Genomic DNA, 56990 nt, shown 5'->3' with positions numbered 1-56990 from the left:
AGTTTCGGCCAGGGGCCAAGGGCCAGGGGCCAGGGGCCAGGGGCTAGTTCACCCTGTGGATCATGGTGTTCGCGAACTGGTACCGGTAGCCGGCGTCCTTCACGGCCTGGTCGTGGCGGGGGCTCTGGCCGTAGGAGGAACCGTGCAGCCACACGAACGCCGGGGCCTCCTGCCCGGTCACGGCCTCCAGCTGCGCCTTGGACTCGACGACCTCGCGGCGGATGTCCTCGTCGGACAGTACCGTGTCGAAGCCCTCGTGGTGGGCAGTGTGCGGGAACACCACATGCCGCTTCGACACCTCGGCGACCTCGTCCCAGCTCATCGCGATGCGTCCGCCCTTGGTGTCCTCCTCGACCAGCGAGATCCAGTGCGCGCGGGCGAAGGCCTCCTGGTGCTCGGGGTCGCAGTCGACGAACGAGGTCGCGATCGGGAACCAGCCCGTGAGCCCGTACTGGTCGCAGAGGGGCGCGGCGACCGAGATCGAGTTGCGGTATCCCTCGTAGAACACCGGGATCAGGCCCGGCTTGTCCTTGTGCCAGGTGCCCGTCTCGAACAGGCGGTCCAGGTCGTCGAGGGTGACGGGGGCGTAGTCCCTGGCGAACCCGGCGAGCTCCTTCTCGAGCTCGGCACGGGCACCGCGCGGGGTCGAGTGGTAGTTGACCACGCGGATGAAGTGGCCGTTCGCCAGCTGCTCGCGCTGCACGTCGAATGAGGGCTTGGTCATGAGGGGGATCCTTCCGCGACGGTCGCGTTGGTGAGCGGCTCGGCGCCCGGAGCGAAGTGGGTGTAGGCGAGCACCTGCATCGCCGTGATGACGGCACCCTCGTCGTCGGACCGCGCCCACGGCACCAGGGCGTCGCGGTAGCGGTCGAGCACGGCGAGGAAGGCCGCCCCTTCGGCGCGCTGGTCCGAGGATCCGGCCACGGGGATCGGACCGCGTTCGTCGGCGAGGCCGAGCACCATCGGGATGCCCTCCCGCTCGAGTCGTCGGTCGTGGCAGGCGCGCATGAGCCCGACGATGTCGCCGGCCTCGAGCAGCGCCGCGGCGCTCGGTTCGCCGTCGTGCGAAGACGGCCCCTGCACGGTTGCGGACATGGGGTTCCTACCTCTCCTGGTCCATGGGGTGCGAGATGTCGATGGGGTGCGAGATGACGTCGAGCAGATGCGCGACCTCGCAGGCGATGGATTCCCGCGCCGCGCTCAGCGCCGTGCGCGGGTCGACGCGATCGGCGAGCTCGGCCCGCAGTGCGTTCGAGTAGGCGGCGGACAGCTGGGTGCCCACGTTCACCTTGCGGATGCCGGCCGCGACGGCGGCACGGATGCCCTGGTCGTCGACGCCGGACGAGCCGTGCAGCACGAGCGGCACGGGGACGGCGGCGGCGAGCCGGGAGATCAGGTCGACGTCGAGCTGCGCCGTCCGGCTGGTCATCGCGTGGGAGGAGCCGACCGCGACCGCCAGGGCATCGACACCGGTGGCGGCGACGAACGCGGCGGCCTCGGCCGGATGGGTGCGGACTCCGGGCGCGTGGGCGCCGTCCTTGCCGCCGATCTCCCCGAGCTCGGCCTCGATCCAGATCCCGTCCTCGTGACCGCGCGCCACGACACGGGCGGTCGCGGCGACGTTGTCGGCATAGGGCAGGGTCGAGGCGTCGAACATCGCGGAGTCGAAGCCGAGCTCTGCCGCTTCGCGCACCAGCTCCTCGGACTCGCAGTGGTCGAGGTGCAGCGCGACGGGCACGGCAGCCGCGTCGGCGAGCGCACGACAGGCCGCGGCGATCGGTGCCAGAGCGCCATGGAAGCGCACCGCATTGTGACTGATCGAGAGCAGCACGGGCCGGCCGGCACGCTCGGCACCGGCGACGATCCCCTCGGCGTATTCGAGGGTGATGACGTTGAAAGCAGCGATGGAGGGCAGGCTCCCGCCCAGCCCCACCGCCGAGAGGGCGGGTGGGATCAGCATGTCTCGACGGTCACCCCCGCGCCGCGCAGCAGCTCGACGAGCTCGGCGTCCGCCCCGTCGTCCACGATCAGGCGGGAGATGCCGTCGGTCGGGACGAGGCGCGCTGGTCCGCGCCGTGCGAGCTTGGAGTGGTCGGCGAGCACGATCAGCTCACGTGCCGAGGAGGCCAGCGAACGGTCGGTCTGCGTCTCCGACAGGTTCGTGCCGGTGACGCCCATCTCGGGGTCGACGCCGAATGCTCCCGTGAACACCCGGTCGATGCCGAACTCGTCGAGGCCCGCGATCGTGAGGTGCCCGAGCAGGCTCATCTCCTGACGGCGCAGCAGCCCGCCCAGCACGATGATGTCGATGTCGGGGAACTGCGACAGCCGACTGACCACCGTGAGGCTGTTGGTGAGGACGGTCAGCCCCGGGATGCCGCCGAGGAACGGCAGCATCGCCTCGGTCGTGGTGCCACCCGTGATCAGCACCGTGGAGTTCGGGGTGATGTAGGCGGCCGCGGCGCGTCCGATGCGCTGCTTCTCCTCGGCGAAGGCGACCTCGCGCTGCGGCCGGAGGGGCTCCACGTCGTCGTCGACCTGCGCCGCACCGCCGTGCACGCGCTCGATGAGCTTCTTGTCCTGCAGCTCGTTCAGATCACGCCGCACGGTGGAGGTGCTGACCCCGAGCAGCTTCGCCATCTCGCTGACCGACCCCGCGCCGTAGGTGCGGATGTAGTTGAGCAGCTCGCGCTGACGCTTCGGCCCGATCAGGGGCTCAGTAACCGGCTGCACGGTCCACCTCATTCAGCAAGGGCCGATTCGCGGCCAGTCGGGTCAGATTCTCGACGATGAGGTCGAGTGTCTGTGCATGATACTGCGGGGCGAGTCCGGCGACGTGCGGGGTCACCAGCGCGCCGGGCTCCGTCCACCACACCGATTCCGCGCCCAGCGGCTCCTCGTCGAACACGTCGAGGGCGACGCCGCCGAGGCGTCCGTCACGCAGTCGTTCGAGGAGCGCCTGCTCGTCGACGATGCCGCCGCGGGCGATGTTCACCACGCACGCGCCGGGCGGGAGCAGGTCGAGCTGTGCCGGTCCGATGAGGCCGCGGGTGAGCTCGGTGAGCGGCACGACCACCACGAGGTGGTCGCTGCGGCGCAGCACCTCGTCGATCCGGTCGATGGGGAACAGCTCGGCGGGATCGTCGGCTGCGGCCTGGCGTCCGGTATCGAACTTCTCAGCCGCGGCGACCCGGGCACCGGAGCGGCTGACGCCGAGCACCTGCATCCCGAACGCGGTGGCCAGGCGCGAGATCTCGCGTCCGATGCGGCCGTATCCGATGATGCCGATCGTCGCGCCCGGCAGCTGCCGCGGGGTCAGCTCGGCGAGGCGCTCCGCATTGGACGGCCAGGTGCGGTCCTCGCGGTGCTGCACGATGGCGGGCATCCGGTGCGCGAGCTCGAGGATCGACATCAGCGCGTACTCCGCCATCGGCACGGGCGCGATGCCGCCGAGGGTCGCGATCGGCACGGGGCTGTCCCACAGCGAGGTGCCGCGCACATGGTCGACGCCCGAGGTGTCGAGCTGCACGAGACGGAGCCTCGGGACCTGGCTGAACTCCGGCAGCCACTCGCTGGTGTGCAGCAGGTCGACCTCGGCGAGCAGTTCGGCGGACGGCGGCGAGTCCGGCGTCATCCGATGCACCGCGACATCCGGCATCCGCTCCGCCAGTTCGGCGAACCAGGCATCCGGCAACGGCAGCGAGCACAGGTAGGTGAGGGTCATTTGATGCCGCTCCGGGCGAAGCCCTGCACGAAGTACCTCTGGAAGAAGATGAACAGCAGCACCATCGGCAGCACCGAGATCAGCGCGAGCGCCATGATCGCGTTGTAGTCGGGCGTGGTCTGGTTCTTGAGATACAGCAATCCGATCGGAAGGGTGAACAGCGAGTTGTCCTTGAGGGCGATCAAGGGCCACGCGAAGTCGTTCCAGCTTCCCATGAGAGTGAGCAGGGTGAGGACCGCGATCAGCGGCTTGCACAGCGGCAGCACCACCTGCACGAAGATGCGCAGGTGTCCGGCGCCGTCGATGCGAGCCGCCTCGACGATCTCATCCGGGATCCCGATGAAGAACTGGCGGGCCAGGAAGATGCCGAACGCCGCGGCGGCACCCGGCAGGATGACGCCCCAGTAGGTGCCGTAGATGCCGAGGCCCGAGACGAGCTTGAACTGGGCGACCATGATCGCCTGCACCGGGATCATCATCGTGGCCAGCGCCAGGATGAACACGGCGTTGCGGCCACCGAAGCGCAGGCGCGCGAAGGCGTACCCGGCGAGCAGGTTCACGGTCACGGTGAGCACGGTGACCAGCACGCCGATCACGACCGAGTTGCCCAGCCAGTCGATCACGGGGACCCGGTCGAAGACCTTGGTGAAGTTCTCGAGCGTGAAGGTGCTCGGCCACAGGCGCAGCCCCGGCTTGAACACCTCACCCCGCGGCGAGAACGCGACGACGAGCATCCAGTACAGGGGGAACACGACGGCGATCGCGATGATCGACGCGACGATCGTGCGCCAGACGATGCCCTTGCGCCCGTCGCTGTGACGACGGCGACGGCGCTGCACGCGGCGCGCGCCCCGCTCGCCGAGCACGGCCGCATCGGCGATCTGGAGAACGGTGGTTGTCTCAGCCATGGTCCTTACTCCGCCAGGTCTCTGGTGCGGCTCGTCTTCCACTGGATGAACGTGAAGATGAGCGTGATGATGAGGATCACGATGCCGATCGCGGCGCCGTATCCCTGCTCCCTGATCTGGAAGCCGTTGCGGTAGGCGTAGGTCACGAGCACCGAGGTGGAGTTGCCGGGGCCACCGCCGGTCATGATGAAGATGAGGTCGAACACCTGGAACGAGGCGATCACGTTCATGATGAGCAGGAAGAACGTGGAGGGGCCGACCAGCGGCACCGTGACCGAGCGGAACTGCTGCCAGCGGCTGGCGCCGTCGATGCGGGCGGCCTCGTACAGCTCGGGCGAGATCGACTGCAGACCGGCCAGGTAGATGATCATGTTGAAGCCGAGGCGCAGCCAGATCGCCACCGCGATGACCGAGATCATCGCCGGGGTACCCTGCGACTGCCAGCCGATCGGGTCGAGACCGAACGTCTGCAGGATCTTGTTGACGAGGCCGTTCGACTCGTAGAACAGGATCACGGCGATCATTCCGGAGGCGACGCCGGAGATGACCATCGGCAGCACGATCATGGTGCGGAACACGCCACGGGCCGGGAGCACCGAGTTGAGCAGCACGGCGAGCGCGAGGCCGCCCAGGAGCTCGATCGGCACCGTCACGAGGGTGAAGACGATCGTGTTGGCGAGGCTCTGCCAGAAGACCGGGTCCGACACCAGGGTCGAGTAGTTGTCGAGTCCCACCCACTCCGGGTTCCCGAACCCCTTGGTCTCCTGGAAGGAGATGATCAGGGCCCAGATGATCGGGATGAAGAGGAACAGCGACATCAGCACGAGGTTCGGCGCGGCGAACGCCCAGCCGACGAGAGACTCGCGCAGCCGGGCGGCCCGCCGCCCCGCCCGCGGCCGGGACGGCGCGACGGCGCTGTCCCGGTCGCGGGTGGAGAGAGCAGTCATTACTTGGCGGCTTCCTCGATCGCGGCCGACAGGTTCTTGAGCGTCTCGGCGGTGGACTGACCACCGATGAACGCGGCCTCGAGCTGGTCCTGGAGCGCGGTGTTGATGGCGGCCATGGCCGGCGAGGTCAGCTGCTTCACGTCGCTCGGCTCGATCGTGCCTGCCTGGTCGACGAACACCGGCATCACGTCGGGGCGCACCTTGAACTGCACCGCGTCGCCTTCGAGGTCGGTGCGGGTGGGCAGCTCGTTGGTGTTCGCGCAGAACTCGCTCATCGCGTCCTTGGACACCATGAACTTCAGGAACTCGGCGGCCAGTTCGGGGTTCTTCGTGGTCTTGGTGGCCACGAGCGCGTTGCCGCCGAGGTCGGTCGCGCCGCGTGCGTCCTTGGGCATGGGCAGCGCGGTCCAGTCGAACTCGGCGAGCGAGTCGATGTCCGGCACGAGGAACGAACCGGCGAACGCCATCGCCACCGTGCCCTCGGTGAAGAGGTTGTCGGCGTAGACGGTGCCCTTGGTCGAGCTGGTCGGGGGCACCCACTGCTCGTCGAAGAAGCTCTTCGTGAAGTCGAGCGCCTTGGTGCCCTCGGCCGAGTCGATCGTGGCCTTCGTGCCGTCGAGGAACGTGCCGTCGGCCTGGAACAGCCAACTGAGCCAGCGCGGGGCGCCGCCGAGCTGCCAGTTGTAGGCGAACGGGTACTTGTCGGCGGGCAGTGCCGCGCGGAGCTTGCCTGCCACCTCGGCGAACTGCTCCCACGTCCAGGCGTCGTCCTGCGTGGTGGGCAGGGTGGCCGGGTCGATGCCGGCATCCTTCAGCATCGCGGTGTTGACGAGGAGCGCCGAGACGTCAGTCTGGTGCGGCACGCCGTAGGGCTTGCCGTCGAAGGAGACGGCCTCCCACATCGCGGGGGTGAACTCGCCGGCCTCGTCGTCGTCGAAGTAGGGGCTGAGGTCGAGCAGCTGGTCCTGGCTGGAGTACACGCCGAGGTTGCCGTAGTCGACGCGGAACAGGTCGGGGGCGTCACCGGACGAGAGCTGTGCGTCGATGTTGGAGAACATCTGGTCGTAGGGGACCACGTTGAGCTTGATGTCGACGCCGTCGTGCTCGGCCTCGAACTGTGCAATGAGGTCCTTGAACGTCGTCTCCTCGGACTCGCTTCCCCAGGTGGTGAAGGTCAGCGACTGGTCACCGCCGTCGTCGCTGGAACCGCCTCCGCCGAAGCCTGCGCACCCGGAGAGCACCAGTGTGCTCACGGCGCCGATTCCAACGATGCCGATGAGGCGCTGATTTCTGATTCTCACGCTTCGAGCTCCTTCTCGTGTGATCCTGCCCGCGGCACCGATGCCGTGAGCGTCCCTGCTCTTGCAGTATTCAATAGTTGGCTCAATCCGTCAAGAACTTTCATTGTTTGCTCATTTCTGATTGAATCTGCACAGATCGTCGCCACTTGCGCGACGGCGGAGAGATCTGAAGGACCAGCAGATGAACGAAAGCATCGCCGGATCAGGCGCGACCACGCGGGCAGAGCTCATGAGCCAGCCCGCCATCTGGCAGCAGGCGCTCGATCTCACGCAGCAGCACCGCGAACTCCTCCCCGTTGCGGGCGAGAAAGTGCTCGTGGTCGGCTGCGGCACCTCCTATTACATCGGGGATTCGTACGCGTATCTGCGCAACGATGCCGGTCTCGGACGCACGCGTGCCGCGATCCCCAGCGAGCTCGACTGGATCGACGACGACGAGCACATCGTGGTCATCTCCCGCTCCGGCACGACGGTCGATGTGGTCGACCTCGTCGAGCGCTACCGCGACACCCACCGCATCACCGCCATCATCGGCGACACCGACACCGCCCTCGGCCGACTCTGCGCCGACCGCACCGTGCACCTCGGCTTCGCCGACGAGAAGTCCATCGTGCAGACCCGCTTCGCCACCACCGGGCTCACGACCCTGCGGGCCTCGATCGAACAGGCACCCGCCACGCTCGTCGACGACGCCAGGACGGCACTGGCCACCGATCTCCCCGTGGACCCCGCGCAGGTGAAGCACATCGTCTTCCTCGGCCACCGCTGGACGAACGGGCTCGCGCAGGAGGCAGCCCTCAAGGTGCGCGAGTCGGCCGGGTTCTGGACCGAGGCGTACTCGATGTGGGAGTACCAGCACGGTCCGATCTCCTGCGCGGGGCCCGAGACGCTGGTCTGGTTCCTCGGCGAGGCGCCCGACGTGGTCGCGGATGACGTCCGCACGACCGGCGCCAGCGTGTACGTGAACGACCTCGACCCGCAGGCCAACCTGCCGCTGGTGCACCGGCTCGCCGTCGACCTCGCGGCGCTGCGCGGACGCAACCCCGACACCCCGCCGTTCCTGAACCGCTCGGTTCTCGTCACCGACTGATGCCCGTCATCACCGTCGCGACCGCTCCCCACCCTGCGGAGCGCGAGCTGCTCGTCGCCATCGCGGACGCTGCCGCCGACGCCCTCGGGCTCGCGGCCGGAGACGTGATCGCCATGACGATGCCCGTCCGCACGACCGTCGCGAACGGGCAGTCGTCGGACGCCGCGGCAGGAGCGTGGATGCTCGTCAGCATCCACGGCTCCGATCGCGGAGCCGACGGCACGCGGCGCGCGTGCGATGCGGTGCGCGCGGCGGCCGCAGACTGGAGTCGTCGGCACGCTGCAGAGCGGGAGAACGATGCCGACCTGGAAGGGGTGTGGTGCGAATGGCTGCTGCCGGAGCATCCGTGAATCAGCTGCTCGTCGTCGGCGAGCTGTGCGTCGATCTGATCATCGACGTCGACGACGAGATCCGGTTCGGCCAGCACGAGCAGATCGTCCCGCGGACCACCCTCACGATGGGGAGCTCCTCGGCGATCACCGCGTGCGGGGCGGCGGCACTCGGCGTCCCCACCCGCCTGATCAGCGTGCGCGGCGACGACACGTTCGGCCGCTTCCTCGACGAGGAGCTGGCCCGACGGGGCGTCGACACCGCAGCCGTGCGTGTGGATCCCACGCTCCCGACCGGCGCGTCCACACATCTGACACGTCCGAGCGGCGACCGCGCCATCCTCACCTCGATGGGCTCGATCGGCACGGTGCGCGCCGCCGATGTGACCACAGAGGCACTGGCATCCGCCGCACACCTGCACGTGGGCAGCTACTTCCTGCAGCACGCGCTGCACGCCGAGGCTCCTGCGCTGTTCCGCGCCGCGCGTGCGGCCGGGGTCACCACGTCGCTCGACGGCAACTTCGACCCGACCGAGCAGTGGGACTGCGGCATCCTCGATGTGATGCCGCACGTCGATTGCTTCTTCGGCAACGAGGAGGAGCTGACCGGGATCACCGGCGCGAGCGGCATCGGTCCGGCCGTGCGTCAGCTGCTCGACCGCATGCCGGAAGGTGCGGTCGTGGTCGCGAAGCTCGGCGCCGATGGTGCGGTGGCCGCGCGCCGGGTCGACGGCACGATCGAGGCCGTGCGAGCGAGCGCGCCACCCGTGGCTGAGCCTCTGGTCGACACGGTCGGTGCGGGCGACACCCTCGCGGCGGGGTTCCTCTCGGCACGACTGTCCGGCCTGCCGCTCGACCGCGCGATCGCGTTCGCCGTGGCATGCGGCACCGCATCCACCCGCGGCCCCGGCGGCGTCGGCGCCCAACCCACGCACGCGGCAGCCTCCGCCCTCGCCGCTCTCGCCGCCCTCTCCCCCCACACCTTCCCGAACTGACCCCCGGACCCCGGCAGAAACTCCGCAGAACGACACGAACCTCGCAGAGATCCTGAGGATTCCTGCGAGGTTCGTGTCGTTCTGCGAGATCAGACCCGGGTGACCGGGGGCGGCGGCGGGGCGAGCTGGCGCTGCGGAACCCCGTGCGCCTCGCGGTGCAGGCGCTCCATGCGGCTGTCGAGCTCGGCGGCCGCATCCGCGGCATCGGACAGGCTGTCGACGAGGTGCGAGGGCACCTGGTTCGAGAACTTGTAGTAGATCTTGTGCTCGAGGCTGGCCCAGAAGTCCATCGCGATGGTGCGGAACTGCACCTCGACCGGAACGGACAGCGCCCCGGTCGACAAGAACACGGGCACCTCGATGATCGCGTGCAGGCTCTTGTACCCGTTGTCCTTCGGGTGCGCGATGTAGTCCTTGACCGTGCGCACCGTGATGTCGTCCTGCGCGGTGAGCAGATCGAACAGCCGGTACACGTCGGCGACGAAGCTGCACGTCACGCGCACCCCGGCGATGTCGGTGATCTCGGCGCGGATCCGGTCGAAGTCCGGCTCGTCGATGCCCTTGCGGGCGATCTTCTCCACGATGCTGTCCGGCGTCTTGAGCCGGCTCTTCACGTGCTCGATCGGGTTGTAGGCGTGGTCGTGCGTGAACTCGTCGCGCAGGATCGAGATCTTCGTCTCGACCTCCCGCATCCCGAACTCGTACTCGCGCAGGAACCGCTGCAGCTCGTCGCGCAGCTCGCGGGCCTGGTTGATCGTGTCCTCGGTGACGTGAACGGTCGTCATGGCATCGACGTTACGGGTTCGTGATCGGAAACCGCTGTGGATACCCGATGTCCCTACGCTTCCCCTACAGGTGTCGTTCCCCCCGCGCATCTGCCCGCGCATCCGCGAGGTGCTGGCCCGAGATCACCCCGGGTAGGCCCCGGCCGAGGCGCGTGGTGAACAGCATCACGATCGCGACGAGGATCAGGATCGAAGAGGCCAGGTCGAACAGACCGCCGCCCAGAGCCAGCGCGCTCAGGCCGCCGATGCCCCCGGCCCAGCGCAGCAGGCGGGAGAGCGGGGCGGGCACCCGCGAGCCCGCATAGCGCAGCTGCACGGCGAAGTCGCCGACCGAGCGTCCGCTCGCCAGGATCAGCACCAGGAAGATCGCGGAGGGGACGACCGCACCGACCGTGCTGGCGAGACCGCCGTCGAGCACAGCCTGCCGATCGCGCACGACGTACTCCAGCCATACCTGCACCGTCACCCCGACGCCGGCGCTCAGGAAGCCGTAGGCGAGGCCGTCGCACAGCATCGCGAGGGCGCGACGGCCGCGGGTGACGGGACGCGGGAGGTCGGCGTCGGGACTCGCCTTCGCCCCGCGCAGCGACCGCGGCACGACCAGTGCCAGCGCGCAGCCCACGACCGCGCCGAGCGTGTTCGTCATCAGGTCGCCGACGTCGAAGAACCGGTACGCACAGGGGTAGATCCCCCACACACCGGTCAGCTGCGTCGTCTCGACCAGTAGCGACAGCCCGAAGCCGGCGGCCAGCGCCACCAGGATGCCGCGGCCGGCGAGCACCCGGATGAAGACGCCGAGGGGCACGAACAGCAGCACGTTGAACACCAGCTGCAGCAGCGCGGGATGCCGCAGCGGAGTGCCCGGCGCCGCGAGAGCCGTCTGCACATCGCGCACCACCGACATCGGATCGGTGATCGCCCCCACGCAGCGGATCGTGTCCGGGTCGGGCAGCGGCAGCAGCGTGTACGTCCAGATCGCCCAGAAGTAGATCAGCGCCGAGAGCCAGAGCAGCGTGCGCCCGAGGCCGAGATGCCCGCGTCGTCGATAGCTGACCGCGACGAAAGGGACGAAGAGGAGGATGCCGAAGGCCACTCCGATCGCGATCGCGATGACCCCGAGCACGACCTGATCCTCCACAGCGTGCCAGTGTAGCTTTGCCCGTAAGGATTCCGTGAGGAGCCCGCCATCCCACCGTAGGGATTCCGTGAGGATGGCGTGAGGATGCCATCAGGAGGCGTAGTGTCGCCGGACGTGTCAGACGAAAACAGGGAGGGCGCGGACACTCCGCTGCTCGCCAAGCGCATCCTCATCGGCGACCCCCTGACGAGTGAGCAGGTCGACGACCAGCTCCTCCCGAAGCGCATGGCACTGCCGATCTTCGCGTCGGATGCGTTGAGCTCGGTGGCCTACGCCCCGCAGGAGCTCGTGATGATCCTCCTGATCGGCGGCCTCACGTTCCTGTCGTTCACGCCGCTCGTCGCGATCGCCGTCGTGATCCTGCTGGTGGTCGTCGTGCTCAGCTATCGACAGCTGATCAAGGCGTACCCCTCGGGCGGCGGCGACTACGAGGTCGCGTCGAAGAACCTCGGCGAGATCCCCGGCGTGATCGTCGCGGCAGCCCTCCTGGTCGACTACGTGCTGACCGTGGCCGTGTCGGTGGCGTCCGGCGTCGACAACATCATCTCCGCGGTCCCGGGGCTCGATCCGTTCCGCGTCGAGCTCGCCGTCGGATTCGTGATCCTCATCATCATCGTGAACCTCCGCGGTGTGCGCGAAGCGTCGCTGGTGTTCGCGATCCCGACGTACGTGTTCATCGGGTCCGTCGGCATCATGATCGTCACCGGCCTGATCCGCACGTTCCTGGGCGATGCGCCCGTCGCCTCGAGCGCCGAGTTCTCGGTGCAGGCGGAGAGCCTGAGCCAGGCGGCCGTGATCTTGCTGATCCTGCGCGCGTTCTCGAGCGGATGCTCCGCCCTCACCGGCGTCGAGGCGGTGTCGAACGGCGTTCCCGCCTTCCGCGCGCCGAAGATCCGCAACGCCCAGTCCACGCTCGTCCTCATGGGCAGCATCGCCGCCTGCCTGTTCGCCGGCCTCACCGCGCTCGCCCTCATCACCGGTGTGCACTACGCCGAGAATCCCTGCGACCTGGTCGGCTTCGACTGCACGAATCCGCAGCCCAGCCTGATGGCGCAGATCGCCTCGGCGACCTTCGGCGGCGGCAGCATCCCGTTCTTCATCGTGCAGGCTGCCACCGCCTGCGTGCTGCTGCTCGCCGCGAACACCGCCTTCAACGGGTTCCCGCTGCTGGGTGCCGTGCTCGCCCGCGACGGCTACGCGCCGAAGTCGCTCAACACCCGCGGCGACCGACTGGTGTTCTCGAACGGCATGATCGTGCTGGGCATCGCCGCGATCGCCGTGCTCGTGGTGTTCCAGGCGAAGCTGACCACCCTGATCCAGCTGTACATCATCGGCGTCTTCGTGTCGTTCTCGCTGGGTCAGATCGGCATGGTGCGGCACTGGCGCCGCGTGCTCCGCGGCCCGGCGGAGGACCGGTCCGGCCCCGGCATCGACGGCGCCTCCGCGTCCGACCGCCGCTCGGCCAAGGTGGGTCTCATCATCAACTCGACCGGCGCCGTGATGACCGTGCTGGTGCTGGTCATCGTGACGATCACCAAGTTCACGCACGGCGCGTACCTGGTGTTCTTCGCGATCCCGATCCTCGCGTTCCTGATGCTGGGCGTGAAGCGGTACTACCGCGACGTGGAGCACGAGATCGCGATCGACGACACGACCCGCTTCGGGTCATCCGGCGACGTCGCGATCGTGCTCGTGAACCATCTGCAGAAGCCCGTGATGAAGGCCATCGACTATGCGATCGCCGCAAAGCACGACAAGACGCTGGCCGTGCACGTGGCCGTCTCGGCGGAAGCCGCGGCGCAGGTGCAGAAGGACTGGGCCGATCACCTCGTGCCGGTGCCGCTGGTGATCGTGGAGTCGCCGTACCGCTCGTTCGCCCAGCCGGTGACGCAGTTCATCAAGCAGTACCGCGAGAAGCACGGATCCTCGGTCGTGACCGTGTACCTGCCGCAGTACATCGTGGGGCACTGGTGGGAGTCGTTCCTGCACAACCGTCGCGCCCGCCGTCTCGCCAACCAGTTGATGCTCGTGCACGGCGTCTCGATCACGCTCGTGCCGTGGCTGCTCGACTCGTCCGAGCTCATCTACGGTCGCCGCTCGCGCCCGCTGCCCGGTCAGGAGCGCGCCGGACGCCCGGTGGTCGTCAACGGACGCCGCGCGCATCGCCCCGCCGGTCCCCCGCAGGATCCGACGCCCGACGCCTGAGGACGCCGCCGTCCGCCGTGCTCAGGAGAGCGCGTCGAGCACAGCGCCCAGAATCCCCGCGGCCTCGGCAAAGCGCGGCGGGTCGGCGTTGGCGTAGTTGAGTCGCACGTACGGCCCGGACGGCTCGGCCGGGAACCACTCGGTGCCGGGCGCGATGATGAGCCCGCGCACCTCGCATTCACGGACCACCTGCCCGACATCCGCGCTCTCGGGCAGCCGCGCCCACAGGTTGAGACCGCCGACCGGCACACCCTCCACCTGCGCGGCAGGAGCATGCGCCGCGAGGTTCGAGATCAGCAGGTCGCGGCGCGCCCGCAGCTGGTCACGGAATCCGCGCAGGTGCGTGCGCCACCCCGGCTGCGTGACGACGTCGAGCGCCGCAGCCTGCAGCAGGCCACTCACGTACATCGACTCCGCGGCACGATCCGCGAGGATGCGATCGCGCGCGGGGCCCCGGGCGATCACGGCCGCGACCCGCAGCGCCGGAGAGGCGCTCTTGGTGAGCGAACGCAGATACACGACATGACCGTCGTCGTCGGATGCGGCCACGGGACGCGGATCCGCATCGATCCCGAGGTCGTGCGCCCAGTCGTCCTCGATCAGGAAGGCCCCGTGCCGACGGACGGCCTCGAGCACGGCCTCACCGGTCGCCGTCGGCCACTGCGCTCCGGTCGGGTTGGCGAACGTCGGCTGCGCGTAGAACGCCCGTGCCCCAGTCTGCGCGAACGCCCGCTCGACGTCGTCCGGATCGGGCCCCTGGGGGCCGGAGGGGATCGGCACCAGGACGACGCCTGCCTGTGCGGCCGCGAGCATGGCACCCCAGTACGTCGGCGATTCGATCAGCAGCGGCTGACCGGGACCGACGACCGCGCGGAAGATCGAGCTCAACCCGCTCTGGCTGCCCGAGATGATCAGGGCGTCGCGGGCCGAGGCCGGCGTGACGCCGGCGGGTGCGGAGGAGGCGAGTTCGCCGGCGAACCACGCCTGCAGGTCGGGGAGTCCGGCGGCCGGGGATCGGGTCAGCGCCGCCTCGGTGCGCGCGGCGCGCACGATCGCCTGGCGCACCAGTCGCTCCGGCAGCAGTTCGACCGCGGGGTATCCCGAGTGCAGTCCGATCGCGTCGGGTGCGACGGTGCGCTGCGTGGAGGAGAGCCCGGCGAGGGGGGACGGCGAAGCCCCGAGTGCCGCGGTCTGCCAGCCGTAGTCCACGGATCGGGTGGGACGCACGGCGCGCACGAACGTCCCCGCTCCCGGTCGGGACTCCACCAGGCCGAGTCGAGCGAGGTGCTGCATCGCCTTCTGCACCGTCACCGGGCTGGCGCCGTACTCGGCCATGAGCGCGCGGTTCGAGGGGACCTGCGCCCCGGGAGCAGCGGATGCCACCCAGGCACGGACTCCGGCGACGATGCGCTCAGTGCTATCCTGATTCATGAAAGAACAGAGTAGCGTTATCGCTCCGCGTGCGACAGTGCTATCGACGCGCGCCGGTCTCTGGTGGGGGCTTCTCGGCGTCGCCGCCTTCTCCTTCACCCTTCCGTTCACGCGCATCGCGGTCGGCGGCCTCTCACCGCTGTTCATCGGCTCGGGGCGCGCCGTGGTCGCGGCGCTCCTCGCCGGGATCGCCCTGGCGGTGACACGGCAGCGACCGCCCACGAGCGTGCAGTGGTGGCGGCTCGCGATCGTCGCGGGAGGGGTGGTCGCCGGCTTCCCGCTGCTGACCTCGTTCGCGATGACCACGACGCCGGCCAGCCACGGCGCCGTGGTGATCGGGCTGCTGCCCGCTGCGACCGCCGTGGCCATCGTGATCCGCACCGGGGAGCGCCCCGCCCGGTCCTTCTGGGTGTTCGCGATCCTCGGGGCGGTCGCCGCCGTGACCTTCGCCGCACTCCAGAACGGTGGGCTCGGGTCGCTCACCGGAGCCGACCTGCTCCTGTTCGGGGCCGTCATCGCCGCCGCCATCGGCTACGCGGAAGGCGGTCTGCTCGCCCGCGAACTCGGATCCTGGCAGACGGTGTCGTGGGCGCTCGTGCTCGCGGCTCCCCTCATGTCGGTGCTGACCGTCGTCGCCGGCGTCGAGCAGCCACCAGCCGCGACACCTGTGCAGTGGCTCGCGTTCGGCTACCTCGCCGCCGTGAGCATGTTCCTCGGCTTCTTCGCCTGGTACCGCGGCCTCGCGATCGGCCCGATGGCGCAGGTCAGCCAGATCCAGCTCGTCCAACCCGTGATGGGCATCGCCTGGGCCGCGCTGCTTCTGCACGAACCCATCGGCTGGGCGACCGCCGTCGGCGGCCTCGTCGTCATCGTCTGCGCCGCGCTCGCGGTGCGCACCCGTCTGAACCACCGTCCCCGCACCGAGGAGTCCTGATGCGCCACACACCCCGCTACCTGATGACCGACCCCGACGAGGTCAAGCGCCTGATCCGTGACAACCCGTGGGCGACGTTCGTGTCCCCCGCGAGCGGCGGCCTCGTCGCCTCGCACTACCCCGCGCTGCTGCTCGACGACGAGGACGACATCGTGATCGTGAGCCACTTCGGGCGGCCGGACGAGCAGCTCCACGAGCTGGGCCGGCACGAGGTGCTGGTGATCATCCAGGGGCCGCATGACTACGTCTCGCCGAGACTCTACGCCCCCGGCGACCTGGTCCCGACCTGGAACCACGTCACCGCGCACCTCTACGGCACCCCGGAGATCCTCAGCGACGAGGAGAACTACGCGATGCTCACCCGGCTGACCGACCATTTCGAGGACCGGCAGGAACACGGTCGGCATCTCTCCGAAGACGAGGCCGGCACCCGCCGCGCCGCGAAAGGCACCGTCGGCCTGCGGATGCGCGTCGACCGCTTCGATGCGCGCGCCAAGCTCAGCCAGAACAAGTCGCCCGAGGTGCGCGAGAACATCACCGCACGGTTCGCGGAGACGAACAGCGCGCTCGCCGAGGAGATGCGGCGGGTGTGAAGCGACGCCGTGACACAAGTCACCGCAGCCGGTGACGAGTCGACACTTCCCGGGGATGCCGGGGTCGGATGGACTGGATCGCAGACCCGGAACCGAACCCGCGGTCGAGAGAGAGCAGCATGCGCAAGCCCTGGAGAGTCGTCCTCACCACCCTCGGAGTCCTCGTCGCGGTCCCCGTGCTCACGGTCGCCGCGACCGCGATCGGGAACGTCATCGCGACGAAGGTCGAGGAATCGCTGTTCACCCCCTACGGCGAGACGGTGACCGTCGACGGCAAGGAGATGAACGTGGTCGTGGCGGGTGAGGGCGAGGAGACGATCGTGCTGCTCCCCGGACTGGGCACCGCGGCGCCGGGGCTCGACTTCCAGCCGCTGATCGCGGAGCTGCAGGACACGTACCGGGTGGTGGCGGTGGAACCCTTCGACACCGGACTCAGCGACCAGACCGACACCCCGCGCACGGCCGAGAACATCACCGGGGAGGTGCACGCCGCGCTGCAGGAGCTCGGCATCGACCGGTACTCGCTCATGGGGCACTCGATCTCCGGCATCTACGCCCTGACGTACACGGCCGCCTACCCCGACGAGGTCACGGCCTTCATCGGCATCGACAGCAGCGTGCCCGACCAGCCCGGCTGGGACGAGCCGATGCCGACATCCACCATCGCCACCCTCTCCGCGCTCGGGATCACCCGCGTGCTCGGGGCCATCGCCGGCGATCCCTACGCGGGACTGCCGTACGACGACGACACGAAGGAGCGGATGCAGGTGCTCAGCGCCAGGAACGCCGCCGCTCCGACCCTGCTCGACGAGATGGACCGTGCGAAGGAGAACTTCGTGGCCGTCAGCGGCACGACGTTCCCCGCCGATCTCCCCGTGCTGCTGTTCGTGGCCGAGGAGGACGCCGAGGTGCCGGGCTGGCTCGAGCTGCACGAGACCCAGGCCGCGAGCGTCGACCACGGCGAGGTCGTGCGGATCGACGGCGGCCACTACCTGCACCACACCCGGTCGCCCGAGCTCGCGGCCCAGACGCGCACGTTCCTGGACGCGCTCGCGACGCGCTGACCGGCGCGTCCGGTGCAGGGCTAGCCCGAGACGAGCGCCAGCACCAGCACAGCGGCGAGCACGGTCGGCACCGCCGCCAGCACGCCCCACATCATGAAGCGGCTCCACCGGATCGTCACGCCCAACGCGACGATCCGGTGATGCCAGAGCAGCGTCGCGAGCGAGGCCCACGGGGTGATGAGCGGACCCACGTTGACGCCGATCAGCAGGGCCATCAGCGCCACCGGGTCTCCCGCGGCCGGCTCGAGCACCAGGTAGGCCGGGAGGTTGTTGATCGCGTTGGCGCTCACCGCACCGAGCGCGGCCAGCCGGAACAGGTCGCCGGGGGAGTCGCCGTTCGCGGTCGGCGACGTGAGGAAGTCGAGCAGACCGTGCGCGTGCGCGGCCTCGACCAGCACGAACAGCGACGCGGCGAGCGCGAGCGCCTGCCACGGGACCAGGGCGATGCGCAGCGCCCGACGCCGACGCACGGCGAACAGCACGATCAGCGCGAGGGCGGCGCCCGTGGCCGGGATCCACACGTCGTGCGTGATCGCGAGCAGGGGCATCAGCACCAGGAGGATGCCCGTGGCGCTCCAGAACAGTGCAGGGTCGGCCGGGCGTCGCGGTGCGGGCGTCTCGTAGGTGCGGAACACCGTGCGCCGGTGCATGACCGTGAGGATCGCGACCGGTACGAGGATGCCGACGAGGGTGGGCGCCCAGCTCAACGCGATGAACGCCGTGGGGCTGTCGCCGATCGCCGGGGCGGCGAGCAGATTCGTGAGGTTGGAGACCGGAAGGGCGAGGGATGCCGTGTTGGCGAGCCAGACGGTCGCGAGCGCGAACGGCAGCGGTGAGACCCCGATGCTCTGCGCCAGCAGGACCACCACGGGCGTGACGATCACGGCAGTGGTGTCGAGCGAGAGGAACACCGTGCTCACCACGGCGAGCGCCACCACCAGCATCCACAGGGCCACCACCCGCCCTCGGCCCCACCGCGCGAGGCGCTGGGCGACCACGTCGAACACGGCGGCGTCACGGGCGAGCTCGGCGACGATCGTGATCGCCACGACGAAGCCGAGCACGGGCGCGATCCGCTCCCCCAAGGCCCCGGCGTCGGGTCGCGGCAGGAACCCGGTGACCACGCACACGAGCGCGACCGTGACCAGCCCGGCGACGACCCACGTCCCCGACCCGATCCTGGACCATCTGATTCCCACCTCGTGAGCATAGGGCCGAATCCCCCGGTTCCCGCACGAAGATGCGGTTCCCGTGAGCAACGCGCATGCATCGGGGCGGGGTGCGTAGGGGAAGCGTGAGGATCGCGGCGGCGGGCATCGCGGCGGAGTTGTATCGGATCCGTGCTCGACATCATCTACATTGCGCTGACTCTCGCGCTGTTCGCCCTCGTGTCCCTGGTCGCCAAGGCGGTGGAGAAGGCGGGCCCACGCGCCCGAGGCTCCGCCCAGCGCGAAGCGATGGACGGAGGGGCGCGGGGATGATCGTCTTCGAGATCCTCGCCGCCGTCCTCGCGGTCGGCGCCATCGTCTACCTCGTGGTCGCTCTCGTGGCCCCCGAGAAGTTCTGATGGACGCGTCCGTCTGGTTCGGCGTCCTCCAGCTCACGGCCGTCGTGGTCGTGCTGGTGCTCCTGTATCGCCCGCTCGGCGACTACATGGCCCATGTGTTCAGCTCGGCACGCGACCTGCGGGTCGAGCGCGGCATCTACCGCCTCATCGGCGTGGATTCCTCGTCCGAGCAGACCTGGCGCGCCTACGCCCGCAGCGTTCTCGCGTTCTCGGTGGTGGGGGTGCTCCTCGTCTACGGTCTGCAGCGGCTCCAGGCGTTCCTGCCGCAGTCGCTCGGACTCCCGGCCGTACCGGAGGGGCTGTCGTTCAACACCGCGGCCTCGTTCGTGGCGAACACCAACTGGCAGTCGTACTCGCCCGAGCAGACCATGGGCTACACCGTGCAGCTCGCGGGCCTCACGGTGCAGAACTTCGTGTCGGCGGCGGTCGGCCTCACCATCGCGATCGCGCTGATCCGCGGTCTCGCCCGGCGCGGCTCGACCACGATCGGCAACTTCTGGGTCGACCTCATCCGCGGGCTCGGCCGCATCCTCCTCCCGATCGCGCTGATCGGCGCGGTGGCCCTCCTCGCGGGCGGTGTGATCCAGAACTTCGCGGGCTTCACCGACGTCACCACGGTGTCGGGCGGCACGCAGCCGATCCCCGGCGGCCCCGTCGCCTCGCAGGAGGCGATCAAGCTCCTCGGCACGAACGGCGGCGGCTTCTTCAACGCCAACTCCGCGCACCCCTTCGAGAACCCGAGCGGCTTCACGAACCTGCTGTCGGTGCTGCTGATCCTGGTGATCCCGTTCTCCCTCCCCCGCACCTTCGGCCGCATGGTCGGCGACCACCGGCAGGGCTACGCGATCGCCGCAGTCATGGGCACGCTCTTCCTCGTCTCGACGGTCGCGCTCTCGGCGCTCGAACTGGCCGGCCGGGGCACCGCACCGGAGCTCGCCGGGGCCGCCATGGAGGGTAAGGAGGTGCGCTTCGGCATCCTCGGCTCGACGCTGTTCGGCAGTGCGAGCACGCTCACCTCGACCGGCGCGGTGAACTCGATGCACGATTCGTACACGGCGCTCGGCGGCATGATGCCGATGCTGAACATGATGCTCGGCGAGGTCGCCCCCGGCGGCGTCGGATCGGGTCTGTACGGGATGCTCGTGCTCGCGATCATCGCCGTGTTCATCGGCGGTCTGCTCGTCGGACGCACCCCCGAGTACCTCGGCAAGCGCATCGGCCCGCGGGAGATCAAGCTCGCGAGCCTGTACATCCTCGTGGTCCCGGCACTCGTGCTGGGCGGCACGGCGCTGAGCTTCGCGATCCCCGGCATCCGGGAAGACGTGGAGTCGACCAGCATCCTGAACCCGGGCGTGCACGGCATGAGCGAAGTGCTCTACGCGTTCACCTCGGCCGCGAACAACAACGGCTCCGCCTTCGCCGGGCTCACCGCGAACACGCCGTGGTTCAACACGGCCCTGGGCGTGGCGATGCTGCTCGGACGGTTCCTGCCGATCGTGCTCGTGCTGGCCCTCGCCGGATCGTTCGCGGCGCAGCAGCACGTGCCCGCGACCTCGGGCACCCTGCCCACGCACCGGCCGCAGTTCGTCGGCCTCCTCCTCTCCGTGACCGTCATCGTCACGGCACTCACCTACTTCCCGGTGCTGGCACTGGGACCCCTCGCTGAAGGCCTCGTCTGACCATGACCCTCATCACCACTCCTTCCGAACAGCAGGATGCTCCGGCATCCGCTCCGACGACACCCCCGCGTTCCTTCGGCTGGGCGCAGCTCGTGCAGGCACTCCCCGGGGCGCTGCGCAAGCTGGACCCGACGGCCCTCGTCCGCAACCCGGTCATGCTCCTGGTCTGGGTCGGTGCGGCCTTCACCACCGTGCTCGCGATCGCCGAGCCGTTCCTCGGCGGCCCCGCCTCGTCGGGCGGCACCCCGGTGCCCGCCCCCTTCACCTGGGGCATCGCCATCTGGCTGTGGCTGACCGTGCTGTTCGCGAACGTCGCGGAATCGGTCGCCGAAGGCCGCGGCAAGGCGCAGGCCGCGAGCCTGCGCAAGACCCGCACCAGCACGATGGCCCGCCGCGTGGTCGGCTACGACCCGGCCGCGGATGCCGCGGCAGAGCACGCCGCGACCGCCCAGGTCTCGTCGGCCGAGCTGCAGCGCGACGACGTGGTGATCGTCACGGCGGGCGAGCTGATCCCCGGCGACGGCGACATCGTCGCCGGTATCGCGACCGTCGACGAGTCGGCCATCACGGGCGAGAGCGCCCCGGTGATCCGCGAGTCCGGCGGAGACCGCAGCGCCGTCACGGGCGGCACCCGCGTGCTGTCCGACCGCATCGTGGTGCGCATCACCTCGAAGCCGGGTGAGACGTTCGTCGACCGCATGATCGCGCTCGTCGAGGGCGCGAGCCGGCAGCGCACGCCCAACGAGATCGCCCTGAACATCCTGCTCGCGAGCCTGTCGATCGTGTTCGTGGTCGTCGTCCTCGCCCTGAACCCGATCGCCTCGTACGCGGCATCGCCGGTGAGCATCCCGGTGCTGATCGCGCTGCTCGTGTGCCTCATCCCCACCACGATCGGGGCGCTGCTCTCAGCCATCGGCATCGCCGGAATGGACCGCCTCGTGCAGCGCAACGTGCTCGCCATGTCGGGGCGTGCGGTGGAGGCCGCGGGAGACGTCACCACACTGCTGCTCGACAAGACCGGCACCATCACCTACGGCAACCGTCGCGCACACGAGGTGCTGCCGCTGCCCGGCGTGAACGGCGAGGAGCTGCTCGAGGTCGCGGCACTGTCGTCGCTCGCCGACCCCACCCCGGAGGGCGCCTCGATCGTCGAGCTCGCCGAGGCGAACGGCATCCGGGTGACCGCCCCCGCCGACGCGGTGGTCGTGCCGTTCACCGCGCAGACCCGCATGTCGGGACTCGACCTCGCCGACGGCACGCAGATCCGCAAGGGCGCCGGTTCCGCCGTGCGCGCCTGGCTCGGACTCGACGGCGACGACGCGGAGCTCGCCAGCCGCACGGATGCCGTGGCCTCCCGTGGCGGCACCCCCCTCGTCGTCGCGGTGACCGCGCCCGGTGCCGGCGGCCGCGTGCTCGGCGTGGTGCACCTCAAGGACATCGTCAAGGACGGCCTCCGCGAGCGCTTCGACGAACTGCGGGCGATGGGCATCCGCACCGTCATGATCACGGGCGACAACCCGCTCACGGCGAAGGCGATCGCGGCGGAGGCCGGGGTCGACGACTTCCTCGCCGAGGCGACGCCCGAGGACAAGCTCGAGCTCATCCGCCGCGAGCAGGAGGGCGGCCGGCTGGTCGCGATGACCGGGGACGGCACCAACGACGCCCCCGCGCTCGCCCAGGCCGACGTCGGCGTGGCGATGAACACCGGCACCTCGGCCGCGAAGGAGGCCGGCAACATGGTCGACCTCGACTCCGACCCGACCAAGCTGATCGACATCGTCCGCATCGGCAAGCAGTTGCTCATCACGCGCGGGGCGCTCACCACGTTCTCGCTCGCGAACGACATCGCGAAGTACTTCGCCATCATCCCGGCGATCTTCATGGGGGTGTTCCCCGGGCTCGCCGCACTCAACATCATGCAGCTGCACTCCCCGGCATCCGCCGTCACCAGCGCGATCATCTTCAACGCCATCGTGATCGTGTTCCTCATCCCGCTGGCCCTGCGCGGCGTGAAGTACCGGCCCGCGAGCGCCTCGCAGATCCTGCAGCGCAACCTGCTCATCTACGGCCTCGGCGGCGTGATCGCCCCGTTCCTCGGCATCAAGCTCATCGACCTCGTCGTCAGCCTCATCCCGGGCTTCTGACCCGGCTCGGAAAGGGAATCCAGACATGTCCTCCACTCGCACCGCGGCCCGCACCACCGGTGTCGCCGTCCGCGCGATGCTCGTCCTCACCCTCCTGCTCGGTGTCGGCTACACGCTGCTGGTGACCGGCATCGGCCAGCTCCTGCTCCCGTGGCAGGCGAACGGCTCGCCGCTGCCCGACGACAAGGGCAGCTCGCTGATCGGCCAGTCCTTCACCGACGCCGACGGCAACGCCATTCCGACCTACTTCCAGTCACGCCCGTCCGCCGCGGGCGACGGCTACGACGGGGCAGGCTCCAGCGGCAGCAACCTGGGCCCGGAGAACCCCGACCTGGTCGCCGCCATCGCGGAGCGCAAGGCCGCGATCGCGGCACGCGAGGGCGTCGACCCGTCCCAGGTCCCGGCAGACGCGGTCACGGCGTCCGGCTCGGGCCTCGACCCGCACATCAGCGTGGCCTACGCCCTGCTGCAGGTGCCGCGTGTGGCCGAGGCGCGCGGCCTCTCCGAGCAGGCGGTGCGCGACCTCGTGGAGTCTAGGATTCAAGGGCGGGATCTGGGATTCCTCGGCGACGAGCGCATCAACGTCGCCGAACTCAACCTCGCGCTCGATGACCGGGAGGGCGAATGACCGCAGCTCCTCTCCGTCGACCTCACGGCCCGTCGCGCCGGGGGCGGCTCCGAGTACTCCTCGGGGCCGCCCCCGGCGTCGGCAAGACCTACGAGATGCTGGCCGAGGGGCGCCGCATGCTCGACGAGGGCCACGACGTCGTGATCGCGATCGTCGAGACGCACGAGCGCGCCGCGACCCTCGCGCAGACGGTCGGACTCCCCGAGGTGCCGCGGCGGGTCGACCTGCACCGCGGGATCGCGCTCACCGAGCTCGACCTGGAAGCCGTGATCGAACGCGCACCCGAGATCGCCCTGGTCGACGAGCTCGCCCACACGAACGCCCCGGGGTCGCGCAACCCGAAGCGCTGGCAGGACGTCGACGAGCTGCTCGACGCCGGGATCGACGTGGTCACGACCGTCAACGTGCAGCACATCGAATCGCTGAACGCGGTGGTCGAGAAGATCACCGGTATCGCGCAACAGGAGACGATCCCGGATGCGGTGGTGCGTGCCGCCGACGAGATCGAGGTGGTCGACCTCGCCCCGCAGACGCTGCGCGACCGGCTCTCGGCCGGGCTGGTGTACCCGGCCGAGCGGATCGACGCCGCCCTGTCGAACTACTTCCGCCTGGGCAACCTCACCGCGCTGCGCGAGCTCGCCCTGCTCTGGCTCGCCGACGAGGTCGACAGCGCCCTGCGCAGCTACCGCGCCGAGCAGGGCATCGAAGGCACGTGGCAGGCCAGGGAGCGCGTGGTGGTCGCGCTCACGGGCGGACCGGAGGGCGAGACCCTGATCCGTCGCGGTGCCCGCATCGCGGCGCGCTCCGCAGGCGGGGAACTGCTCGCCGTGCACGTGTCGGCGCAGGACGGGCTGCGCGACGAGACACCCGGCGCACTCGCGGCCCAGCGCACGCTCGTGGAGTCGCTGGGCGGCACGTACCACCAGGTCGTCGGCGACGACATCCCGGTCACGCTGGTCGAGTTCGCGCAGGGGGCGGACGCCACGCAGCTCGTGATCGGCGTGAGCAGACGCAGCCGACTCACGGCCGCGCTCACCGGTCCGGGCATCGGCTCCGAGGTGATCCGCCGCTCGGGCGACATCGACGTGCACATCGTGACGCACGCCGCGGCCGGCGGACGGATGGTGCTGCCGCGCATCACCGGGGGAGCGCTCGGGTGGCGGCGACAGCTGCTCGGGCTCGGCGTGGCCCTGGTGTTCGGACCGCTGCTGTCGTGGGTGATGTTCACGTTCCGCAGCCCCGAGTCGATCACCGCCGAGGTGCTGGCGTATCAGCTGCTCGTGGTCGTGGTGGCTCTCATCGGCGGCATCCGTCCTGCGGTGTTCGCGGCCGTGCTCTCCGGCATCACGCTCGACTTCCTGTTCGTCGCGCCGTTGTTCACGATCACGATCGCGCATCCGCTGCACGTCCTCGCCCTCACCCTCTACGTCGTGATCGCGATCCTGGTGAGCCTGATCGTGGACCAGGCCGCCCGCCGTGCCCGCACTGCCCAGCGCGCGGCCGCCGAGGCCGAGCTGCTCGCCGCGGTCGCCGGCAACGTGCTCCGCGGCGACAACGCCGTGCTCGCCCTGGTCAGTCGCACCCGCGAGGCGTTCGGGCTGAGCGGGGTGCGACTGCTCTCCCCGGACGGCGAGGTGCTCGCCAGCGACGGCGAACCGGTGCCAGACGGCCGGGCCACGACCATCCCGGTCGGGATCGGCACGGGCGGCGGTCCCCGGGCGCTGCTGGAGCTCAACGGCGAACCCCTCGCCGGACCCGAGCGCCGTCTGCTGGATGCGATCGTCGCGCAGCTGTCCGCCGCGATCGAGCACACCGATCTGCGCGCCACGGCCCGCGAGGCCGAAGCCCTCGCCGAGACCGATCAGGTGCGCAGCGCCCTGCTCTCCGCCGTGAGCCACGACCTCCGACGCCCGCTCGCCTCGGCCGTCGCGGCGATCGGCGGACTCCGCGGCGCCCGCGGGCTGTCGGCATCCGACCGTGACGAGCTGCTCGCGACCGCCGACGAGAGCCTGGCGACGCTGTCGACCCTGGTCACCGATCTGCTCGACGTGAGCCGCGTGCAGGCCGGCGTGCTCGCCGTCTCCTCGTCGCGCATGGATGCCGCGGGCAGCGTGCTCGCCGCGGTCGACGAGCTCGGCCTCGGGCCCGCGGATGTCGAGCTCGCGCTCGATCCGGAACTGCCGCCGGTGTTCGCCGACCCGGTGCTGCTGCTGCGCGTGCTGGTCAACGTGCTCGCGAACGCACATCGGCATTCGCCCGACGACACCCGGGTCATCATCTCCACGAGCGCGCTCGGCGACCGTGCCGAGATCCGCATCATCGACCGCGGCGAGGGCGTCTCCCCGGAGCGGCGCGACCGGATCTTCCAACCGTTCCAGCGGTTCGGCGACACCGACAACACCACCGGACTCGGGCTCGGACTCGCCCTGTCGCGCGGGTTCACCGAGGGCATGGGCGGTACCCTGACACCCGAGGACACCCCCGGTGGAGGCCTCACCATGGTCATCTCCCTGCCGCTGGCCGCAGGGTCCCCCGACACGGAGGACACGGAGTGAAGCTCCTCATCGCCGACGACGACCCGCAGATGGTGCGGGCGCTGCGGATCACTCTCGCCGCACACGGCTACGACGTCGTGGTAGCCCCCGACGGCGCGGCCGCGATCGCCGCCGCCGCCCAGACGCACCCCGACCTGATCATGCTCGATCTGGGGATGCCGCGCCTCGACGGCATCGAGGTGATCCAGGCGCTGCGCGGGTGGACGAACGTGCCGATCATCGTGGTGTCCGGTCGCACGGGGTCGGCCGACAAAGTGGAGGCGCTCGACGCCGGTGCCGACGACTTCGTGACGAAGCCCTTCCAGGTCGACGAGCTGCTCGCACGTCTGCGGGCGCTGTCCCGCCGCTCGATCCCCGCGAACGGCGAGTCAACGGTGACGTTCGGCGAGGTGGTGGTCGATCTCGCGACGAAGACCGTGACCCGTGGCGGCACCCGCGTGCACCTGACCCCGACCGAGTGGCGGATGCTCGAGCACCTGTCGCGGCATCCGGGCGCCCTCGTCACCCGGCAGGATCTGCTGAAGGAGATCTGGGGCAGCGAGCAGGTGTCCGACTCCGGCTACCTGCGGCTGTACATGTCGCAACTGCGCAAGAAGCTCGAGCAGGAGCCGAGCACGCCCGTGCACCTGCTGACCGAGGCCGGGATGGGCTACCGCCTGGTGCTCTGACGCGCGGCACGGCTTCTCCGCCGCACCACCGCGACGACCGCGACCCCGACGAGCACCACGGCCACGATGATCGCGGCGATCGCGGTCGGCGTGCTCTCGGGCTCACCGGTGAGACGCCCGACGGCGAGCCACGCGAGACCCCACGCCGTGGCCAGAGCGGGGGCGATGCGGCCGGTCGCCCACGCCGCCGCGCACCCGATCACGAGCACGACGACGAGCACGGCGACAGCCCAGACATCGGCCGCGTCCGCCCAGCTCTCCGGGGCGATCTGGGTGAACCACGCGGCGGTGTTCGCGACCGTGGCGATCGTGACCCAGCCGAAGTGCAACCCGTTCGCGCCGCCGGTGAGGATGCGGTCGGCGGCGGTGCGCGCGGGGAAGCGCACCAGCACGACGATCACCCTCGCCAGCACGGCCAGCAGCAGCGCGATCACGACGACCGTCAGCCACAGCGTCAGGTACCGCGCGGTGACGAGCCACAGCCCGTTCAGCACCATCGAGGCGGCGATCCATCCACCCACCGCCCGTTGGCGCACGTCCTGTCGCTGCGCGGGGAGCGCCTGCCACACCGTGTAGGCGATCAGGCCGAGGTAGATGAGCGACCAGATCGAGAACGCGGGGCCGGCTGGCGCGAGGTACGAACCCTGTGCGGACAGCGCACCGTCCTGCAGGTCGTCGACCGAGGTGCCGCCGAAGGCTCCCGCGCCGATGGCCGCTGCGATCAGCATGAACGCCGCCGCGGCGATGACCAGGCTCTGGCGACCGATGTCCTTCATGCGCGATTCCATGCCCGCACGCTACGAGACGTGCACACGCGCCGCATCGGCCTTGACACGTGCACACCTTTTCGCTAACCAGGTTAGTCAAATCACCGCCGCGCCACACGCTTGTCGGGAGTTCGGTCACGCATCCGCCGCCCACTTGTCGGGAGTTCGGACGCTTGTCGGACGACACGCCACGACTTTCCCCGACAGCCGTCCGATCTCCCGACAGGTGAACCCAGACTCCCGACGAGTACACGCGACACGGATCGGAGACACTGACGGAAGGCTCAGACGCGCGCGAAGGCCGCGTCGATCAGCACTTCGGCGGCCCCGCGGGCCTGAATCGCCACGGCCGGATCCGCGGAGATCGCCGCCGTGCTCTGGGCCCCTTCCGCGAGGATCGACAGCTGTGCGGCGAGCGCCGCCGGCGCCCCGGTCTCGGCGACCAGCGCGGCCATGTACTCCTGGAAGGATGCCTTGTGCGTGCGCACGATCTCGGCGACCTCGGGGTTGGTGCCGCCGAGCTCGCCGAACGCGTTGATGAAGGCGCAGCCACGGAAGTCGTCGGCGCAGAACCAGTTCTCCAGGTAGCCGTACACGGCGAGGAGGCGGGCTCGCGGATCGTCTCCGGCATCCGCCACCGCGCGGGCGAGCCCGGACTCCCACTCGCTGTGCTTGCGCGCGAGCACAGCCGCGACGATGTCGGTCTTCGCAGGAAACAGGGAGTAGAGCCGACGCAGCGACACCCCGGCGGCATGACGGAGCTCGTCCATGCCGACCGCCGCGTACCCCTTGCGGTAGTACAGCTCTTCGGCGGCGCTGAGGATGCGCTCGCGGGCCTCGTCTTCGGTCATGCCCAGAAGTCTACTTGACACGAGAACGAACGTTCTCTAGATTGGTCCCATTCGCGAGAACGATCGTTCTCGCAGCAATCGAGAGGATCAGGAACATGGGTCGCATCACCGTCGGGACCGAGAACAGCACCCCGATCGAGCTCTACTACGAGGACCAGGGATCGGGTCAGCCCGTCGTCCTGATCCACGGCTATCCGCTGAACGGTCACAGCTGGGAGCGGCAGACCCGCGAGCTCCTCGCCCAGGGCTACCGCGTCATCACCTACGACCGCCGCGGTTTCGGCCAGTCGTCGAAGGTGAACGCCGGCTACGACTACGACACGTTCGCGGCCGACCTGAACACCGTGCTCGAGACCCTCGATCTGCGTGACGTCGTGCTCGTCGGCTTCTCGATGGGCACCGGCGAACTCGCCCGCTACGTGAGCCGCTACGGACACGACCGCGTCGCCAAGCTCGCCTTCCTCGCCTCGCTCGAGCCGTTCCTGGTGCAGCGCGACGACAACCCCGAGGGCGTGCCGCAGGAGGTCTTCGACGGCATCGAGGCGGCAGCCAAGGGCGACCGCTTCGCCTGGTTCACCGACTTCTACAAGAACTTCTACAACCTGGATGAGAACCTCGGCTCGCGCATCAGCGAGGAGGCCGTGCAGGGCAGCTGGAACGTCGCGATCACCAGTGCGCCGGTCGCCGCCTACGCCGTCGTGGACGCCTGGATCGAGGACTTCCGTGCCGACGTGGAGGCGGTCCGCGCCTCAGGAAAGCCCACGCTGATCCTGCACGGCACGAAAGACAACATCCTCCCGATCGACGCGACCGCCCGCCGGTTCCACCAGGCGGTGCCGGATGCCGACTACGTCGAGGTCGAGGGCGCCCCGCACGGTCTGCTCTGGACCCACGCCGAAGAGGTGAACGCCGCCCTGAAGTCCTTCCTCGCAAACTAGCCCGCCCCCCACCCGCCGCCGGGCGGGATCAAGAACGCACCCCCGGGGCGTCCCGGGGGTGCGTTTTCGATCCCGCCGCGGGGAAAGAGCGGGTCAGTGGATGAAGGCCTTCATGACGACGAACGCCAGCCCGAACGACGCCGTCACGAGCGCGCCGAGGATGCGGACGAGCTGCGAGCTCCCCCGCCGCAGGAACGCGACGTAGCCGAGGAAGGCGAGGATCACGACGCCGGACCAGAGCGCCACGTCGTTGGCGATGTCGTCGGGGATGATCCGGGTGGTTCCGAGCAGGAGGATCAGTGCGGGGACCGTCGCCGAGGTGAGCATCCCCACGGAGTGACGCAGGGAGCCGCGGAACGCGGGCCCGAGCTCGGCGCGCACCTCGTCGCTCGCGTGTTCGCCCATGCGGGCGACCGTGCCCGCGAACACGTGCGAGGCCCAGAAGACCACGACCGTGACGCCGACCTTGATCAGCACCCGGACCGACGTCTCGCCGGAGTAGGACGCCAGGGCGATGAGTCCACTCACGAGGATCGTGCCGTACACGGCGGCCTCGGTGCCGAAGCCGGGACGGAGGGCGCGATGGATGCGGAGGATGCTGTGATCCGCTTCTGACCTGGTCATCGCTGTCAGTATAGGAGACGCGATCAGCGTCGGATCAGCGCCAGCGGGACCGACGCGCGACGGGATCGCACTTCAGGGGAAGAGGCCTTCGATGGACACCGACGACACGATCGCGCACTCGCTGGACGGCCGCGAGTTCCATTTCGACGCCCCCGTCGAGGCCACCTTCGGGATCGGCATGTTCGTGCACCTCGTGGAGTCGCGGCGCACCCGGCTGGGTCAGATCGAATCGCTGCGCATGACCGACGACGGCACGGTGCACGGCGTCGGCACCGTGCTCGGCGAGCTGACGGACGGACGCCTCGACCGGCGGCGCAGCATCGGGTTCTCCCGCGCGATCGTCACCGAGGCCGACGCCGCCGCCACGGCCGTCGTGTACGACGAGTCGCCGACGAGCCTGCGCATGGGCACCCTGCTGGGCAACCCCGCGAACGAGGCACGGGTGCTCTCGCACCGCTTCAACCGGCACACGTTCTGGTGCGGGCAGAGCGGATCGGGCAAGACCTACGCCCTCGGCGTGCTGCTGGAGCAGCTGCTCGTGCACACCGCCCTCCCGATGGTCATCTTCGACCCGAACGCGGACTTCGTGCGCCTGCGCGAGCACCGCGTGACGCCGTCCTCGGCCGCAGCGGCGGATGTCGCGGCCCTCGGCGCCCGCGACATCCGGGTGCTGGGCCCGTCCGCCGACGCGGACGACATCCATGTGCGGTTCCGGTCGCTGTCGCTGCGTTCGCAGGCCGCCGTGCTGCGGATGGATCCGCTCGCCGACCGCGCGGAGTACAACGAGCTGGTGAACCTCAAGGTCACGGATGTGAGTCGTGCGTCGGGGACCGTGGTCGAACGACTCCGCGAACGGGGCACGCCGCCCGCACTCACCCTGGCGGACCGGATCGAGAACCTCCGGCTGGAGGACTGGCGGATCTGGGCGTTCGACGACGCCGCCGTGACCGACATCATCGATGAGCGCCCCGACGCCACCGTTCTCGACCTCGGCGGTTTCTCCTACCCGGAGGAGTCGCTCGTCGTCGCGCTCTCCGTCCTCGACGACCTGTGGGAGAAGCGGGAGAGTCGACGGCCGATCCTCATCGTGATCGACGAGGCGCACAACCTCTGCTCCCCCGACACCGACTCCCCGCTCCACGTGGCCGTGCGCGAGCGGATCATCCAGATCGCCGCGGAGGGACGCAAGTTCGGCCTCTGGCTGCTGCTGTCGACGCAGCGCCCGTCGAAGATCCACCCCAACATCCTGAGCCAGTGCGACAACCTGGCACTGATGCGGATGAGCTCACCGCTCGACCTCGCCGAGCTCGCCGACGTGTTCGGATTCGCCCCGCCGGCGATGGTGATGCAGTCGCCGCGGTTCCAGCAGGGCGAAGCCCTGTTCGCCGGAGGATTCGTCGCCGCACCCACCCTGCTGAAGGTCGGCGACCGGCTGACCGTCGAGGGCGGTGTCGACGTCCCGGTGCCGCAGCGGTGACGCGGCTCAGCCGCGCATCGCGACGCCGCGGCGCCAGTAGCCCATGAACGCCACCTGCGAGCGGTCGATGCCGAGATCCTTCACCAGGTGCCGCCGCAGCGTGGTGACCACACCGCTCTCGCCGGCGATCCAGAAGTAGCGGTCGGCCGGCGCATCCGTGGCGGCGATGTCCTCGCCGAGACCGGAGTACTCCGGCGTCTCCCACACCAGATCCTCGCCTTCGAGGTCCTTCACCTGAAGCTCCTCCGCGGCATCCGCGTCGCCGAGATGCGCGAGCACCGCAGGGATCAGCCGCAGACCGTGCGGTTCGCCGGCGTCGCGCGGCAACCAGTGCACCTCGACTCCGGTCGGCACGTCGATGCGCAGGATGTCGGCCGGCGACGGCACCTCGATGAAGGCCACACCGCGGAGGTCACGCGGGGCGTCCTCCAGGATGCGCGCGATGGCCGGCGCCGCGGTCTCGTCGCCCGCGAGCACGACCGACGGCGCGGCGCCCGGGGCGTACTCGGCACCGCCGTGCGCGTCGACGCCCACACCGCGACGCGGTCCGACCAGGTAGAGCTCCTTCCCAACCGCCGCGTCGCTCGCCCACAGCGACGCGGGTCCGGTGAGCCCCGGCTCGAGGTGCAGCACGAAGTCCACGTCGACCTCGGTGCCGGTCGCGTCGTCGACCCGCAGTTCGCGCACGGAGTAGGTGCGCATGGATCCCCGCTCCTCCTCCGGCACCGCGAGGAACGTCTGCCACCAGTTGTCCGACGCCCGATCCAACTCGGGGAGCACGCCCGACGCCGGTGGGAACACCAGCTTGATGCGGCTGTCGAACACCTCGCCGGGGGTGCCGAACTCGCTCAGCTCGTCGCCGCCGAACGTGACCCGCACGAACGAGGGCGAGATGCGCGAGACGGCCCGCACTTCGGCGCGCGTGAGGATGTACGTCGGACGCTCGGTCGTGGTGGTCTCAGCGGACATGGTGCCTCCCGATGGGTGTGACCATCGGCTTGCCGGAGACCGGGTCGATGGTGATCTGATTGGCGAGGCCGAAGACCTCTTCGACGAGTGCGGTGGTGACGACGTCCTGCGGGGCGCCCGTCGCGTGCACCCGGCCGTCCTTCATGGCGACCAGCTCGTCGGCGTAGCGTGCCGCGAGGTTGAGATCGTGCAGCACCATGACGATGGTGGTGCCGCGCGAGACGCTCAGGTCGGTGAGCAGGTCAAGCACCTCGACCTGGTGCGCGACGTCGAGGAACGTGGTCGGCTCGTCCAGCAGCAGGATGTCGGTCTCCTGCGCGAGCGCCATCGCGATCCAGACGCGCTGGCGCTGACCGCCCGAGAGTTCGTCGACGCTGCGGTCGGCGAGCTCGGTCGTGCCCGTCGCGTCGAGGGCGTCGGCCACCACCTCGTAGTCGTGCGAGCTCCAGCGCGCGAGCATCTTCTGGTGCGGGTGGCGTCCCCGGCCCACGAGGTCGGCGACCGCGATGCCCTCGGGCGCGACGGGCGACTGCGGCAGCAGACCGAGCACCCGCGCGACCTCCTTCGTCGGCCGGGCGTGCACGTACTTGCCGTCGAGCACGATCTGGCCGTCGGTCGGCGACAGCAGGCGGGCCAGCGAGCGCAGCAGCGTCGACTTGCCGCATCCGTTCGCCCCGACGATGGTCGTGATGCGCCCGGGTGCGATCTGCAGGTCGAGGCCGTCGATGACGGTGCGGTCGCCGTAGGCGAGCGTCACCCCCGCCGCGGACAGCGAGTGCGAGACGGTCATAGCGAACCTCCGGAGCGGTTGGTGCGGATGAGGAGGTAGATCAGGTACGGCGCCCCGACCACGCCGGTGACGACGCCGACCGGGTAGCGGGTGCCGAAGGCGAACTGGCCGATCAGGTCGCCGCCGAGCACGAGCACGGCTCCGACGAACGCCGAGGGCAGCAGCAGGTTCGCGCCCGGGCCCGTGATGCGCGCGGCGATCGGACCCGCCATGAACGCGACGAAGGCGATCGGGCCGGTCGCCGCCGTGGCGAAGGCGAGCAGTGCGACCGCGCCGAGCATGAGCAGCAGGCGGGTCGTGTTGACCCGGATGCCGAGGCCCGCCGCGGAATCGTCGCCGAGCTGGAGCGCCCCGAGAGCGCGCCCCTGCGAGAGCATGAGCGGCACGATCACGGCCGCCGCGATCGCCATCGGCAGCACGCGCTCCCAGGAGGCGTTGTTGAGGCTCCCGGTCAGCCATTGCATGGCCGTCTGGATGTCCCAGTTCGCGGCGCGCGACAGCATGTACGAGGTGATGCTCTGCAGCATGGCCGCGACGCCGATGCCGATGAGGATCAGGCGCGTGCCGGCGAAGCCGCCCCTGATGGAGAGCAGGTATATCACGAGCGCCGTGACGAGTGCACCCCCGAGCGCGAGCAGCGAGACCACGGGGCCGTTGGCCGAGAGCACCACGATGCCGGCCACGGCCGCGGCACCGGCACCGCCCGAGACGCCGATGATGTCGGGAGATGCGAGCGGGTTGCGCAGCATCGTCTGGAAGCAGACGCCGGCCATGCCGAAGCCGATGCCGGTGAGGACCGCGAGCACCGCGCGCGGCAGCCGGAGATCGCCCACCGTGAAAGAGGCGCCCGGCACCGTCTCCCCCAGGATCACCCTGATCACCTCATCGGGCGTGTAGAAGGTGTTGCCCACCATGAGTGCGGTGGCGAACAGGGCGAACACGAGGATGCCGAGGACGATCGTCGCGACCGCATGCCGACGGTGACGGGATCGGCGACCCGCGACGATGCGCGCGATGCGGGCGGACGCCGGCTCGTCGACGCGGCCGAGGGTGTGCTCCGTCGTGCTCACAGCTCACGCACCTTCTGCCGTCGGACGATCCAGATGAAGAACGGGGCGCCGATGAGGGCGGTGATGATGCCGACCTGGACCTCTTCCGAGGACGGCGCGATCACCCGGCCCACGATGTCGCTCGCGGTCAGCAGCGCGGCACCGGCGACCGCCGAGAACGGCAGCAGCCAGCGGTGATCCGTGCCGATGAGCATGCGGCACACGTGCGGGATGATCAGACCGACGAAGCCGATGGGACCGGCGATCGCGGTGGCGGCACCCGCGAGGATCACCGCGCCCAGCGCCGAGAGCATCCGGGTGCGGAACACGTTCTCGCCGAGGCCCTTGGCCATCTCGTCGCCGAGCGCGAGCGAGTTCATGCCCCGCGCGCACAGGAAGCAGATGAGTGCGCCGACCGCGAGCACCGGCGCCGTGAGGGCGATGCGCGGCCACTCGGCACCGCCGACGCCGCCGATCTGCCAGGACTGGAACGTCTGCAGCAGATCGACGCGCGGCAGCATGACGGCACTGATCAGCGACGCGAACGCCGCCGAAGTCGCCGCACCCGCGAGGGCGAGCTTGAGCGGCGTCGCCCCGCCCCGACCGAGCGAGCCGACCGTGTAGACGAAGACGGCCGCGATCCCGGCGCCGGCGATCGCGAACCCCATCTGCCCGTACGGGTTGGTGAGTCCGAAGAACGCTATGCCGCACACGACCGCGAGCGACGCCCCGTTGGAGACCCCGAGGATGCCGGGGTCGGCGATCGGGTTGCGCGTCACGGCCTGCATCGCGGCCCCCGACAGGGCCAGCGCCGCGCCGACGAGGAGCGCCAGGACCGTGCGGGGGATCCGCTTGACGATCGCGGCCTGCGCGATCGTGTCGGTGTGGCCGGCGAGGGCGGCCGTGATGTCGTCGAACGAGACGGCTCGCACGCCGAACGAGATCGACAGGATGCTGAGCACGAGGAGCAGGACGCCCCCGGCGAGCAGCCAGAGTGTGCGCACCAGCACCGGGCGCCGCAGGTCTGCGGCTCCCGGTGCTGGTGCGATGACGGTTGTCGAGGTCACGGAGCTGTCAGTCCGCAGGTGCGGAACGGAGTGCTACTTCGACAGCGGCGCAGCCAGGAGCGCGAAGTAGTCGCCGAGGCCCCACGGGATCGACAGCGGCGACGGGTTCGCGGATGCCGCGATCGGCGTGGCGTCAGGAAGGATCGCGATGCGGCCCTCGGCGATGGCCGGGATCTTCGACAGCAGCGGGTCGGCCTGCAGCAGCGGGATGATCGACTCGTCGCCGTAGGTGATGAACAGGTCGACATCGTCGAACTTCTGCGCCTCCTCCGAGCTGACGGTGAGGTAGAACTCCTTGCTGTCCTTGTTCTCCTCGACGATCGAGGGGAACGGCAGACCGAGGTCGTGCAGGTAGCCCGGGCGGGTGTCGATCGCCGTGTAGTAGCCGATCTGGCTGAGGTCGGTCGGGTCGATGTACGAGAAGAGGACCTTCTTGTCCTTCAGCACGCTGTTCGCCTCGAGCGCCGTCTGGGCGTCGGCGTGCAGCTGATCGATCAGCTCCTTGCCCTCCTTCTCGAGGCCGAGGGCCTTGGAGTCCATCTCGATCATGTCGTCGACCGAGGTGCCCCAGGCGACCTTCGGGTAGGCGATGACGGGAGCGATCTTGGAGAGGGTGTCGTACTCCTCCTGCGTGAGGCCGGAGTAGGCCGCGAGGATCACGTCGGGCTCGGTGTCGGCCACAGCCTCGTAGTCGATGCCGTCGGTCTCGTCGAACAGCACCGGGGTCTCGGCACCCAGCTCGTCGAGCTTGTCCTCGACCCAGGGCAGCACGCCGTTGTCGTCGTCGTCGCCCCACGCGGCCTTGCTCATGCCGACCGGGACGATGCCGAGAGCCAGCGGCACCTCGTGGTTGGCCCAGGCGACGGTCGCGACGCGCTCGGGCTTGGAGGTGATGGTCGTCTCGCCGTAGACGTGCTCGACCGTGACGGGGAAGGCGTCGTCGGAGGCCGGGTTGCCTCCACCGGTGGCCGTCGATTCCGGCGCGGACGATGCGCAGGCGGAGAGGCCGGCGGCGAGGGCGATGGCGGCGCCGATGGCGAGAATTCGAGAGGTGCGCACGGGCGATCCTTTCGGTGTGGGGAGGGTGGGGTACGACGGCGCAGAGCGCCAGCAGGTTTGGTAAGCCTGGCCTAATCTAACAGAGGGTCAGACGTGCCCCAAGCCGAGCCCACGCAAAAAGCCGGCCGGATCCGTGAGGATCCGGCCGGCTTCAGGAAGTCAGCGCGCGCTCAGAGAGCGCGGATGTTCGCCGCCTGCATGCCCTTGGGGCCACGCTCAGCGTCGAATTCGACCTTCTGGTTCTCGCGGAGCTCCTTGAAACCGGAGCCGACGATCGCCGAGTAGTGGGCGAAGAGGTCGTCGGAGCCGTCATCGGGAGCGATGAAGCCGAAGCCCTTTTCCGCGTTGAACCATTTCACAGTGCCAGTGGCCATGTGTTTCTACTTTCTGTTGACTTAGCCGTGAGACACGGCCTACGCCGCACCGGAACATCCGACACGCGCGCACTGTCACGCTACCACGGCGGGCTGACGCGCAACCGGGATCGCGGACTCCTTCTGCCGCAAGGCGGCCTCGGTGCGGGTGCTGACGCCGAGCTTCCGCAGCACGGCCGAGACGTGGACGCTCACCGTCTTCACACTGATGAACAGCCGCTCCCCGATCTGACGGTTGCTCAGACCCTCCGCGATCAGCTCGAGCACCTGACGTTCTCGCGCGGTCAGGGGGTCGGTGTCGGCCGCCGGCAACGCAGAGCGCAGACCCGCCGCAGCCGTGAACGCCGCGACCGCATCCTGCAACTGCACGTGCCCCAGGCGCTCCGCGATCGCCGTCGCGTCGGCCAGGAGCGCACTCGCCGCCGCACGTTCGCCGCCGTTGACGCGCAGCCGCGCCAGCTCCAGACGGGTGACCGCCCGGAACGTCACCGGGACGTCGTCGGCGTCGGCGAGCGCGACCGCGGCCTCGAGCGACTCGACCGTGGGCGTCAGCAACGCATCGAGGATCACGGTCCAGAGGGACTCCCGCAGCTCGGCGGTCTGATCGCACCACGCCGCGCGCACCGTCGCGGTGGCATCGGCGACGTCGGCCCCGGATGCCCGCAGCTCGGCGATGATCCAGCCCGCCTGCAACAGGAGGCGCCGCTGGTGCAGCAGCGTCGGGCCCTCGTCGGCCAGCATGTCGAGGATCGCGCCGAGCGCCCCCTCCAGATCGCCGCTGCTCTCGGCGACCGCGACCTTCATCACCGTCGTGTCGTACCAGATCTGTCGCTCGACCGTGCCCGTCTCCTCGAATGCCGGCAGCGACTCCCGCAGCAGCTCCGCCGCCTCCCCGTGACGCCCCCGCCACGACAGCACGCGCACGCGCGTCATCGTCGTGTACATGCGGAACACCCGCAGCGTGTTCTGCGCGAGTTCGCGGGCGAGCATCTCCTCGACGCGCTCCACCTCGCCGAGCTCCAGCAGCGGCACCGCCATGTTCTGCGTCATCACCGAGCCGGAGGTGCGCTCGACGCCGTAGGTCCGCGAGCGCGCGAGGCCGTCTTCCGCCAGTTGCACGGCTTCGCGGTAGCGGCCCAGCAGCGTGAGCAGGTCGGAGAAGTTCACCCGGTACTTCAGTTCGGCGGTCGACCCCCGCGCGAGCGTCCTGGCGCGGTCGTAGTCGCGGATGCCCTCCTCGATGCGACCCCGGTGGGCGTTCGACGCCCCCCTGATGTTCGCGGCGATCGACGCTTCGTCGTCGGAGCCCGCTCGGTCGGCGAGCGCGCCCGCGTCGACCGCGAGCGCGAAGCTCAGGTCGAGGTGGCCGCCGATCATGTGGCGACTCGCGAGCGCGTTGAGGATCGTGGCGTGCAGCCGATCGTCTTCGACGCGATCGCCGAGCACCGCCAGCGACTCCTCGAGCAAGGGGATCGACCCCGGGCGACCGAGGTTCATCATGTAGTACGCCTTGTCGCGCAGCAGACGGGCGTGCAGACGCGCATCGACCGTCGCCGGGTCGACCTCGTCGAGCGCGAGATTGACCACCGCGAGGGCGCGCTCGCCGTCGCCGGCGTTGCGCAGCATCGAACCCAGCACGAGCAGCAGGTCGAGACGCCCGATGCGGGCCGCCTCTGCCGCGTCGGCGACCTGGGTCCACAGCCCGAGCACCAGCTCCCCGAAACGCGCGGCGCTCGCGAACGCGTACCGGGTCTTGGCGTGGCGCATCGCATCGGCGGCGGCGATGAGGGCTCGACGATCGTCCTGCGCGAGCTGCCAGTGGTACGCCAGCGCTGCGGAGTCGCTGCTGTCGGCGCCGGCGCACTGCGCTTCGAGCGTTTCGGCGTACGAGCGGTGCAGGCGCGCCCGCTCACCGGGGAGCAGGTCGTCGTGCACGGCCTCGCGCAGCAGCGCATGCCGGAATCGGTACTCGTCGTCCACGACGACGAGGATGCCGCTGCGTGTGGCCTCGCGCATCGCCTCGTCGAGCCGCTGCTCCGGGAGATCGACGAGCTCGACGACCAGCGGGTGCGTCAGCGGGCGCTCGGCACCCGAGACGACCTGCACGACACGACGAGCGTCGTCGCCGAGGCGGTCGAAGCGGGCCAGCAGGAGGTCGCGGAGGCTGACGGGAAGCGCGCCCTGGGAGCATCCGGCGATCTCCTCGATGAAGAACGGGACGCCCTCGGCCCGCTCCTGCATGCGACCGAGCGCCGACTCGCTGAGCGGCTGCCCGGTGATCTGCTCGGCGAGCTCGCGCACGGCCGTCTCGTCGAGCCTGCCGAGCGTGAGACGCTGCAGCAGCCGCGCCCTGGTGGCCTCTCCGATGAAACGGCTCACCGCATCGCCGCGGCGCACATCGTCGGTGCGGCAGGTGAGGAGCAGCAGGATGCGCCCTCGCCCGAGCGCCCGCAGCAGGAACGAGAGGATCGCGAGCGTCGACTCATCGGCCCAGTGCAGGTCTTCGACCACGAGGACCTGCGGGGCGCGCTCGGCCGCTGCTTCGATGAGGGAGGCGATCGCATCGCGGAGCCGCTCGGGACTCGTGCGCTCACGATCGGTCGGTGTGTCGACGAGCTCGGGCAGCAGCATGCCCAGCGCCTCGGCACCGATCCCGACCGACTCGCGTACCCGCTCGACGCCCATGCGCAGGACGATCGAGCGCAGGATGCCGGTGAGCGGGCCGTAGGGCGTGCGCGCCGCACCCAGATCGAGGCACCACCCCACGTGCACGTCGGACGTGGGCCCGACCTCTTCGGCGAACTCGCGCACCAGACGGGACTTGCCGATGCCGGCCTCACCCTCCACGAGCAGCGCTGCGGGCACGCCGTCGCGCGCGGCGTCGAACAGCCGACGCACCTCGGCGAGCTCGGCCGCGCGGCCGACCATCGGCGCGCTCGAGACGGAAGACGACATGGACTCATCGTCCCACCCCGCGCCGACATCCGCGGTGGCATGCGTCCCGATCGGGATGACGACCGCGGTCACCGGGCGTGCGCCGCCGTCGCGTCGCACACGCTGTCGGTGCGCGACGCCGCCGGTCGGGCGCCGGTCGCGCCGGACAGACGGCGCACCATCCGGCGCAGCGCCCCCTCCGGGCGCAGTCGCACCTGGTCGGCGTGCTCGATCAGGAGGCGGCGCTGTGCTGCCGCACGCTCCATCTGCTCCCGCTCGAAACGGGTGATCTGGCGGCTGAGGTACGGGTGCTCGTACATGGGTTCTCCTCAAGGGTTCGCTGTATCCCTACAGTCCGCTCTGAGGGGGGTCGCTGCCATCGGGCAGATGCCCTATCTTCCGGCCCGGCCTTCCCGATCCGGTGCCGGCAGACGGCTCTTCCGCTCGTGTGCGGCCGGGAGTACGATCAGCGGCGTCGCTGGGGTTCGGTTCGTCTCTGATGAAGGAACGTCGAATGAAGAAGCCTGTTCTGCGCGTGGCGGCGGCAGCTCTCGCCGTGACGGCCGTGACTCTCTTGGGGCTGGCACCGGCGGCCGCGATCACTCCCGTCTCCGGCTCGGTGCTCGTCCCCCAAGCCGGAACGCCCTCGACGGTCAGCACGACGACGGGCGTCCCGTGCGGATCGGGCATCCCCGTGTGCGGCGCTCCCGTGACGGTGAACTACGGCTCCGGCAACAGCAGCGTGGTCACGTCCTACGCGATCGGGGGTCGCACGTTCGAGTTCGTCCCGACGGCGGGCGGTGGTGTGGACGCGGGCACCATCACGGCCCTGCGCGTGCCGAACGCGACCGTCACCACAGACCGGCAGATCATCTGGAGCGTCGACACCGGCACGCACTACAACGTGCTCGGGTCGGATCCGGGATCGCGCACCATGTTCGATGTGCTCTCCGACAACGTCCTGACCGACGGCGCGGACAACGTCTTCGCGAACGCGGGCGGCGCGAACGTCAACAACATCGAGCGTCTCGACGTGAAGCGGGAGCCGTTCTCGACCATCGACCCGGCGGGCACCGGGGTCATCATCGCCGAGCGCGGCGGCAACGACGCGTTCAAGATGGCCGCCATCACCGCGGTCGCCGGCGACGGCACGCCCACCGCGTTCGGGCCGGTCCTGCCGGTCACGGTCGCCGCCTGGGGAGGGGCGGCGAACCTGATCCCCTCGGTCAGCTCGACCATCCTCCGCAAAGACGTCACCGACACGGTGTGGCACCCGAGCGACACCTCGTCCGGGCAGAACATCCGCGGCATCTACATCTCCCTCGCCGAACTCGGCATCACCGCCGGCCAGACCGTGTACGGGATCGCGCTCGTCGGCAACGACGAGACGAGCATGAACCCACCCACCTGGAACCTCACCACCGACGCGAACACCACCGGCGGGCTCGACCTCGTCGCCGCCCAGTTCGTCACGACACCATCGATCGCACTCGACAAGACCGTGACACCGACCACCGCGGCGGCCGTCGGGGACAGCATCGCCTACACGTTCCACGTCACCAACACCGGCCTCGTGCCGTTGACGAGCGTGACCGTGACCGAGACCGCGTTCAGCGGGACCGGCACCCTCGGCGCCATCACGTGCGGACCCACCAGCATCCCCAACGGCAGCGTCACTCTCGCGCCGGGCGCGGAGATCGACTGCACCGCGGCGTACACCCTGACTCTCGCCGACGTCGTCGCCGGGCAGGTGACGAACACGGCGACCACGAACGGGACTCCGCCGGCCGGCCCTCCCGTCGTCTCGCCGCCGGACGACGGCATCGTGACGATCCCGCCCGCCCCGGCGATCGCGCTCGACAAGACGGTGTCGCCGACCACCGCACTGCTCGCCGGCGAGACGATCACCTACACCTTCCATGTGACCAACACCGGCAACCTCCCCCTCACCGCCGTGACCGTGACCGAGACCGCCTTCAGCGGCACCGGCACCCTGGGCGCCATCACCTGCGGACCCACCAGCATCCCCAACGGCAGCGTCGCCCTCGCGATCGGCGCGGAGATCGACTGCACCGCGAGCTACCAGCTGACCCCGGCCGATGTGACCGCCGGCCAGGTCACGAACACCGCCACCGCCACCGGGACGCCGCCGTCGGGCCCGCCGGTCGTCTCACCGCCCGACGACGGCGTCGTCGACATCCCCACGCCGTCCATCGCCCTGGAGAAGACGGTCGATCCGACCACCGCCGCCGCTGTCGGCGACGTCGTCACCTACACCTTCCATGTCACGAACACGGGCGAGGTGGCGCTGACCGACGTGGCCGTGAACGAGACCGCCTTCAGCGGCACCGGCACTCTCGGCCCGATCGCGTGCGGCCCGACGAGCATCCCGAACGGCGCCGTCGACCTCGGGATCGGCGGCGAGATCGACTGCACGGCGACATACGCACTCACCCTCGCCGATGTCGTGGCAGGGCAGGTGACCAACACCGCGACGTCATCCGGATTCCCTCCGGCCGGTCCGCCGGTGGTGTCGCCGCCGGATGACGGCATCGTCACGATCCCGCCTTCGCCGGCAATCACGCTCGACAAGAGCGTCGATCCGACCACCGCCGCCGCCGTCGGCCAGACCATCACCTACACGTTCCACGTCGCGAACACCGGCAACCTGCCCCTCACGAACGTGACCGTGAACGAGACCGCGTTCAGCGGCACGGGTACGCTCGGCGCCATCACCTGCGGCCTGTTCGACATCCCGAACGGCGACCTCGACCTCGCGATCGGCGCCGAGACCGACTGCATCGCGACCTACCAGCTGACCGTCGAGGATGCCCTCGCCGGCGAGGTCACCAACACCGCCACCGTCTCGGGGACACCGCCCGACGGTCCACCCGTGGTATCGCCTCCAGACGACGGCGACGTGATCATCCCGCCGACACCGGCGATCGCGCTCGAGAAGACTGCGGACCCGACCACCGCCGCGGCCGTCGGGGACACCATCACCTACACATTCCATGTGACGAACACCGGCAACCTGCCGCTCACGAACGTGACCGTGGTGGAGGGCGTCTTCAGCGGAACCGGCACGCTCGGTCCGATCACGTGCGGGCCCGACGACACCCCGAACGGCGACGTCGCCCTCGCCGCGGGTGAGGACATCGACTGCACCGCCACCTACCAGCTGACCGCGGCCGACGTCGCGGCCGGAGAGGTGACCAACACCGCCACCGACACCGGGACACCGCCCGACGGTCCACCCGTGGTCTCCCCGCCCGACGACGGCGACGTCGTCATCCCGCCCCCGAGCCCGACCCCGGCACCGGCGCCGCCGTCCGGCGGAGGGCTCAGCGAGACGGGCGGGGCGGTCCCGGTGATCGCGCTCATCGTCGGGATCGGCGCCGTGCTGGCCGGCTTCGCCCTCACGAGCGTCCGGCGGCGCTCCCGGAGCTGAGCGCGCGAGGTCCGGCTTTCACCGACGCGACGACGGCCTCGGGAGGAGCGCACGGCGCGCGGACGGACGCGAACGATCGGGCGACAGGATCGCGAGCACCCGCACCAGCGTCGCCATCCACAACAGCCCGAGCCCCACGACGACGGCCTCGACCACGGTGGTCGAGTACAGCCGGAAGCCGAGCCACAGGACCACGGCCACCACGACGAGCAGTCCCACCCCGATCGAGGTGATCAGCAGAGCCTGCGGCGTCGCGGGGATCGCGGTCACGGTGGCCACGGCCGCCGCGGCGAACAGCACGAGCGTCGCGAACGCGGCGATGTCGTGGGGCACCGGCGCGCGATGCAGGGGCAGCAGACCCACCGCCGCGAGAGCGGCACCCGTGCCCGCCCACAGTGCCACGACGCCCGCGATGCGCCCGAGAGCGGCGTCGCCGAGCATGCGGTGCAGGTCCCGCCCGATGTACGAGCCGACGGTCGCGATCAGGAGCCCGGCCACGACGAGCGTGCCGTTGAACGCCCAGGAGCCGGAGCCGAGCTGCGAGAAGTTCGCCTCCCACCAGCGCGGATCGGCGGCCGTCACCATCGCGAACAGCGTGCCGATCACGAGGAAGCCGAACAGCAGGGCGGCGAGGTCGGCGGTGCGCAGTCCGACACCGGCGCCGAACGCGAAGCGCCCGCCGACCGCGGCCGCCACGCCCGTGAGCAGTCCGCCGCCGAGAGCCGCGAGCCGCAGCCCCTCCAATCCCGCGGACAGCACCTGGGTCGCGAGCAGCACCCCCATCATCGTGACGGCACCGAACGCGAGCGTCAGTGCGAGCGCGGAGAAGTCGGACACCGTCGCCTGCCAGCGCGGCATCGGCGCGGTCTCACCGCGGCGGTGCATCAGCGTGCTCGTGAGGAACGCGGCGGCAGCGACGAGCCCCGCGATCACGGCCGCCGGCATCGCAAGCGACCCCTCGCCGGTGAGCGGTCGCGACCCGCCACCGAGGATCAGAGCGCCGCCCACAACACCGACCACGAAGCACCCGACGGTCGCCCACACCGCCCTCGTCTCGTCCCGCAGCCGCCGCTCCCGCTCCATCTGCTCATGCAAGCACTCCCCGCCGACCTCGGGAAGACCCGGGTGTCAGGGGCGCAGCGACCGCTGCCGCAGCCACGCCCCGATCACGAAGCGCGCGTCGTCGTCGTCGATGTCCACTCCGATCGACTCGGCCGCGCGACGCAGCCGGTAGTGCACGGTCGCGCGGTGCACGCCGAGCCGGTCGGCCACCTCGGTCACCCGCGCACCGTGCGCGATGTAGGCCTCGAACAGGGCGATGGTGTCCGCGGGCGCCTGCGCCAGGCGCCGCAGCGGCTCGGGCAGCAGGTGCGGCGGCGGCTCATCGGCGAGGAGAGTCACGATGGATGCGGCCAGCGGATCGGCACTCCACGACGCCGCCCGGGTGCCGCGGGATCGGGCCACCCGCACGCCGACCAGCGCCTGCTCGTACGACTCCCAGGCATCGGCGAGCTCACCGACCGGGGCGCCGATGCCGAGCACAGCGGCGAGCGGCTCCTGCACGTCGGCGGCATCCGTCTCGCGGATGATCGCCGCGACCATGCCGTCGATCGCGGCCGGGGTCGGCTCGTTGCGGAACCCGATCAGGATCAACGTCTCCGGCGCGGTCGGCACGAAGCTGTACGCGTCGATCATCGGGGTGGTCACGGCGCGCAGCAGTGCGTGCGAGATGACCTCACGCGGCGGCGGCCCTCCCCACGGCGCCCACTCTGCACTGAGCGACAGGCACAGCGCCACGAACCGGCGCGACCGCGTGAACATGCCCAGGTCGATGAGCTCGCTCGCGGCATGACGACGGCTCGGGGCGTCCGGAGTGAGCAGGCCGAGCATCTCGGACTCGACCTCCGCGTTCACCGCCTCGATCGACTGCGAGATGTTCACGAGCAGCGCGCGCAGGGTCTCGCACGTCTCGGTCACCAGCGACGCCTCGCTCGGCGTGAACGGCTCGACGAACGTGATCCAGAGGAACCCGAGCACCCCGTACCGGGAGCGCAGGGCGATCACGAGACGCGGATGCTCGAGTCCGAGCTGCGGGAGCGGCTCCAGCACCCGCGGCACGAGCTGCGCGTGCAGGCGGCGACGTCGCAGTTCGGTCGCGAGAGCGTCGGTCGGGCGGCGCGAGGTGAGCGTCTGGAGCCGCGCGGGGTCGAGGTCGTCGTAGTGCGCACTGCTGGCGAGCAGCACGAACTCGGCGTCCTCCAGCACCACGGACCGGCCCAGCGACATCGCGAGCCGATCGACGGTCTCCTGCACGGTGTCGAACATCGGGCCTCCGCTACCTGACCGGCGAGACGCCTCCGATCCTACGCCGGGGCCGGTCGGCGCCCCGATCACACGACGAGCGTCCCACCCTTCACCACGGCGGCCACGTCGCAGAAGCGGTCGATGGCCTCCAGATGCGCTCCGGGCACGGCGACCAGGTCGGCGTATCGGCCCGGTGCGATCGCGCCGACGTCCGCCGAGCGCCCGAGGCAGTCCGCCGCGACCGTGGTCGCCGACTGCAGCGCCTGCATCGGCGTCATGCCCCACTCCACGAACTCCGCGAGCTGTCCGGCGTTGCGACCGTGCGGGAACACGATCGCATCGGTGCCGTAGGCGATGCGCACGCCGGCCTCGATCGCCAGTCGCACGGCGGCACGGGCCGAGGCGGCCACGTACTCCGTCTTCTCCTGCACCCCGGCGGGGTAGCCCTCGCGCTCGCCGTGCTCCTCGACCCACTGCAGAAGGTAGGTCGTCGGCACGTAGTAGGTGCCGTGTTCGAGCATCGCCGCCATCGCGGCCTCTCCCAGCAGGGTGCCGTGCTCGATCGTGCGCACGCCCGACCGGATCGCCCGCAGCGCCCCCTCCTCACCGTGCGCGTGCGCGGCGACGAACAGCCCGTACAGCGCGGCCTCCTCGACACAGGCGCGGATCTCGGCCTCGGTGTACTCGGGGGCACCCGGGATCGTGCCGGAGGCGTAGACGGCTCCGGTCGTGATGATCTTGATCACGTCGGCCCCGCGGTGGGCGATGCGCCGCACGGCCGAACGCACCTCGTCGACCGAGTCCGCCACGCCGAAGCGGTAGGACTGCGGCAGCTCGATGTCGACCGCGAGATCGGTGATCTCTCCTCCGCCCGAAGAGACCGTGACGTAGGCGCCGGCGCACACCATGCGCGGTCCTTCGACGATGCCGGCATCGATCGCGTCGCGCAGGTCGCCGTCGACGAACGCCCGGAAGCTCCCCACATCGCGCACAGTCGTGAACCCGGCACGCAGCGTTGCGCGCGCGTTCTTGACCCCGAGCAGCGCATCCCGTGCGGGGGATCCGGTGAGGAACGGGCTGTAGCTTCCCCGCTCCAGCTCGCCGACCAGGTGCGTGTGCAGATCGATGAGTCCCGGCGCGACCAGGTGCTCGCTCAGGTCGAGCACGTCTCCTCCGCCATGCCGGGACGGCGACCAGGGCTCGACGGCGGCGATGCGCTCGCCATCGATCAGGATGGCGTGGTCGGTGAGCACTTCACCCGTGAGCACGTCGGCGACGGCTCCGGCGCGGATGGTGCGGACGGTGTTCCCCGCTGCGGTCATCGGACGATCTCTCCTTCTTCTGTCGTGACGAGGCGTCGCCCGAAGGCGATCCGCACGACGATCATGACGACGGCGACGACGGCGCCGACGATGGCGAATCCGGCGAAGTAGCCGGTCTCGTTCACTCCGGGGCTGAACCCCTCTCCGGCGACCCCGGCCGCGGCGATGCCGATCGCAACGGACAGGTAGTGCACCGACAGCATGCGGGTCTCGAAGCCGACCGGGGCGACGGCGCTCGCCAGCGACAGCCCGGACGGCGAGACGACCACGTCGGACGCCCCGAACACGAACACGATGAACACGAGCACGATGATCGGCGTGAGCTCGCCCGTGCCCGAGGCGACGGCGAGCCACCCCATCCCGATCGCGCAACCAGCGAACGCGACCGCGAACTTCACGGCGAGCGACGGCTGACGCTCCCCCAGGGCCCCCCACACGGTGGCGAGGATCGGGGCGACGATGATGGTGCACAAGGGGGCGATGCCCAGCACCGCGGACGGCGGCAGTTGGATGCCGAATATGACGCGGTCGGTGCTCGCCTCCGAGTGGATCGCGACCGTCGTGTACAGCTGCTGGTAGAGCATCGAGAACATGCCGGTCGCGAAGAAGAACGGCAGGTAGTGCAGCACCCGCCGCCGGTGCTCGCGGTCGAGGTCCTTGCGGGTGAGCAGTTTCGTGAGCATGCCGATCGCCGCGACGAGCGCGCCGGCGCCGACGAACGTGGCGGGGTTCCAGCCGAGCGACACCGTGCCGATGACGACCGCGACCCCCACGACGACCGCGATGATCGGCCAGGCGAGCGCCCAGCCGTGCACTCCGCTGCCGCCGACGACCGGGGCCGTGGCCTCGGTGCCGCGGCGGAAAGGGAGGTACACGAGCAGTCCGATCAGGATCGCGACCGCGGAGGCGAGGAAGCCGATCCGGAAGCCGAGTCCGCTCTGCAGCACACCGGTGAGGGTAATGCCGACCAGGGCGCCGCCCGCGCTCCCGAGGTAGTAGATGGTGAAGCCCGACTCGCGCTTGGACTCGTGCGCGTTGAGCGTCCCGCCCAGCACCGCACCCTCGCTGACCCACATCGACGCAGCGCCGAACGCGATCGCGATGAGGCCTGCGGCCAGGCCGACATGGCCGGGCACGAACGCGAGCACGAGATAGCCGACGAGCGCGAGCACCGCGCCCCACCTCAGCCCGCGGCCGGCACCGAGCACGTTGTCGGCGAGCCAGCCCGTGAAGATCGTGGCGAGGAACGTGGCGGCGCCGTACGTCGAGACGATGGCGATGGCGACGGACGGCGACAGCTCGAGGCCGCCGTCGCTCACGGCGAAGTACACGTAGTAGACGAGGATCGTCTGCATGCCGTAGTAGGCGAGGGCGTCGAATCCGGCGAACCCCGCCACCGGGTACATGGTGCGCGGCAGGCCGAAGAGGGTGCGCGCGGCCGGGGGAGCGCTGGGCGGGCTGCTGACGGTCATTGCGCCTCCATCGGTGCAAAGGGATGCCGCATCGCGGCGTCGGGTTGGAGAGAGTCAATCCGATCGGGAGCATCCGGCGGTTTCGACAGACGTGGAATCCTGCCACCGAAAACACGACGAGTGTCGTAGGCGGGACCGACCCCCGAACCCGGACGATGGTCGGATGAGCAATGACGCACACCTGCCCTTCTCCCGGGACGAGTACGCCGACCGCCTGGAGCGGATGCGGCGCGCGATGGCGGACGCCGACGTCACGGTCGCGATCCTCACCGCCCCCGACACCATGGCCTGGCTCACCGGATACCGCAGCCGCTGGTACCGCCAGCACACGTCGACCTCCATGCCGCCCGCGCAGTGCATCGTCGTGCACGTCACGGACGGCTCCCCGTTCATCATCGACGCCGGCTATCACGAGGAACTCGCCCGCACCTCGACCGTGCTCGAGGACATCCGCACCCTCCCGACCTCCTCGTCGATGCACGAGGCCTCGCTCGACGACTACGTCTCCTTCCTCGCCGCGCAGGTGCGCCCCTGGGCCGGCACGCGCGTGGGGATGGAGCGGTGGAGCTGCATCCCCAGCCCCGCGGTCGCCGATGTCGTGGACGCGATGCTCGACGGCCTCGGATTCCGGATCGTCGACGTGACCCTGCCGTTCCGCGGCATCCGCCGCCGGAAGAGTCCGGCCGAGATCGAGAAGATCGAGCGGGCGCAGGCCGCGACGGATGCCGGGATCCGCGCCATCCAGACGCAGGCGACCCCGGAGACGACCGAACTCGAAGCCTGGGCTCTGTATTCGCTCGGCATGGTGCGGGCGGGCGGCGAGCCCGCGGCTCTGCACGAGACGGTCGCCGCCGGCTCCTCGGTCTCGGCCCTGCACCGTCTGAGCGGCGCGACCACTCTCGGCTCCGGCCCCGTCGTGCATCCCGACATGGCGTCGTCGGTGGACGGCTACCACGCCAGGGCGACCCGTCCGCTCATGTTCGGTCGCGTCTCCGACGAGGACAGGCGGCAGATCGCGATCGCGGCAGGCGCCTACGACGTGGTGCAGCAGCACGGCGCGGTGGGCACGCCCTGGCGCGTACTGATCGGCGCGCTGCGCTCCTACTTCGCGGAGAGCGGCGTACCCGACGCCGGCTCGGCCTCGTACGAACTCGGGCTGTCGGTCGCCCCGGCCGACTTCGTCGGCGAGTTCACCTGGAGCATGGACGACGAAAGAGACGACGTCATCGAGGCGGGCCTGGTCACGAACTTCGAGTCGTGGACCTCGCTGATCCTCGTCGACACCGTGGTGTTCGAGGAGACGGGACCCCGGTTCCTGTCCTCCCTGCCCCGTGACGTGCTGGAGTTCTCGTGAGCGCGCCCTGGACGCGGCAGTTCCGGCTGCCCACCGACGCCGGCGAGATCCTGGTGCGCGAATGGGGCGACCCCCACGGTTCGCTCGTCGTGTTCCATCACGGCACCCCCAGCAGCTCGATCGCGGTGCCGGGCGGATGGCGCGGCCCGTCCGACGCCCGGGTGCGCCTGTGCTCGTACGACCGCCCGGGCTACGGCGCCTCCCCCACGGTGCCCGGACGCACGGTCGCGGACGCCGCGGAGTGGAGCAGCCGCATCGCCGATGCCGCGGGTGCCGAGCGCTTCGCCGTGATCGGCACCTCCGGCGGCGGTCCGCATGCCGCCGCGACCGCCGCGCTCCTTCCCGACCGGGTGTCGGCGCTGTGCATCGACGTGGGGCTCGGCCCCGCGCTGTTCGGCTTCGACGCTGCGACCGGGATGGTCGAGGAGACGGTCGCCGAGATCCATGCCGCCCGCCGCGGAGAAGCCGTGCTGACCGCGCATCTGCGGTCGCTCGGCGACGGCACCGATGCCCTGCACGAGTGGTTCGAGCGACTGCCCGCGAGCGACCGCGAGGTTCTGGGCCGCCCCGAGGTGCAGCACGAGGAGTCGGTCGAGGCCACCGAGTGGGCGGCGCAGGGCATCGACGGATGGGTCGAGGACGACCTGGCCCTGTTCGCGCGGGACTGGGCGTTCGACCCAGCGGCCATCACCGCGCCCACGGTGCTCGTCTACGGCGGTGCCGACGTGCTCGTCCCGGCCGCGCACGGGCGCGCCTGGCTCGACGTCCTTCCGCATGCCGAGTTGCGGATCGTGCCGGAGGGCGGACACTGGCTGCGCGACCACGAGACGGACGCGCTGCGATGGCTCGCTGCCGCCGGGCAGACCACGGCCACGCGGGCCCCGGCCGCCGGGGTCTGAGCGAGGATTCAGGCGGCCAGGCGCCCCACGGCCCTGGCGCGGATGAGCACCGCGGTGCCGTCGGAGTAGGCCACCGGGAGCTCCTCCACCGCGACGACCTCGATCGTCGCAGGATCGGCGCCCGCGAGCCGTGCCCGCTCCGTGGCCTCGGCCGCAGCATCCGCCCGCGAGGCCCGCTGGTCCGCCGAATCGACGCGGTAGATCTTCTCGATCTGCCCGGCGACCTCGCCGAGTGCCGCACCCACCGCGTTGGCCGCACCGAAGTGGTCGGGGCGGATGAGCTCCGCGACGCCGCCGAGTGCGGTCGGGGCGATGATGCCCCCACCGCCGACGAGGATGACCGGGACCGGTGCGGCGTTGGGCTTCATCCGGTCGATCGAGTCCTCGAGGATCTCCCGCATCGCGTTCCAGGCCGCGGCACCGATGCCCGCCGGCACCTCGGGAGCTGCGATCCCGTCGATCTCTGCGCCACCGACCGCGAGCGCGATGTCGGTGGCGGTGAGGGTGCTCCCGCCGAACGCCAGTCCCTCCTGCGGCAGCCGATAGCCCACGCTGTCGGGGCCGACGGTCGCTCCCGCCGCGGTCTCACGGATGATCGTGCCGCCGCCGAGCCCGACCGACAGCACGTCGGGCATGCGGAAGTTCGTGCGGATGCCGCCGATCTCCACCGCGTGCGCGGACTGCCGGGGGAAACCGTCCACGAGCACGCCGATGTCGGTCGTGGTGCCGCCGATGTCGACCACCAGCGCGTCGGTCGCACCGGAAAGGTGCGCGGCGCCGCGGATGGAGTTCGTCGGGCCGCAGCCGATGGTCAGCACCGGGAACTCGAGCGCGTACTCGAGCTGCATGAGCGTGCCGTCGTTCTGGCCGAAGTAGGGCGTGGCCGGGATGCCGCGTTCGCGCAGCGCCGCGACGAAACCCGCGGCCATCTGCCGCAGGGTCTGCATCAGCGCCGCGTTCAGCACGGTCGCGTTCTCGCGTTCGAGCAGCCCCAGCGAGCCGATGCGCGCCGACCGCGACACGGGAACGCCGAGCTCCTCGGTCACGATGGCGGCGACGCGCTCCTCCTGGCTCTCGTCGATAGGCGAGAACACGCCGACCACGGCGACCGCGTCGACCTCACCGCGCATCTGCGCACAGGCCGCCCGCACGGCGTCCTCGTCGACCGGGGAGAGCAGGCGTCCGTCGACCTCGAAGCCCCCGGCGAGCAGGTGCGCGTGGTCGCCGATCGCGGCGCGCAGGTCGTCCGGCCACCCCTCCAGCGGGGGAACAGCCGTGGTCGCGGGTGCACCGAGGCGGAGGATGCCGACACGGCCGAGCCCGCGGCGCTCCACGATCGCGTTCGTGCAGTGCGTGGTGCCGAGCATCGCGTGCCCGATCAGGGCGGCGTCGACGCCGGATGCCGCGAGCACCGCATCGATGGCCGCCGCCACGCCGTCTCCCGTGTCGACCGTGGTGGGGCGCTTGACCGAGGCCACGACCTCGAGGTGCTCGTCGAGGATTACGGCGTCGGTGTTCGTGCCTCCGACGTCGATGCCGATGCGATATGCGCCGCCCATCACGCGGCCTCCTCGTCCGTCGTGCGCGGGCGGGAAGCCTGCGCGATGTCCTCGACCGGCACCCAGTCGACGTCGTAGCCGAAGTGAGCGGGTCCCGCCGTCTCCAGCCCGATCGGGGTGCGCCACTTCTCATGGCAGGGGATCGCGATGACCGCGACCCTGGCGCCGTAGCGCAATGACTCGGTCGTGATCGGCATCCCGGTGGCCAGGTCGAGCACCGCGATCAGGTCGGGTGTGACTGCCGCCAGCACGCCGTCACGCCGCCCGAGGAGCATCTCGTTCTGGAAGTCGAGTCGGAACCCGCTCCCCCGGTCGGCACCGACGCCGACCAGCTCGGCCGCGCCGCGGGTGAAACCGCCGTCCACCGCGCGCTGCAGGTCGGCGACCTTGCCGTCGAACAGCCGCACGGCGGCGAGGTCGGCGCACAGGGCGTCGATGCGCTCGTCGTCGCGGAGCTCACGTCCGGCCGCGTCCCGTCCGCGCAGGATCGCTCCGATGCGCTGGGCGAGGCCGATCGTGCCGGGGATGGCGCACTCGCGCACGACCGCACCGCCGTAGGCGTAGTCGATCATGGTGGCCCCTCCCCCCATCTCGACCGTGACCGCCCGTGCGATGCGCTCGGACCAGCCGCCGTCGACCGGACGACTCACCACCTCATTGCCGTGGTGATCCACCAGCACCGTCGCGCCCGGACCGTAGCCGGCCAGGTGGAAGGTGACCATCTGCGCCTCGGGGAACGCCCGACCCATCGCATCGCCGTCGACCATCGGCAGGCCGGCGAGAGCGGCGGTGGCGATGGGGATCATCGAGTTCCCGCCCCCGACCTCGATCGGCATCACGGCGGTGGCCGTGCGGCCGACGGCTCGTTCGATCGCTCGCAGCGCGGCGAGCAGCTCGGACTCGGCCTGGATGCGCTCGACACTCACCGACGGCGCGCCGATCCCGCCGATCGGCACCACGAAGTCGTCGTCCGTCAGCTCGTCGACCGCGATCAGCGGCACGGGTCCGTGCAGGCGGATGAGGCGCTTGGCGATCAGCGACCCGACGTGGGGGTCGCCACCGCCGCCGGTGCCGAGCACCGCGGCGCCAAGAGCGATCTCGTCGATGTCGGCCTCGGTGATCACGCCGCTCATGCGTTCACCCCGTCGTCGAACCGCGCGGCTTCCGCATCCGCATCGTCCGCGACGGGTGCCACGGCGTCCGGTCGGACACGGCGACGCAGCGGCAGGAGTGCGAGGTAGGCGACGAAGCCGACGATGAGTCCGTCCAGCGCCGAGATCGTCGTCAGCGTGAACCAGCCGAAACCGGGACCGTCGAGCGGATTCGTGGTCGCCACGGCGACGAAGATGCCGATGACCCAGGCGGTGATCGACCACCCGTCGACCAGCGGCACGGTGGCGCCGTGCGCCCAGCGTGCGGTCTTGCGTCCGGTGAAGAACGAGGCCAGGTACACGCCGCCGTAGGGGGCGATGATGGTGCCGATCACGAGGATGAACTGCACGAAGTAGTCGGCGGCGCCGATCACGCCGACCACGATGCCGATGGCACCGAGCACGATCGTCACGGTGCGTCGGCTCAGGCGCTCGCTGATCGCGGCGAACGAGAGACCGGCCGAGTAGAGGTTGGTGGTGTTCGTGGTCCACTGGGCGAGGATCAGCACGACCACGGCGACGCCGCCGAGGCCGAGCGCGAAGAAGATCGCCATCAGCTCGGTGCCGTCCATGATGCGCGCCAGCAGGATCGCGACGACGAGGATGATCGAGTTGCCGAAGAAGAACCCGACGAAGCCGGCGATCATCGCCTGCTTCGGCGTCTTCGCCCAGCGCGCCATGTCGGGCGCGAGCACCACGCCGAGGATGAAGATGCCCATCACGAGCGACACGGCACCGCCGAACGTGAACGTCGCCGCGACCGGAGCATCCAGGCCGGCCGGTCCGTTCACGACGAACGCGACGATCACGCCGACCACGAGCAGGAGCAGCAGCAGAGGCACCGCCAGGAGACTGAGCCGGTTGATCGAGCGGTAGCCCCAGAACGCGGTGATCGCCATGAGCACGCCGCCGACCGCGGTGAACACCTGCACCGGCACGTCGATCCCGGTGAACTCGGCGAACGCGATCTGGGCGTTCGTGCCGAAGAAACCCGCCTGCACGGCGTACCAGCCCACCAGGCTGACCGCGATCGCGAGTGCGAGGACCGCGCCGCCGATCTTGCCGAACACCGCCCGCGAGATCATCGCGGTGGACAGCCCGGTGGCCGCGCCGACGTAGGCGCAGGCCATGGCGAGCAGCCCGAGCAGGAGCGAGCCGAGCATCGTGGCGCCCAGCGCCGGCCAGAAGGCCATGCCGGACGCGAGGGCGACACCGAGGAACGCCCCGGAGAGGTCGATGCCGATCGCGATCCACACGGTGGCGATCGACAGCCAGCTCTTGCGCTGGTCCTGGGGCACGACGCCGTGCTCGTAGTCGGTGTTTGTCATCATCTTTTCCTTGAGAGGGGGCCCTGTGCCGCGTCATTGCGGCGAGGGTTCATCGGGTGAGGATCGTGGAGAGGTAGCGCCAGGACTGGTCGAAGCGCTGGCGGTAGACCTCGGGCGTGTAGTGGGTGAGCTGCAGGAAGAGTCCGTCCATGACGACGAAGACGAGAGCGGTGAATCCGTCGGCGTCGTCGGGAGGGAAGGCACCGGCGGCTGCCCCGTCCGCGTAGGTCTGTCGGACGGCGGCCGCGAGAGTCGACTCGGAGTCGAGGAAGATCTGTCGGAGCTGCTCGCCGCCGGGGCCGTACTCGGTGACGGCGGCCCGGAGGCTGAACTCGGCGAGGTCGGGGCGGTCGCGGTAGTACGCCTCGATGCCGCCGAGGAGGTGCTGCAGTCGGGCGAGCGGCGCCAGCTCGGCGCTGCGTCCGACGAGGTCGTCGAAGTAGGCGGTGTGGTCGACGGCGACCGCGGCGTACACCTCCGCGTACAGCGCCTCCTTACTCGAGAAGTGCGCGTAGAGCGAGGGCGTCTTGATCCCGACGGCCTCGGCGATCTCGCGCAGGCTGGTCTCGGCGTAGCCCTGGCGCGCGAAGATCGTGCGGGCCTCGGCGAGGATCGTCTCTCTGGTCATCTATTGCCTAACGACTATTAGTTAGGCAGAGCGTAGCCCCGGATCTCGCCCCGCCGCAAGAGCCGCAGCGACGGCATCCGCACCACTACCGTTGAGGGCATGCGCATCCCCGCCGCGATCCGCGCCACCAGGCGCTCCCCGCTGCTGCAGGTCGTGAAGTCGGCCGCGGCGACGATCGCCGCGTGGCTCATCGCCGGATGGGTGTTCCCCGCGCAGCTGCCGGTCTTCGCCGCGATCGCCGCACTCCTGGTGGTGCAGCCCAGCGTCAACCAGTCGCTGTCGAAGGCCCTGGAACGCAGCATCGGCGTGATCGCGGGTGTCGTGATCGCGGTCGCGCTGGGCCTGCTCCTGGGGTCGCCGAGCTGGATCGTGCTGCTCGCGATCGTCGTCGCGATGCTGGTGGCGTGGATCTTCCGGGCATCACCCGGCACCGGGAACCAGGTGGCCATCTCGGCCATGCTCGTGCTGGCTCTGGGATCGTCGAGCCCCGAGTACGCGTTCGCGCGCATCGTCGAGACGCTGATCGGCGTCGTGATCGGCATCGTCGTGAACGCCTCGATCGTGCCGCCCGTGCTCGTTGCACCCGCCCGACGGGATGTCGGTCTGCTGGGGCAGGAGCTCGCTGCCAGCCTGGACCGGCTCGCCGCAGCGCTGCCCGAACCGCAGACGCCCGCGAAGCTGCAGGAGCTGATGCTGGAGGTGCGGCTGCTGCGACCCATGAGGGACGCGGCCGATGCCTCGATCGCGGCGGGCGAGGAGTCGCTCACCCTGAATCCGCGACGTTCCACGCACCGTGCGGACCTGCGCGAGATGCGTGCGCTCCTCGACCGACTGTCGCCGATCGTGACGCAGACGATCGGCATGACCCGCGCCTACTTCGACCACTACGACGACACGCTCGGCGAGGAGCCCGCGGTGGCCGCGATCGCCGAGCAGCTGCGGAGAGCCGGACACGATGTGCGGCTGGCCGTGCAGGTCGCCGAGGCCTCGCCCGACCCGGAGACGCGGACGTCGGCGATCCCCGCACTCACCGCGCCGCTCGTGATCCGTCCGCCGTCGTCGCAGCACTGGATCCTGATCGGCTCCCTCATGGAGGACCTCCGTCGCATCCGCGGCGAACTCCTCGACGAAGACTGACCGCATCTCCCGCGGGCGCGAACCACCCCCCTCCGTGCGAGCCACCCCTCTGCGTCGGTGCGGAAGGGGGTGGGTCGGGCGGAAGGGGGTGGGTCGGGCAGCAGGGGGTCGGGCGCGGATACCCTGGTGACATGTCGGACATGAGCGTCGAAGAAGCGCAGAGCGAGCTCACTGCGCTGGAGGATCCGAAGATGCGCGCGGCCAACGAGAAGCGCGGCGACGACCACGGCATCAACCTCAGCCGCATGCGCGCGCTGGCCAAGAGGATCAAGACCGACCAGCCCCTTGCACAGCAGCTCTGGGCGACGGGAGACACGGCCGCCCGCCTGCTCGCCCTGCTCATCTGCCGCCCCCGCGACTTCACCGCCGACGAACTCGACGCGATGCTGCGCGAGACGCGCCCGCCCAAGGTCAACGACTGATTCGTGAACTACGTCGTCAAGAAGACCCCGCTCGCCGAGGAGCTGCGGCTGCGCTGGTTCGACGACGCCGACCCGACAGTCGCCGCGGCGGCCTGGTCACTCACGACCGTGCGGGTGATGAAAGACGCGGACGGCCTCGACCTGCCGCACCTGCTCGATCTGATCGACCGTGACCTGAAGGACGCCCCGCCGCGACTGCAGTGGGCGATGAACGAGACGCTCGCGAACATCGGCATCTTCCATCCGAACTTGCGCGCCCGGGCGCTCGAGATCGGCGAACGCCTGCAGGTCCTGGCCGACTACCCCACCGCGCCGGGCTGCACCTCGCCCTTCGCGCCGCTCTGGATCGGCGAGATCGTGCGGCGCCGCGAAGGCTGAG

General features: G+C 70.2%; 51 protein-coding genes and 1 pseudogene. 21 read left to right on the top strand and 31 right to left on the bottom strand.

Annotated elements, in window-relative coordinates:
* Positions 1 to 43: 43 nt before the first annotated feature.
* The 8 genes from WFM69_RS05045 to WFM69_RS05010 are packed head-to-tail and all read right to left on the bottom strand — an operon-like array spanning position 44 to position 6880.
* Entirely contained in the window at positions 44 to 724 is a 681-nt protein-coding gene (locus WFM69_RS05045; protein WP_337002318.1) for a polysaccharide deacetylase family protein, read from the bottom strand.
* On the bottom strand, positions 721 to 1095 hold the full coding sequence (locus WFM69_RS05040; RefSeq protein WP_337002316.1) for a hypothetical protein: 375 nt from the start codon (positions 1093 to 1095) through the stop codon (positions 721 to 723). Before WFM69_RS05040 ends, WFM69_RS05045 begins: the two co-directional genes overlap by 4 nt.
* A 7-nt stretch (positions 1096 to 1102) precedes the next feature.
* The gene (locus tag WFM69_RS05035) at positions 1103 to 1960 is read right to left on the bottom strand and encodes a class II fructose-bisphosphate aldolase (RefSeq protein WP_337002314.1); all 858 of its coding nucleotides are present in this window, start codon (positions 1958 to 1960) and stop codon (positions 1103 to 1105) included.
* Positions 1954 to 2733, bottom strand: a complete 780-nt coding sequence (locus WFM69_RS05030; protein ID WP_337002312.1) for a DeoR/GlpR family DNA-binding transcription regulator — start codon at positions 2731 to 2733, stop codon at positions 1954 to 1956. The genes WFM69_RS05035 and WFM69_RS05030 overlap by 7 nt, the downstream gene beginning before the upstream one ends.
* A complete protein-coding gene (locus WFM69_RS05025; RefSeq protein ID WP_337002310.1) occupies positions 2717 to 3724 on the bottom strand; it encodes a D-2-hydroxyacid dehydrogenase in 1008 nt (335 codons plus the stop codon). The genes WFM69_RS05030 and WFM69_RS05025 overlap by 17 nt, the downstream gene beginning before the upstream one ends.
* Positions 3721 to 4632, bottom strand: a complete 912-nt coding sequence (locus WFM69_RS05020; RefSeq protein WP_337002307.1) for a carbohydrate ABC transporter permease — start codon at positions 4630 to 4632, stop codon at positions 3721 to 3723. Before WFM69_RS05020 ends, WFM69_RS05025 begins: the two co-directional genes overlap by 4 nt.
* Positions 4633 to 4637: 5 nt before the next feature.
* The gene (locus WFM69_RS05015) at positions 4638 to 5579 is read right to left on the bottom strand and encodes a carbohydrate ABC transporter permease (protein WP_337002305.1); all 942 of its coding nucleotides are present in this window, start codon (positions 5577 to 5579) and stop codon (positions 4638 to 4640) included.
* Complete coding sequence (locus tag WFM69_RS05010; RefSeq protein WP_337002303.1) at positions 5579 to 6880, bottom strand: ABC transporter substrate-binding protein; 1302 nt, start codon at positions 6878 to 6880, stop codon at positions 5579 to 5581. The genes WFM69_RS05015 and WFM69_RS05010 overlap by 1 nt, the downstream gene beginning before the upstream one ends.
* 181 nt (positions 6881 to 7061) lie before the next feature.
* Between WFM69_RS05010 and WFM69_RS05005 the strand changes: the two genes are divergently transcribed.
* From WFM69_RS05005 to WFM69_RS04995, 3 genes are read left to right on the top strand one after another with little or no spacing between them, the layout of a single operon-like run.
* Entirely contained in the window at positions 7062 to 7970 is a 909-nt protein-coding gene (locus WFM69_RS05005; RefSeq protein ID WP_337002300.1) for an SIS domain-containing protein, read from the top strand.
* Positions 7970 to 8320 (top strand): hypothetical protein, encoded by a 351-nt coding sequence (locus WFM69_RS05000; RefSeq protein WP_337002299.1) that lies wholly within the window; start codon positions 7970 to 7972, stop codon positions 8318 to 8320. The genes WFM69_RS05005 and WFM69_RS05000 overlap by 1 nt, the downstream gene beginning before the upstream one ends.
* The gene (locus WFM69_RS04995) at positions 8296 to 9294 is read left to right on the top strand and encodes a carbohydrate kinase family protein (RefSeq protein WP_337002297.1); all 999 of its coding nucleotides are present in this window, start codon (positions 8296 to 8298) and stop codon (positions 9292 to 9294) included. Before WFM69_RS05000 ends, WFM69_RS04995 begins: the two co-directional genes overlap by 25 nt.
* A gap of 89 nt (positions 9295 to 9383) precedes the next feature.
* Here the strand turns inward: WFM69_RS04995 and WFM69_RS04990 are convergent, their stop codons facing one another.
* A complete protein-coding gene (locus WFM69_RS04990; protein WP_337002295.1) occupies positions 9384 to 10079 on the bottom strand; it encodes a GTP pyrophosphokinase in 696 nt (231 codons plus the stop codon).
* A 64-nt stretch (positions 10080 to 10143) separates the two neighbouring features.
* Positions 10144 to 11217: a VanZ family protein gene (locus WFM69_RS04985; RefSeq protein WP_337002293.1), complete on the bottom strand. Its 1074-nt coding sequence runs from the start codon at positions 11215 to 11217 to the stop codon at positions 10144 to 10146.
* 102 nt (positions 11218 to 11319) lie between these two features.
* Here WFM69_RS04985 and WFM69_RS04980 point away from each other — a divergent pair, with 102 nt between their 5' ends.
* On the top strand, positions 11320 to 13422 hold the full coding sequence (locus WFM69_RS04980; protein ID WP_442928399.1) for an APC family permease: 2103 nt from the start codon (positions 11320 to 11322) through the stop codon (positions 13420 to 13422).
* A gap of 21 nt (positions 13423 to 13443) precedes the next feature.
* Here WFM69_RS04980 and WFM69_RS04975 read toward each other — a convergent pair whose 3' ends face one another.
* Positions 13444 to 14853, bottom strand: coding sequence for an aminotransferase-like domain-containing protein (locus WFM69_RS04975; protein ID WP_337002289.1), 1410 nt, complete (start codon positions 14851 to 14853; stop codon positions 13444 to 13446).
* On the opposite strand from WFM69_RS04975, the gene WFM69_RS04970 reads away from it, so the two are divergent.
* The 3 genes from WFM69_RS04970 to WFM69_RS04960 all read left to right on the top strand — a co-directional run bounded on the left by WFM69_RS04970 (position 14852) and on the right by WFM69_RS04960 (position 17444).
* Positions 14852 to 15787 carry a DMT family transporter gene (locus WFM69_RS04970; protein WP_337002287.1) on the top strand — a complete coding sequence of 312 codons (936 nt, stop codon included), beginning with the start codon at positions 14852 to 14854 and terminating at the stop codon, positions 15785 to 15787. The two genes, WFM69_RS04975 and WFM69_RS04970, sit on opposite strands and share 2 nt — an antisense overlap.
* A complete protein-coding gene (locus WFM69_RS04965) occupies positions 15787 to 16380 on the top strand; it encodes an FMN-binding negative transcriptional regulator (RefSeq protein ID WP_337002284.1) in 594 nt (197 codons plus the stop codon). Before WFM69_RS04970 ends, WFM69_RS04965 begins: the two co-directional genes overlap by 1 nt.
* A 119-nt stretch (positions 16381 to 16499) precedes the next feature.
* Positions 16500 to 17444 carry an alpha/beta fold hydrolase gene (locus WFM69_RS04960; RefSeq protein ID WP_337002282.1) on the top strand — a complete coding sequence of 315 codons (945 nt, stop codon included), beginning with the start codon at positions 16500 to 16502 and terminating at the stop codon, positions 17442 to 17444.
* Between the two features lie 20 nt (positions 17445 to 17464).
* Here the strand turns inward: WFM69_RS04960 and WFM69_RS04955 are convergent, their stop codons facing one another.
* Positions 17465 to 18637, bottom strand: coding sequence for an SLC13 family permease (locus tag WFM69_RS04955; protein WP_442928400.1), 1173 nt, complete (start codon positions 18635 to 18637; stop codon positions 17465 to 17467).
* 147 nt (positions 18638 to 18784) lie between these two features.
* Between WFM69_RS04955 and WFM69_RS04950 the strand changes: the two genes are divergently transcribed.
* From WFM69_RS04950 to WFM69_RS04920, 7 genes are read left to right on the top strand one after another with little or no spacing between them, the layout of a single operon-like run.
* Positions 18785 to 18925, top strand: coding sequence for a hypothetical protein (locus tag WFM69_RS04950; protein ID WP_337002278.1), 141 nt, complete (start codon positions 18785 to 18787; stop codon positions 18923 to 18925).
* Entirely contained in the window at positions 18922 to 19011 is a 90-nt protein-coding gene (locus WFM69_RS04945; RefSeq protein ID WP_337002276.1) for a potassium-transporting ATPase subunit F, read from the top strand. Before WFM69_RS04950 ends, WFM69_RS04945 begins: the two co-directional genes overlap by 4 nt.
* Positions 19011 to 20690: a potassium-transporting ATPase subunit KdpA gene (gene kdpA, locus WFM69_RS04940; protein ID WP_337002274.1), complete on the top strand. Its 1680-nt coding sequence runs from the start codon at positions 19011 to 19013 to the stop codon at positions 20688 to 20690. Before WFM69_RS04945 ends, kdpA begins: the two co-directional genes overlap by 1 nt.
* Positions 20691 to 20692: 2 nt before the next feature.
* Entirely contained in the window at positions 20693 to 22834 is a 2142-nt protein-coding gene (gene kdpB, locus WFM69_RS04935) for a potassium-transporting ATPase subunit KdpB (RefSeq protein ID WP_337002272.1), read from the top strand.
* A 25-nt stretch (positions 22835 to 22859) separates the two neighbouring features.
* Positions 22860 to 23462, top strand: a complete 603-nt coding sequence (gene kdpC / locus WFM69_RS04930) for a potassium-transporting ATPase subunit KdpC (RefSeq protein WP_337002270.1) — start codon at positions 22860 to 22862, stop codon at positions 23460 to 23462.
* Positions 23459 to 26017, top strand: a complete 2559-nt coding sequence (locus tag WFM69_RS04925; RefSeq protein WP_337002268.1) for an ATP-binding protein — start codon at positions 23459 to 23461, stop codon at positions 26015 to 26017. Before kdpC ends, WFM69_RS04925 begins: the two co-directional genes overlap by 4 nt.
* Positions 26014 to 26685, top strand: a complete 672-nt coding sequence (locus tag WFM69_RS04920; RefSeq protein ID WP_337002266.1) for a response regulator transcription factor — start codon at positions 26014 to 26016, stop codon at positions 26683 to 26685. Before WFM69_RS04925 ends, WFM69_RS04920 begins: the two co-directional genes overlap by 4 nt.
* On the opposite strand, the gene WFM69_RS04915 is transcribed toward WFM69_RS04920, so the two are convergent.
* Together WFM69_RS04915 and WFM69_RS04910 are read right to left on the bottom strand one after the other, a co-directional pair.
* Positions 26667 to 27473 (bottom strand): TspO/MBR family protein, encoded by an 807-nt coding sequence (locus WFM69_RS04915; RefSeq protein ID WP_337002264.1) that lies wholly within the window; start codon positions 27471 to 27473, stop codon positions 26667 to 26669. The genes WFM69_RS04920 and WFM69_RS04915 overlap by 19 nt on opposite strands.
* Positions 27474 to 27736: 263 nt before the next feature.
* Positions 27737 to 28303, bottom strand: coding sequence for a TetR/AcrR family transcriptional regulator (locus WFM69_RS04910; RefSeq protein WP_337002262.1), 567 nt, complete (start codon positions 28301 to 28303; stop codon positions 27737 to 27739).
* A 95-nt stretch (positions 28304 to 28398) separates the two neighbouring features.
* Between WFM69_RS04910 and WFM69_RS04905 the strand changes: the two genes are divergently transcribed.
* Positions 28399 to 29241 (top strand): alpha/beta fold hydrolase, encoded by an 843-nt coding sequence (locus WFM69_RS04905; RefSeq protein WP_337002260.1) that lies wholly within the window; start codon positions 28399 to 28401, stop codon positions 29239 to 29241.
* A 93-nt stretch (positions 29242 to 29334) separates the two neighbouring features.
* On the opposite strand, the gene WFM69_RS04900 is transcribed toward WFM69_RS04905, so the two are convergent.
* A complete protein-coding gene (locus WFM69_RS04900; RefSeq protein ID WP_337002258.1) occupies positions 29335 to 29865 on the bottom strand; it encodes a hypothetical protein in 531 nt (176 codons plus the stop codon).
* Positions 29866 to 29956: 91 nt separating this feature from the next.
* Between WFM69_RS04900 and WFM69_RS04895 the strand changes: the two genes are divergently transcribed.
* A complete protein-coding gene (locus tag WFM69_RS04895; RefSeq protein WP_337002256.1) occupies positions 29957 to 31342 on the top strand; it encodes an ATP-binding protein in 1386 nt (461 codons plus the stop codon).
* Positions 31343 to 31348: 6 nt separating this feature from the next.
* Here WFM69_RS04895 and WFM69_RS04890 read toward each other — a convergent pair whose 3' ends face one another.
* From WFM69_RS04890 to WFM69_RS04855, 8 genes are all read right to left on the bottom strand, one after another.
* Positions 31349 to 32311, bottom strand: a complete 963-nt coding sequence (locus tag WFM69_RS04890; protein ID WP_337002255.1) for a siderophore-interacting protein — start codon at positions 32309 to 32311, stop codon at positions 31349 to 31351.
* On the bottom strand, positions 32301 to 33101 hold the full coding sequence (locus tag WFM69_RS04885) for an ABC transporter ATP-binding protein (RefSeq protein WP_337002254.1): 801 nt from the start codon (positions 33099 to 33101) through the stop codon (positions 32301 to 32303). Before WFM69_RS04885 ends, WFM69_RS04890 begins: the two co-directional genes overlap by 11 nt.
* A complete protein-coding gene (locus WFM69_RS04880) occupies positions 33098 to 34171 on the bottom strand; it encodes a FecCD family ABC transporter permease (RefSeq protein WP_337002253.1) in 1074 nt (357 codons plus the stop codon). Before WFM69_RS04880 ends, WFM69_RS04885 begins: the two co-directional genes overlap by 4 nt.
* Positions 34168 to 35217: a FecCD family ABC transporter permease gene (locus WFM69_RS04875; protein WP_337002252.1), complete on the bottom strand. Its 1050-nt coding sequence runs from the start codon at positions 35215 to 35217 to the stop codon at positions 34168 to 34170. The genes WFM69_RS04880 and WFM69_RS04875 overlap by 4 nt, the downstream gene beginning before the upstream one ends.
* A 33-nt stretch (positions 35218 to 35250) precedes the next feature.
* Positions 35251 to 36276: an iron-siderophore ABC transporter substrate-binding protein gene (locus WFM69_RS04870; protein WP_337002251.1), complete on the bottom strand. Its 1026-nt coding sequence runs from the start codon at positions 36274 to 36276 to the stop codon at positions 35251 to 35253.
* A gap of 170 nt (positions 36277 to 36446) precedes the next feature.
* Positions 36447 to 36650, bottom strand: coding sequence for a cold-shock protein (locus tag WFM69_RS04865; RefSeq protein WP_337002250.1), 204 nt, complete (start codon positions 36648 to 36650; stop codon positions 36447 to 36449).
* A gap of 75 nt (positions 36651 to 36725) precedes the next feature.
* Positions 36726 to 39605 carry a helix-turn-helix transcriptional regulator gene (locus tag WFM69_RS04860; protein ID WP_337002248.1) on the bottom strand — a complete coding sequence of 960 codons (2880 nt, stop codon included), beginning with the start codon at positions 39603 to 39605 and terminating at the stop codon, positions 36726 to 36728.
* 68 nt (positions 39606 to 39673) lie between these two features.
* Complete coding sequence (locus tag WFM69_RS04855) at positions 39674 to 39904, bottom strand: hypothetical protein (protein WP_337002246.1); 231 nt, start codon at positions 39902 to 39904, stop codon at positions 39674 to 39676.
* Between the two features lie 194 nt (positions 39905 to 40098).
* Between WFM69_RS04855 and WFM69_RS04850 the strand changes: the two genes are divergently transcribed.
* Positions 40099 to 43035, top strand: coding sequence for a beta strand repeat-containing protein (locus WFM69_RS04850; RefSeq protein ID WP_337002244.1), 2937 nt, complete (start codon positions 40099 to 40101; stop codon positions 43033 to 43035).
* Positions 43036 to 43053: 18 nt separating this feature from the next.
* Here the strand turns inward: WFM69_RS04850 and WFM69_RS04845 are convergent, their stop codons facing one another.
* From WFM69_RS04845 to WFM69_RS04830, 4 genes are all read right to left on the bottom strand, one after another.
* The gene (locus WFM69_RS04845; RefSeq protein WP_337002242.1) at positions 43054 to 44130 is read right to left on the bottom strand and encodes a DUF998 domain-containing protein; all 1077 of its coding nucleotides are present in this window, start codon (positions 44128 to 44130) and stop codon (positions 43054 to 43056) included.
* 33 nt (positions 44131 to 44163) lie between these two features.
* The gene (locus WFM69_RS04840) at positions 44164 to 45360 is read right to left on the bottom strand and encodes a PucR family transcriptional regulator (protein ID WP_337002240.1); all 1197 of its coding nucleotides are present in this window, start codon (positions 45358 to 45360) and stop codon (positions 44164 to 44166) included.
* Positions 45361 to 45425: 65 nt separating this feature from the next.
* Positions 45426 to 46661, bottom strand: a complete 1236-nt coding sequence (locus WFM69_RS04835; RefSeq protein WP_337002238.1) for a metal-dependent hydrolase family protein — start codon at positions 46659 to 46661, stop codon at positions 45426 to 45428.
* A complete protein-coding gene (locus WFM69_RS04830) occupies positions 46658 to 48133 on the bottom strand; it encodes an oligopeptide:H+ symporter (RefSeq protein ID WP_337002236.1) in 1476 nt (491 codons plus the stop codon). Before WFM69_RS04830 ends, WFM69_RS04835 begins: the two co-directional genes overlap by 4 nt.
* A 163-nt stretch (positions 48134 to 48296) precedes the next feature.
* Here WFM69_RS04830 and WFM69_RS04825 point away from each other — a divergent pair, with 163 nt between their 5' ends.
* Together WFM69_RS04825 and WFM69_RS04820 are read left to right on the top strand one after the other, a co-directional pair.
* Positions 48297 to 49487, top strand: a complete 1191-nt coding sequence (locus WFM69_RS04825; RefSeq protein ID WP_337002234.1) for a M24 family metallopeptidase — start codon at positions 48297 to 48299, stop codon at positions 49485 to 49487.
* Positions 49484 to 50386, top strand: coding sequence for an alpha/beta fold hydrolase (locus WFM69_RS04820; protein ID WP_337002233.1), 903 nt, complete (start codon positions 49484 to 49486; stop codon positions 50384 to 50386). The genes WFM69_RS04825 and WFM69_RS04820 overlap by 4 nt, the downstream gene beginning before the upstream one ends.
* Before the next feature lie 8 nt (positions 50387 to 50394).
* Here the strand turns inward: WFM69_RS04820 and WFM69_RS04815 are convergent, their stop codons facing one another.
* The 4 genes from WFM69_RS04815 to WFM69_RS04800 are packed head-to-tail and all read right to left on the bottom strand — an operon-like array spanning position 50395 to position 55052.
* Positions 50395 to 51945: a hydantoinase/oxoprolinase family protein gene (locus WFM69_RS04815; protein ID WP_337002232.1), complete on the bottom strand. Its 1551-nt coding sequence runs from the start codon at positions 51943 to 51945 to the stop codon at positions 50395 to 50397.
* Entirely contained in the window at positions 51945 to 53078 is a 1134-nt protein-coding gene (locus WFM69_RS04810) for a DUF917 domain-containing protein (RefSeq protein WP_337002230.1), read from the bottom strand. The genes WFM69_RS04815 and WFM69_RS04810 overlap by 1 nt, the downstream gene beginning before the upstream one ends.
* Positions 53075 to 54424: a cytosine permease gene (locus WFM69_RS04805; protein ID WP_337002228.1), complete on the bottom strand. Its 1350-nt coding sequence runs from the start codon at positions 54422 to 54424 to the stop codon at positions 53075 to 53077. Before WFM69_RS04805 ends, WFM69_RS04810 begins: the two co-directional genes overlap by 4 nt.
* 49 nt (positions 54425 to 54473) lie before the next feature.
* The gene (locus WFM69_RS04800; protein WP_337002226.1) at positions 54474 to 55052 is read right to left on the bottom strand and encodes a TetR/AcrR family transcriptional regulator; all 579 of its coding nucleotides are present in this window, start codon (positions 55050 to 55052) and stop codon (positions 54474 to 54476) included.
* Positions 55053 to 55151: 99 nt separating this feature from the next.
* Between WFM69_RS04800 and WFM69_RS04795 the strand changes: the two genes are divergently transcribed.
* Together WFM69_RS04795 and WFM69_RS04790 are read left to right on the top strand one after the other, a co-directional pair.
* Positions 55152 to 56189, top strand: a complete 1038-nt coding sequence (locus tag WFM69_RS04795; protein WP_337002224.1) for an FUSC family protein — start codon at positions 55152 to 55154, stop codon at positions 56187 to 56189.
* Between the two features lie 131 nt (positions 56190 to 56320).
* Positions 56321 to 56989, top strand: a pseudogene (locus tag WFM69_RS04790) (DNA alkylation repair protein).
* The last annotated feature ends 1 nt before the right edge of the window (position 56990 follow it).

Origin of the sequence: Microbacterium sp. LB12, from assembly GCF_037150835.1 — a bacterium.
Lineage (GTDB): Bacteria > Actinomycetota > Actinomycetes > Actinomycetales > Microbacteriaceae > Microbacterium.
Note: the sequence above shows the minus strand (reverse complement) of the source record. Positions and strands in the feature narration are given on the sequence as shown.

Excerpts from the sequence above, each read along its gene's own strand:
- WFM69_RS05045 (WP_337002318.1), bottom strand. The coding sequence starts at position 724 with ATGACCAAGCCCTCATTCGACGTGCAGCGCGAGCAGCTGGCGAACGGC.
- WFM69_RS05040 (WP_337002316.1), bottom strand. The coding sequence starts at position 1,095 with ATGTCCGCAACCGTGCAGGGGCCGTCTTCGCACGACGGCGAACCGAGC.
- WFM69_RS05035 (WP_337002314.1), bottom strand. The coding sequence starts at position 1,960 with ATGCTGATCCCACCCGCCCTCTCGGCGGTGGGGCTGGGCGGGAGCCTG.
- WFM69_RS05025 (WP_337002310.1), bottom strand. The coding sequence starts at position 3,724 with ATGACCCTCACCTACCTGTGCTCGCTGCCGTTGCCGGATGCCTGGTTC.
- WFM69_RS05020 (WP_337002307.1), bottom strand. The coding sequence starts at position 4,632 with ATGGCTGAGACAACCACCGTTCTCCAGATCGCCGATGCGGCCGTGCTC.
- WFM69_RS05015 (WP_337002305.1), bottom strand. The coding sequence starts at position 5,579 with ATGACTGCTCTCTCCACCCGCGACCGGGACAGCGCCGTCGCGCCGTCC.
- WFM69_RS05005 (WP_337002300.1), top strand. The coding sequence starts at position 7,062 with ATGAACGAAAGCATCGCCGGATCAGGCGCGACCACGCGGGCAGAGCTC.
- WFM69_RS05000 (WP_337002299.1), top strand. The coding sequence starts at position 7,970 with ATGCCCGTCATCACCGTCGCGACCGCTCCCCACCCTGCGGAGCGCGAG.
- WFM69_RS04995 (WP_337002297.1), top strand. The coding sequence starts at position 8,296 with ATGGCTGCTGCCGGAGCATCCGTGAATCAGCTGCTCGTCGTCGGCGAG.
- WFM69_RS04990 (WP_337002295.1), bottom strand. The coding sequence starts at position 10,079 with ATGACGACCGTTCACGTCACCGAGGACACGATCAACCAGGCCCGCGAG.
- WFM69_RS04970 (WP_337002287.1), top strand. The coding sequence starts at position 14,852 with ATGAAAGAACAGAGTAGCGTTATCGCTCCGCGTGCGACAGTGCTATCG.
- WFM69_RS04975 (WP_337002289.1), bottom strand. The coding sequence starts at position 14,853 with ATGAATCAGGATAGCACTGAGCGCATCGTCGCCGGAGTCCGTGCCTGG.
- WFM69_RS04965 (WP_337002284.1), top strand. The coding sequence starts at position 15,787 with ATGCGCCACACACCCCGCTACCTGATGACCGACCCCGACGAGGTCAAG.
- WFM69_RS04960 (WP_337002282.1), top strand. The coding sequence starts at position 16,500 with ATGCGCAAGCCCTGGAGAGTCGTCCTCACCACCCTCGGAGTCCTCGTC.
- WFM69_RS04945 (WP_337002276.1), top strand. The coding sequence starts at position 18,922 with ATGATCGTCTTCGAGATCCTCGCCGCCGTCCTCGCGGTCGGCGCCATC.
- kdpA (WP_337002274.1), top strand. The coding sequence starts at position 19,011 with ATGGACGCGTCCGTCTGGTTCGGCGTCCTCCAGCTCACGGCCGTCGTG.
- kdpB (WP_337002272.1), top strand. The coding sequence starts at position 20,693 with ATGACCCTCATCACCACTCCTTCCGAACAGCAGGATGCTCCGGCATCC.
- kdpC (WP_337002270.1), top strand. The coding sequence starts at position 22,860 with ATGTCCTCCACTCGCACCGCGGCCCGCACCACCGGTGTCGCCGTCCGC.
- WFM69_RS04925 (WP_337002268.1), top strand. The coding sequence starts at position 23,459 with ATGACCGCAGCTCCTCTCCGTCGACCTCACGGCCCGTCGCGCCGGGGG.
- WFM69_RS04915 (WP_337002264.1), bottom strand. The coding sequence starts at position 27,473 with ATGGAATCGCGCATGAAGGACATCGGTCGCCAGAGCCTGGTCATCGCC.
- WFM69_RS04910 (WP_337002262.1), bottom strand. The coding sequence starts at position 28,303 with ATGACCGAAGACGAGGCCCGCGAGCGCATCCTCAGCGCCGCCGAAGAG.
- WFM69_RS04905 (WP_337002260.1), top strand. The coding sequence starts at position 28,399 with ATGGGTCGCATCACCGTCGGGACCGAGAACAGCACCCCGATCGAGCTC.
- WFM69_RS04900 (WP_337002258.1), bottom strand. The coding sequence starts at position 29,865 with ATGACCAGGTCAGAAGCGGATCACAGCATCCTCCGCATCCATCGCGCC.
- WFM69_RS04895 (WP_337002256.1), top strand. The coding sequence starts at position 29,957 with ATGGACACCGACGACACGATCGCGCACTCGCTGGACGGCCGCGAGTTC.
- WFM69_RS04890 (WP_337002255.1), bottom strand. The coding sequence starts at position 32,311 with ATGTCCGCTGAGACCACCACGACCGAGCGTCCGACGTACATCCTCACG.
- WFM69_RS04885 (WP_337002254.1), bottom strand. The coding sequence starts at position 33,101 with ATGACCGTCTCGCACTCGCTGTCCGCGGCGGGGGTGACGCTCGCCTAC.
- WFM69_RS04865 (WP_337002250.1), bottom strand. The coding sequence starts at position 36,650 with ATGGCCACTGGCACTGTGAAATGGTTCAACGCGGAAAAGGGCTTCGGC.
- WFM69_RS04860 (WP_337002248.1), bottom strand. The coding sequence starts at position 39,605 with ATGTCGTCTTCCGTCTCGAGCGCGCCGATGGTCGGCCGCGCGGCCGAG.
- WFM69_RS04855 (WP_337002246.1), bottom strand. The coding sequence starts at position 39,904 with ATGTACGAGCACCCGTACCTCAGCCGCCAGATCACCCGTTTCGAGCGG.
- WFM69_RS04850 (WP_337002244.1), top strand. The coding sequence starts at position 40,099 with ATGAAGAAGCCTGTTCTGCGCGTGGCGGCGGCAGCTCTCGCCGTGACG.
- WFM69_RS04840 (WP_337002240.1), bottom strand. The coding sequence starts at position 45,360 with ATGTTCGACACCGTGCAGGAGACCGTCGATCGGCTCGCGATGTCGCTG.
- WFM69_RS04835 (WP_337002238.1), bottom strand. The coding sequence starts at position 46,661 with ATGACCGCAGCGGGGAACACCGTCCGCACCATCCGCGCCGGAGCCGTC.
- WFM69_RS04830 (WP_337002236.1), bottom strand. The coding sequence starts at position 48,133 with ATGACCGTCAGCAGCCCGCCCAGCGCTCCCCCGGCCGCGCGCACCCTC.
- WFM69_RS04825 (WP_337002234.1), top strand. The coding sequence starts at position 48,297 with ATGAGCAATGACGCACACCTGCCCTTCTCCCGGGACGAGTACGCCGAC.
- WFM69_RS04815 (WP_337002232.1), bottom strand. The coding sequence starts at position 51,945 with ATGGGCGGCGCATATCGCATCGGCATCGACGTCGGAGGCACGAACACC.
- WFM69_RS04810 (WP_337002230.1), bottom strand. The coding sequence starts at position 53,078 with ATGAGCGGCGTGATCACCGAGGCCGACATCGACGAGATCGCTCTTGGC.
- WFM69_RS04805 (WP_337002228.1), bottom strand. The coding sequence starts at position 54,424 with ATGACAAACACCGACTACGAGCACGGCGTCGTGCCCCAGGACCAGCGC.
- WFM69_RS04800 (WP_337002226.1), bottom strand. The coding sequence starts at position 55,052 with ATGACCAGAGAGACGATCCTCGCCGAGGCCCGCACGATCTTCGCGCGC.
- WFM69_RS04795 (WP_337002224.1), top strand. The coding sequence starts at position 55,152 with ATGCGCATCCCCGCCGCGATCCGCGCCACCAGGCGCTCCCCGCTGCTG.